This window comes from Ensifer sp. EB106-03-01-XG145 (genome assembly GCF_058792075.1).
Window position 1 is genome coordinate 1 of sequence record NZ_JBYTEC010000012.1, and the last position, 56934, is coordinate 56934.

Here is a 56934-nt window from a genome sequence, read left to right on the forward strand (position 1 = left end):
TAAAGGACAAAAACATGCAGCAATTCAAAGTGCTACAGCGACCTTTGCGCGTCTGATAAGACGCGCGGCGCTGTAGATCCGAACCCGATTTCCCGGGCGGATATGCCATCAAAAAGAAAGCGCCTGAAGATCGATCTTCAGGCGCTTTCTTGTTTGTCGCAGCGATTAGACCCTTTGCTCTCTTGGCGGTCTAGCTTGCTTGGTGCTGCAAAATGGATTTCCGGAAATTTAAGTCCCTATTCGGTTTGGACTCTCAGCAGCCGCTCATCAGATGAAGAGCATCGTGGCCACGAATACGAACGCTGCACTGATCATGAGGACATTCAGCGAATGTGTAAGGCCCATGGATGACCCTCCCTGCGTTAACGCGTTAAAACATAGGGCGAAATCACGATGTGTTAAAGCGAAACTTGTGCTGCAGTGCGAAATCCGTGAGGGGGAGCGGCCTTATTCACAGGGCTATAATATTGAGATATTTATCTTTTTCAGTCTGCCACATTTTTTTCACAATCGCTTCCGCAAGGTTAATATAAACGTTTGTAACCGTGCGTGAGCGCTTCAGAAGGGCACGAATTCGGCGGTTCGATTCCCCGTTCAGACGGCACGTTTGAGCCGCAGAATGCGGCCGTCGAGCACGGCGAGCCCAAGGGCGATCAGCGCCATTCCGCCGACATCGGCCGGCTGCAGGGTTTCGCCGAGGAAGAGATAGCCGAGCAGGATCGCGCTTGGCGGTACCAGCAGGGTGACGAGCGAAGCGTTGGTGGCGCCGGCCTCCGCCATGATCCGGAAAAAGAGAATGTATCCATAGGCGGTCGAGACGAGCGCGAGGCCGAGGATGGCAAGCGTTGCTTCCATTGGCGGCATCGGCAAGGTCCAGGGCGCATCCGTGAAGGCCGCAACGGGCAGCATCATCAGCGTCGAAGCGGTGAGCTGGCCGGCGGCCGTCACCGGCGGTGCAAGATTTCGGAAGCGCTTGCCGTAGGTTGCCGCAAGGCCATAGCTGACGGCGGCCAGCACCGGAAGGACGAGCGCCCAGAGCGGAACGCCGCTCGTCGTACCGAACAGGCCGGCAACCGCACTCGGCCCGATCAGCACCACGGTACCGGCAAGGCCGAGCAGGCAGCCGGCGATCTTGGCAGAACTCAGCTTCTCGTCCTCGGTCGCCATGTTGGCGATAATGACGGTCCAGACCGGCGTCGTGGCGTTGAGGATCGCCGCCAGGCCGGCGCCGATCTGGGTCTGGCCGAGGAAAATGAAGGCGTGCGGAATGGCGTTGTTGATCAGTCCCATCAGCGCAAATTCACGCCAGCGTCCGGAAAGTGCCTGATACATGCCGAAGCGGCCGCGGATATAGAGATGCAGCGCAAGTGCCGCCAGGCCCAGACGCAGCACCACCAGCGTGAATGGCGGCACATGGGCAACGGCCACGCGGGCGAAGAAGAAGGACCCGCCCCAGATGAGACCGAGCAGGGCGAGCAGCGCCCAGGTTCTGACGCTCATCTGATGGCCGTCGACTGTGGCTCGCGCATTCATGGGTGTGCCTGTCCGTGCTGATTGCATCGTCCGTCAGCCTCGCCCAGGCGGAGAATCGTGATCGTGGCGCAAAAGCTGCGCCCGACATTCCCGGACCGGTTGCGATCTGACGATTATTTCATAGCCCGGCGCCTTCGCCGGGACCACCCGGTTCTTGTCGTATTCGTGAGCAAGGGGGCGTTCGGGCATGGGCGGTCCCATCTGCGGTCGTGGCGCCTGGACCGCAGATACAAGAAACCCCGGAGATCGGTTCCGATCCCCGGGGTGATGCATCCTGCGCACGAGCCACATCGGTGGCCCGAGGTTCACCTAAAGCGCGTCGCGATTTTTCAGATTTGCTCCGTGCGCTTTAAGTTCTTGATATTTCGCATGTCGTTGTCGCAAAACCGCTGCGCACTTTTGCGCGACAGGCTTTAGAGCATTTCACTGTTTCATTGAAACGGCGAATTGCTCCAACTGTTTGAAATTGCGCAATTCCGGACGGAAAACCGTTTCACACTTTTCCTGGAATTGCTCTAGAGCGCGTTCAAGAGTTCCAACGTGGCCCAGCCGTCGGCGGGACGTCCGAGGCGGAGCTGCTCCTTCTGGAGTGCGGCGCGGGTGCCGGAGCCGAGGATGCCGTCGACCTTGCCGACGTCGTGGCCGAGCGTCTGGAGCTTGGTTTGCAGCGCCTTCATGGCGACATCGTCGAGGCCCGGTTCCGGGTTGCCGCCTTCATAGGTCGGCGCGCCGGCGAGGCGGGTTGCGAAGTAGGCGGCCGAGGTCGTGTAGATGAACGACTGGTTCCACTCGAGATAGACGTTGAAGTTCGGGTAGGTCAGGAAGGCCACACCCTTGCGGCCCTGCGGCAGCACCAGCGAGGCTTCGAGATTGCCGTTGGCGGTGTTGCCGTCGCGTGGGCTGACGCCGAGCGCGAACCAGTCCGAAGCCTTCATGCCCGTCTGCAGGCCGGTCTTTTCCCAGGGGAGTTCTTCGGGAACGCTGACTTCCTGGATCCAGGGCTGGCCAGCCTTGAAGCCGAGGCTCTGGATGAACTTGGCCGCGGTCAGGATCGCGTCAGGCGAGCTCTTTTTCAGGTTGACGTGGCCATCGCCGTCGCCATCGACGCCATAGGCGATAATGTCTTCCGGCAGCATCTGCACCTGGCCGATCTCGCCGGCCCAGGCGCCGGTGGTCGTTGCCGGGTCAAGATCGCCGTGCTGGACCATCTCGATGGCCGCGATCAGCTGCGGTCGGAACATTTCCGGGCGGCGGCAGTCGTGCGAGAGCGTCACCAAAGCATTGCGGGTGTTGAAGTCGCCCTGCACGGCACCAAAGTCGGTTTCCATCGCCCAGAAGGCGGTGATGACGGGGGCCGGCACGCCGAATTCCTTCTCGGCGCGGGCGAAGACGTCGGCATATTCCTTCATCTTCTGCTGGCCGATATCGAGGCGCGACTTGCTGACCGTGCGCTTGGAGAACTCGGTGAAGGTCTGCTTGAAGACGCCCTGGGTGCGGTCGCGGCTCAGCACCTTCTGGTCGATCACGGCGCCTGCGAGCGCACGATCGGCGACATCGGCCGGAACACCCTTGGCGACAGCTTCGGCCTTCACGCCCTGAAGAAACGCGCCGAGGTCGCCGCCGCAGGCAGCAGCCGGAGCGGCGCTCTGCGTGCCCGTCTGGGGCGCGGTCTGGGCGAAGGCGGTGGAGGCGGTAAGCGCCAGGAGGGCGACGGAGGCCAGGGCGTGCCGGGTAGTCCGGATCATCATAATTCCTTTCTTTGGCCGCGGGGTGCGGGAGACACCACCACGGGCAGCAAATTGCTGGATGACCTGCATAACGCCTTAAATCGTCACCGATTTAGGGACAAATCATGCAGCGGTTCAAAAATGTTACAGCGACCTTTGCGCGTCCTTGGAGATGTGCGGGCGCTGTAAATCTGCCTTTGCTCTTCCAGAGCATTATGACCGAAAGAAGAAAATGGGGTGCCTTGCCGCGGTTGCCGGCAAGAATGCCGGTCTTACTTCGGCTGTGAGACTGCTGCGACCCAGTTCTTCCAGTTTTTCGCCGAGCCGGCGAAGGCATTGATATCGGTACTGCCGTCGATGCCCGGGATAACGCCGGTGCTGGTGTACTGCCAGAAGGCCCAGCGGCGCTCGACATAGACGTCTTTCGGGTGCTTGGCGGTCGAGCGCACCCAGAAGTGATAGTCCTTGAACTGGTCGACGAGATTGTCCCGGTGGAAGTCGACCGAGGTGTAGATGATCGGGCGTTTGCCGTAATGGGCTTCGAGGCGATCCATGAAGTGCTTCATCTCGGCGCGGACTTCGCCTGGCGTCGGGCGGTGGCGGCAGGTCTTCGATTCGCCGTTCCATTCGACGTCGAGCACCGGAGGCAGATAGACCGCGCTTTTCGGCACATTGGCTATGAACCAGTCGGCCTGATCGTCGGCGGTCGAGCAGAAATAGTAGAAGTGATAGGGCGCGTAGGGGATGCCGGCGGCACGCGCCCGCTGCCAATATTCGTTGAAGCGCGTGTCGACCCTGTCCTTGCCTTCGGTCGCCTTGATGAAGGCGAAGGAGACGCCCGAATTCTTCACCTTCATCCAGTCGATATCGCCATTCCATTTGGAGACGTCGATGCCGTGGATGTTGTGGTGCTGCGGGGTGCGGTCGCCGAAGTTCTGCGGGTCCGTATCCTGGAAGCGCGGCGGGATCGATGCCGTCTGCATCAGGTCGTAATCGGTCGACGAACAGGCGGAAAGGAGGGTGGCAATGGGCAGTAGAGCCAGAAGAAGCCGGCGCATGAGGTACCTGTCTAGAGACGAGCGACGATCCTGCCTCACACGATGGCTTTCATATCGGTGATTTCCCCCGCGAGGCGTGAACCTCATCTTCACCATATCATCGTAAAAATTGGGTTAGCTCAAGCGGGAATTGCAGGTGGGCGGGAGTTCGCCGATTTCTACTCCAACGCGAAATCCCCTTGGTGATTTCGGTGCTCTCGGGCGACGTGAGATAGGGGCGATCCCTGCCGACCGCGCGACGGGTTCCCGGTTTCAGGCGGCGATTGCGACGGCCGGGCGGTGATAGACCGCAAGCCAGGCGTAGCCGCGACCGATCGCGCGGCGTTCGAGATCGGCGCCGTTTACTCTCGCCTTCTCGCGCAGAACCTCGAAGAGGTTTGCGCGTGGCGTGACATGGAAGCGATCGAGCCAGCCGTGCAGCGCGCGGCGGAAGCTCGCCGGCAGGCGCTCCTGCTGGCCGAAATCGGCGATGTGCAGCGAGCCGCCTGGATTGAGCGCGGCGATGGCCGCTTCGATCGCCTTCTGCCAATCGGGGATCATCGACAGCGAATAGGAGATGACGATGCGATCGAAGCCGCGCTCGCCGAAGATGGCGGGGTCGAAATCCGTGGCGTCGGCGACCTGAAGTTCGGCACGGCGCTTGCCGCTACGGTTGAGCTTTGCATCGGCGGAGGTCAGCATTTCCGAGGAAATGTCCAGGCCGAAGAGACGGGCCGAAGGGAAGCAGCGGCCGATCAGCGCCAGATTGCGCCCGGTGCCGCAGCCGACTTCGAGCACAGAGGCACCGGGGGCCGGGTTCATCTCCCGGATCAGCGTGTCGCGGCCGAAGAGATAGTACTTCCGCGTCAGATCGTAGAAATGCCGCTGGTAGCGGTACATGTGGTCCATGCGCCGCGCGTGCGAAATCCCGGCCTCACGCATCGGCTCAAGCCTTCTTCCGATAGATGTGGAAACCACCATAGATGGCGGAGCGGTCTTCGGCGCCGAGCTTGACCGATGCTTCGGCATCGTAGTGCCACTGGTCGAGCAGGGCCGAGGAGACACGGCCGGGCAGGATGCTGTCTTCTGCCGCCGTGCGGAAGATGACGATCGCGCCGGTATCGGCCGTGCGGGTGATCTCGGTCCAGAGATCGTTGAGCTGCTGGTCGGTCATCCAGTCCTGGGCATCGAGCAGGATGTAGCGGTCGACGGAAGCCGCCGGCTTGCTCGCCAGGAGCTCGGTGTAGCTTGCGTGGTGGACCTCGACACGCTCGGCATTGTTGCGGATCGCCTCGTAGGCGCGGGCATTGAGGTAGGGCGGTAGCTCGCCTTCGTGCGGCAGCGGATAGCGGCGCCCAAAGGCCTGCCAGGCGAAGTAGTTTTCCCGCAGCGGAAAGTGACAGGTGAGCTTTTCAAGCCGATGGCGCAGCACGGCGGCGAGCGACTTCTCGCTGCTGAGGCTTGCCAGCTCGTCGAACTGCTGCGGCGGGATGCCAAGCCCGAATAGCGAGCTCTTGCGGCCGGTAATCCAGCGGATGACGGGGCGATCGAAAAGCGGTGCCAGGCGCTCGTCGAAGAATTGCCGCTGCTCGCGCATCGAGCCGGCCTGGACGAATTCTTCCGGGTTGACGCCGTGTAGACGGGCGAGCAGGTGGCTTGCGGCAATGAAGCGGCCGAGCAGGCCGGTGCGATAGATGTTGCGGCCGAAGACGCCGATGCGGCGGCGGCCGGTCAGGTCGCGGCCGTTCCAGTAGCTGCGCGTCGCGGTGTCGAGCTTCGGCGCAATGAAGAGGTCGAAGGCCTGGACGTTGGTGGCCGTGCCCTGGGTCGCCAGGAAACGCGTGACATCCTTGTGGCTCGGCAGGTGGCGAAAGGCCGCGAGCTTGAGGCGGTTCAGCGCGATGTGGTGCGGGTTGAGGTCGACGACGTCGATCTTGCGCGGGCCGGCCGACAGATAGGTCAGCATATTGCAGCCGCCGGAGCCGATGGTGACGATCCGGTGCTCCGGGCCGAGTTGCATCGCTTCCATGTCAACGATCGGATCTTCCCAGATCTGCGGGTAGACAAGACCGGAAAAAAGCAGGCCGAAGAGACGCTCCGAGAGGCCGGCAAGGGAAAAGGTCTTGTGCTGGAGCAGGGCGTTTTTCAGCTTCGGATTTTTTCTGCCAAAGCCGACGTCGGGGGCTAGTTCGGTCATCTCTGCCGGTCATCCAGTTGAAACTTAGCCGCTTCTAAAGTGACTCCGCTACACTTTGATGACGAGGTTTCCACAGCCCCCAGAGCGCGCTCGAACGGCCGCCATACTATTTTTCACCCATAAGAAATCATTAAACCCTGGCGTGCTAGCACCGGCTCATATTCGGGGGCGTCGACATGATGTTAAGAACGTTTCTGCCGAAGCCCGAGCAGCGATTTGCGGTTGCCGGCGCGGCTTTGGGGGCTCTGGTTTCCGCGGCGTGGCTGGCGACGGAAACCGTGCTCGCAAAACAATCGAATTGGGATGTTCCGACAATGCTTGCGGCTGGCGCCATGCCGTTCCTCCTCGGCGGGTCCTTCTATCGCTGGCGTTACTCGCGCCGCCTCGAACACGAGTTGCATGCAGCGCGCCGCGCCGAGCGGCGCTTGCGCCACGAGGTCCACCGCGACAAGCTCACAGGTCTCGCAAATCGCGCGGCGCTGGAAGCGGACATTCGTCAGGCGCTTTGTGCCGAAGGGCCGGCCTTCGAGCGCAATGCCCTGCTCCTACTTGATCTCGACCGGTTCAAGGCGATCAACGATACGATGGGTCACGATGCCGGCGACCGGCTGCTTGCACTCTTCGGTGCCCGGCTGAGGCGCGCCTTTTCCGGGGAGGCAACCGTCTACCGGCTCGGCGGCGACGAGTTCGTGCTTGCAGCGGCCGATGCTTCATCGCAGGCTGAGGCGGAAATACTCGCAATGCGGGTAAAGGCATTGTTCGAAGCGCCGTTCGATCTTGGCGATGCACGGGTCGCATCCGGCTGCAGCATCGGCATCGCCTTCGTCGAGCGAAGCGATACGGCGACGGGCGACGTGCTGAAGCGTGCGGACCTGGCGCTCTACGAGGCGAAGGCGATGAGCGGCAACAGCCACGCCTTCCACTCGGAAACGCTGACCCACGCCGCCCGGCAGCGGGCGGAGGCCGAGCGCGATGTGGCACGCGGGCTCGAGGACGACGAATTCTTCCTCGAATTCCTGCCGATTGCCGGGACGGCAAGCGGAGCCATCCGCGCTTTCGAGGCGCTGCTGCGCTGGCGGCACCCGCTTCGCGGCGTCATCGGCGCGGAAGCCTTCATAGAGCCGTCTGAGCAGAGCACGAGTGCGCTTTCGCTTGGCTATTGGACACTTCAGACGGCCTGCACGGAGGCTGCCCGCTGGGCTTCGCCGACCGGACTGACGGTCGCCCCCTTCGCCCCGCAACTCAAGGATCGAGACTTTGTTGCGCAGGTCAGGCAATGCCTCGCCGAGGCGAGCTTGCCGCCGGGACGCCTGACGATCGAGATCACCGGGGACTTTTCGACCGAAGATCTCGCCCTGATTTCCGAAAATCTCCAGGGGTTGCGCGCGCTTGGTGTGCGGATTGTGCTTGGCGGCGGCGCCGGTTCATCCTTGCCCTTGAACCTGATTGCCGAACTGCAGCCCGACCAGGTGACCATCGATCTTACCGCCATCCGGGCGACCCACGGCAGCGAGCGCAGCGTTGCGCTGCTCGCCTGCCTCATCAAGACCGGCCAGGTACTGCGCCTGCCGATCGCCGTGCGCGGCATCGAAAAGCAAAGCGAGATGGATTGCGCGCAGGCAAGCGGCGCCGCGGAAGTCCGCGGTCCGTGGATATCGCCAGCGCTCACGGATGTGGCGGCATTGCCTGAGACAGGCGAAGCGGCGGATTTGCGACGCTCGGCCTAACGCCGCGGGACCAGCACTCCAGGGTCCCCATTCCCCAGAAATTGGAAACTTGCAGTCTGCGGGCTTTTCCTGTCGGCGAAATGCTGGTTCTCTCTGCAACTCGACAGCGACCGCGCGTCCCATCGGACCAGTACCACCGCTGTTTGAATTGCTGCATCTTTCTGTCCTTGGTCGGCAAGACTCCAAGGATATTTGAGACGGCCGGAGGGAACGCATGAGACGCATGTTGAGGATATCAGGTGCGGCGCTGGTGTTGGGTGTCGTCGCGCTGTTCGGTTGGCTCGCGCTCGCGCCGCCGGAATTGCTCAAGGTCGGCGATGGGTACGCCGCGAAGATCGTCTGCTCCAATGTCTTCATTGCGCGACGCGATGCCCAGTCGGTGCTGGCCGATGATGTCCAGGCGCCGGGACACCCCTTGCTGAAGCTGGTGAAGGTTGCCGTCGAACCGGAAAAACAGATGGTGACCGCACGGATCCTCGGCTTTGCAGCGGCGGGCTACGCCGCCTACCGGCCGGGCGCAGGATGCACGAGCCTGCCGGATGGCGGCGGAACGAGCCTGCCGCCGATCACGACCGCGGCGGCTGTGGCGGCGCCGGCTTCCGAAGCGCCTTGGCCGGAAGGCGAGGGAGCCGCGATCGATCCCGCCCTGCAGAGACTTATCGAAGATGCCGATCTCGCCGGTCCGGGCGCGCGGGCGATTGCCGTCATTCGCGATGGCCGCCTGGTCGCCGAGAGCTATGGTCGGGGCTTTGACCGCTCGACGCCGTTGCTCGGCTGGTCGATGACGAAATCGGTCACGGCGGCGCTGATCGGACTGCGTGTGGCCGAGGGCCGAATGGAAGTGGCGCGTGCCGGGCTCCTGCCGGAGTGGGCGAGCGACGAACGGGCCAGCATCACGCTTGCCGATCTGATGGGCATGCAGAGCGGTCTCGAATTCAACGAGAACTATGGCGACGTCACCGACGTGACGCGCATGCTCTATCTTGAGAAGGACATGGCGGGTTATGCGGCCACCAAGCCGCTGACGTCCGATCCCGGCGCGACGTTCAGCTATTCCAGCGGCACGAGCACGTTGCTGTCGCGCATCTGGATGCGGACCTTCGAGGATCCGGCGGCGGCACTTGCCTTCCCGCATGACGCCCTGTTTGCGCCCTTGGGCATGAGCAGCGCCGTGCTCGAAACCGATGCGAGCGGCACCTTCGTCGGCTCGTCCTATATGTATGCCACCGCGCAGGACTGGGCGCGCTTCGCGCAGTTCCTGCTGCAGGATGGCGTCTGGAAGGGGAGGGCGATGCTGCCGAAGGACTACGTCGCCTTCATGCGCGCACCGGCCAAGGCTTCAGGCGGCAAATACGGCCAGGGCCAGGTGTGGCTGGAAGAAAACGGCGTGCGCGCCGGTTCCGGCAGTTTCCCGGCGGACGCCTTCTGGATGCTCGGCCATGACGGCCAGGCGATCATGCTGGTGCCTTCGCTGAAGCTCGCGGTGGTCCGGCTGGGGCTCACGCCTTCGAGGCTCGGCTACGACGTACAGAAGCTCAATGCCAAAATAATAGAGGCGCTCGATTGAGCGCCTCATAAAACGGTTCGAATATCAGTAAGCGGGCTTCGCTCACTTCATGCCGAGTTCTTCGAGCAGGCCCTTGCGCTTGGCGTGGTAGTAGTAGCCGCTGGCATAGAGCTTGACCGCGCCGTCGTGCTTGTTGTCGGCCACCATCCAGGCGCCGTGCAGATACTTCGTCGCGTATTTGAGGTTGGTTTCGGCGTCGAACAGGCCTTCCGCCGGACCGTCATAGCCGAGGCCCTTGGCGGTGTTGTAGCGGATCTGCATCAGGCCGTAATTGCCCTTGCTGTAGGCGCGCGGATTGTAGTTGCTCTCGCGCTTGACGACGCGGTGAACCAGCTCGACCGGAATGTCGTTCAGATCGGCATAATACTTGATCAGCTTGTCGAGGTCGGGACGCGAGCTGGTCGGCGCCTTGGTGAGCTTCATCGAATCCGGAATGACGCTGGCAACGGCTGCGACCGTCGAGCCGATGACACCGGTCTTCGGACGCTCGGTCGGCACGATCATGCGGTTGGCGACCAGCGTTTCGAGACCGACGGGCTCGCCGGTGTCGAAGTCCGATTCCATCGCGGCGGCAACTGCGAGCGTCGAAACCGGAAGATCCTGGACGCGGGCCGTCTTGGTCGCGGCGGGCGAAGCGGCTGCTTCCGCCAGCTGCGTCGCGTCGCCCGACAGCGGGGTTCCGGCGGCGGCTATGGCAGCGGTCGCATTCGTTTGCGTTGTCGGAGCGACCATGGCAAGCGCCATGGAGTCGCCCGGCTTGGCGGCGGGGACCGCGACCATCGAGGGGGCGGCTTCGGCGCCTTGTGCCAGGTCAGCCGCGACCGGATAGGTGACCGCGATGCCCGATGCCTGGGCTGCCGTCTGTGCCATAAGCGCAGCGCTCGTTGCGGTGGCCACACCATCAGGCGTGGGCAGCGCGTAGGCCGTCATTTCAGTTCCGGGCTTTGCAAGGGGGGTGACCGTCTGCACGGCCGTCAGTTCTTCGAGCGACGTGTGCTCTACCGTTGAGCATCCCGAGACGATGGTCGCCGACAGTATAGCTGCCACGCCAAACGTCTGTTTGGTAAGGGAAATACGGTACTTCGCCATTCTGTCACTTTCGTGCTTCTGGGCCCCGTAGCCCCTGCAAATCAGCGGTTGCCAGCCGCCAAGAGTGAATCTCCATTAACCTATGAGGCTGGCGGCGGCAAGCACGGGCGACGATTTCACGCCGAGGCGCGCTTCATCGTTGCCGTCAGAAGCCCCGCGCCGATGAGCATGGAGCCGCCGGCGCGGTTGACGATGCGGCGAATATTAGGCCGCGAGATCGTGCTGCGCGCCGCGGTCGCAAGGGCCGCGTAGAGGCTGGCATTGACGATCGCGAGCGTCAGGAAAGTGAGCTCGAAAATCGCCATCTGGGTAAAGAGCGGCTGACCAAGGTCGAGGAACTGCGGCAGGAAGGCGACGAAGAAGACGATGCTCTTCGGATTGAGCGCGGTGACCGCATAGGTGTGAAAGAAGATACGCAGCGGGCGCTCGGTGGGGGTGGTTTCGACGTCGGCATCGCCGCCGGTTGCGACCGGCGTGCGCCAGAGTTTGATGCCGAGCCAGATGAGATAGGCCGCTCCCACCCATTTCAGCACGGTGAAGATCGCCGCCGAGGTCGCCAGCAGCGCACCGAGGCCGAGCATGGAGGCGGTCATCGCGGTGAAGTCGCCGAGCGCGACGCCGGCGACGGTGGCGCCTGCCGTCTTGCGGCCGTGGCCGAGCGCATAGGAAATGACGAGAAGAATGGTGGGGCCGGGAATGGCGAGCAGCACGGCAGAGGCTGCGGCAAAGGCAAACCAATGTTCAAAGGACATGAAAAAGCTCCGCGTTTAACTAGATCTCGGCAATGAATTGGCCGAGCCAGCCATGGAAACGCGGAGCCGTCAATCTTTTAAATCAGGCGTTGTCGGCGGGCGGCATACGCACCCGCCGGGGTTCGCATGGTCAGTGCTTCTGCGCCTGCCACTTTTGGCCGATGACGTCCATCACGTCGCCGAACCACTTGACCGAGGTGTCGAACTGCTTGCCGCCCTTGATGCGCGGGAACTCGATCGTGCGCAGCTTGCCGCCCTGGTCCTCGTCGTGACCGGTGACGCCGGAGACCTTGTTGAGCGCGCTTTCGACGGCGAGGTCGACCATGCTCTGGATCAGGCGCAGGTCGTCGCCGTTGGCCGGTGCGGAGCGGGCGTAGTAGCCGGACTTCTGCACCATCGCGCGCTCGGCGCCGAGCAGTGCTGCGAACTGCTTCGAGAACCAGTTGCCGACATTGATCGTGTCGATCTTCACGTGGCCGAAGGCATCGCGCTTGATCGTTTCGCCGGCCGCTTCCCGCTCAGTGACGATCGCGTCGAGGCATGCGCCTTCACTGACGAACAGCGTCACGAAGCCGGTGCGGTCCATGATCTTACGCAGGCGATCGGCTTCGCCCTGCAGATCGAACTTCATCTCCGGCAGGTAGAGACCGTCGATGTTCTTCATCTGGCGGTTCATCATGAAACCGTCGACGAACTCCTTGTCGTCGATCGTCTGGATATAGGAGCGGGCGGTGGCCGCGGTCAGCCAGCCGCAATGGCGGCCCATGACCTCATGGACGACGAGCGTGCGTGGTGCGGCGCTCTGCTCGTTGCTGACATTGTCAAAGAAGCGGGCACCGTATTCGGCGGCCGTCCAGGCGCCAAGCGTCTGGCGGATCGGCACGACGTCGTTGTCGACGGTCTTCGGCAGGCCGACCACGGTCAGGTTGTAGCCGTTGGCGCCGAGATAGGCGGCAAGGTCGGCCGCGGTCGTGTTGGTGTCGTCGCCACCGATCGTGTGGAGGATCGAGATGCCGTCATTGGCAAGCCGCTCTGCGGCGATGCGCAGCGGGTTCTCGCCATCCTTGACGAGGCCGCGCTTGACGCAGTCGGCCGCATTGGTGAGCTTGACGCGGCTGTTGCCGATCGGCGAGCCGCCATGGCGGTGCAGGAGATGCGCCTTCTCGCGCATGTCGCGGGTGATCTCGATGCGGTCGCCTAAGAGCACGCCCTGGTAGCCGGAGCGATAGGCGACCAGCTCATATTCGGGCGCGACGTCCGTGTAGCGCTCGATCAGCCCCCCAACGGCAGATGACAGACAGGGCGCGAGCCCGCCGGCCGTCAGCATTGCGACTTTTTTCTTGGCCATGTTTCCTCCTCGGGACTTTGGCATGCGATGGGTGGGGCCTCCATAACGCAAATCGGATGGAAATTAAATGACGGGTCTGTGGATGTTGTGTCGAGCTGCTGCCGCAAGGAGCCATTGAGCGCCGGAATGACGGGCAGGGCAGGTGCGCGCGGATTGTCGCAGGGCGCGCTGCCCGCGGGCGCGCAGGCTGGCTGTTGCGAACGGTGGAATTGCTGCCTTTTCGGGCGGCGATGACATCTCTTTTTTATTGAAAGGCTGTTCCCACGGGAACAGCTTTCCATCGGCTGACTGTCGCAAGTTCCAATCGATGGATTGACAATAGTGAGGGGCCATCACAAATTCGTCATCCTTGTGGTCCGGGCCGTCCACCGCTTGCGATTTGCCACCACATCGGTCCATGCTATAGAGTGGAGAGACAGGGAACCTCGCATGTCATTTTGGGACAGCCTCCTCAAGATCGTTATCGCCACCGGCAATGCGCTTGCCGGCGTGGTCGAGGCCGTGCGCACCCTGTTCGAGGGCGATCCGGAAACACGGCGCAAGGTGGCCTTCTCCGTCGCCATGATCGCGCTTTCGGCCAAGATGGCCAAGGCCGACGGCATCGTGACCGAGGCCGAGGTCGACGCCTTCCGCGACATCTTCCAGTTTCCGCCGGATCAGGCGCAGAACGTCGCGCGTCTCTATAACCTGGCGCGCCAGGACGTCGCCGGTTACGAGGCCTATGCGGAGAAGATGGCGTCGCTGTGTTCGTCCTGCGAAAAGAATTGCCCGATCCTCGAGGATATCGTCGACGGCCTGTTCCACATCGCCAAGTCGGATGGCGCAGTGCATGAGCGCGAGCTCGCCTTCCTGCTGCGCGTGGCAGACATCTTCGGCATGGACGAGGGACATTTCGAGCGCATCATGGCCCGTCATGTCCATGGTGACGGCCGCGACCCCTATCAGGTGCTCGGTGTTTCGCGTAAGGATGACTTCGCCGATATCCGCAGGCGCTACCGGGTACTCGTTTCGGAGAACCATCCGGACATGCTGGTTGCGCGCGGCGTACCGCACGAATTCCACGCGATCGCCAATGATCGCATGGCGGCACTGAATGCCGCCTATGAGGCGATCGAGAAAGAACGCCGAGCCGCATGACCTCCAAATACTGCGACTATCCGGGTGCACGCTTCATGCCGTCGCCCAATTTCGGCGACCGCGTCGACCAGCGCGCCCCGGATATGATCGTTCTGCATTATACCGGCATGCCGACGGGCGCTTCGGCGCTCGAATGGCTTTGCCGCGAGGAAAGCCAGGTCTCCAGCCATTACTTCGTCCACGAGGATGGGCGCGTCGATCAACTCGTGCCGGAGGCGCGCCGCGCCTGGCATGCCGGCAAGAGCTATTGGAAGGGCGAGACCGATATCAATTCCTGTTCGATCGGAATAGAGATCGCCAACCCGGGTCACCCGGGCGGTCTGCCGGACTTTCCGGAAAAACAGATCGCGGCAGTTGTGGAATTGTGTCGGGACTGCGGCGACCGCTGGTCGATCGCGCCCGAGAGAGTGCTCGCACACAGCGATATCGCCCCCATTCGCAAGGTCGATCCGGGAGAAAAATTTCCCTGGCACATTCTTCATCGCGAAGGGGTCGGGCACTGGGTGGAACCGGCCCCGATCGGCGGCGGACGCTTTTTCCAGCGCGGCGACCAGGGCCAGCCGGTGGAGGCCATCCAGTCGATGCTGTCGCTCTACGGTTATGGCATTGATGTAACTGGCGAATTCTGTGAAAAGACCGAGGGCTCGGTCGCGGCGTTCCAGCGGCACTTCCGACAACAAAGGGTCGATGGCATCGCTGACATCTCAACCCTCGATACGCTCCACCGGCTGCTTTCCAGCCTGCCGCAATTCATCGCCTGACGCGGAAGATTTTTTCGTCAAAACGGCACTTCTGCAGATATTCTTGGCATGTTTTTTTAGCTTTGCCACATGTTTACCATGATGCGGCATTCATTTCCGGCCCCATTGGAACTGCAGGGGTATCAGGGCGCAACGCTCACTTCCTGTGAATGAAACGATCGGGAAGTGAGGTTCGAAGCGGGGTGCGCTTCGGTCCATTCCCCAGGCCGGAGAATTCAAACTAAATGAGAATATCGTCTGTTGCTGCGGTGGCGGCATGCCTTGGCATGTTCTTCGCCGGGATGGGTACGTCGTATGCGGGGAATGTCGATAAGACCATCAAGACCTCATCCATCCAGTCCGTCACCCGGACCACAGGCTATCCCAAGCCGGATCTCGTCTCGAACGTCCAGTACACGGGTCTGATCAAGTCCTACGCCAAGCAATACGGCGTTCCGGTCGATCTGGCGCATGCGATCGTCAAGGTCGAAAGCAATTTCAATCCCAAGGCACGCGGCAGCGCCGGCGAAATCGGCCTGATGCAGATCAAGCCTGCTACCGCTCGCATGATGGGCTATTCCGGTTCCTCCAAGGGTCTCTACGATCCGGAAACCAACATCAAATTCGGCATGAAGTACCTCGCCATGGCGCATGAGCTGTCCGGCGGTACGACGTGCGGCACGGTTCTCAAGTACAATGCCGGCCACGGCGCCAAGCGCATGAACCCGGTTTCCAAGCGCTACTGCGGCAAGGTGCAGAACATCATCGACTGATCGATTGCATGACGAGCGCCGGCGCGTTCTTTCGCTTGGCGAAAGCGCCGCGCGTCTTATCAGACGCGCAAAGGTCGCTGTAGCACTTTGATTTTCTGCATGTTTTTGTCCGTTAACCGGCTACGATCAATGGAAACATGCAGTCAACGAAGAGCTTCATCCGCCAGCCATATCCGGCGATGGCGGATGCTCTAGCCGGACAGGTCTCGCGTTCCGGCGCACAGGGAAAAACCCTACAACCATCGTGTCATACAGGCGCAGGCATGCTATCTCCCTTGAGCAAAAGGGACGAGGACCGGCATGTCGGAAAGCTTTGATTTCATTGTCGTCGGCAAGGGCATGATGGGTGCTGCGGCCGCCCGCCACCTGGCGCTTTCGGGAGCCAAGGTCGCGCTGATCGGACCTGATGAGCCGACGGACTGGGCCAATCATACCGGCGTCTTTTCGAGCCACTACGACAATGCCCGCATCACCCGCACGATCGATGACGATCCAGTGTGGGCGCGGCTCGCCAGACGCTCGATCGAGCGTTACGGCGAAATCGAAGACGAAAGCGGCATCGGCTTCTACCACGAAGTCGGCTGCCTGATCGCCGGGCCGGCGCCCGGATCTTCCTACGACTATATCGAACAGGTCGAGAAAGCGCGCGACGCGCTTGGCGTCGAGGCGCCGCTCTACGATGGCGAGGCGCTGTCGCAGCGTTTTCCCTGGTTCCGTTTCCCCGATGGCACCGCTGGCGTTCACGAGAGGCGCGGGGCCGGCTACATCAACCCGCGGGCGCTGGTCGCGGCGCAGACGGTATGCGCCGAGAAGGCGGGAGCCCGGATCGTGCGCAGCGAGGTTGTGACCGTGGCGGAGGAGCGCGACCGTGTGGTTGTCGCGACCGTCGACGGAAAGCGTTTCGTGGCAGGCCGGGTGATCGTTGCCGCCGGCGGGTTCTCGATTTCCGCAGCACTCCTGCCGCGGCCGATCGATCTCACCGTTAAGGCGCGAACCGTATTCTTTGCCGAGGTGGCAAGCAGCGATCTGTCTGGTTTCGAGCGCATGCCGTCGCTGATCGGCGCGGCGCCGGAGCAGGAGAAAAGCTACTACCTGCTGCCACCGGTCGGCTATGCGGACGGCAAGCATCACATCAAGATCGGCGGCGATCCGACCGACAGGATCCTCGAGGGCGAAGCGGCGGTGCGGCAATGGTTCCGCGGGCCGGGCAGCGCGACAACGGCGGAGCATCTGCGCGGGCTGCTGGCCGAGGTGATGCCCGGCTTCCAGCCGGTCTCCACCCACTTTTCGCCCTGCGTCACCTCGTTCACCCGCCACGGGCTGCCCTATATCGGCTTTGCCGAGGGGAGCCGTATCGCCGTCGTCACCGGCGGCAACGGCCAGGCGGCGAAGAGCTCCGACGAGATCGGTCGGCTCGGCGCGGTCCTCGTGCTCAACGGCCGGATCGACGAGCCCGACTACGATGCGGATTTCTCCGTCGCGTTTCGCTAGATCGGGTGCGCCAGGACCGCCTTGCTCCGATCTGCCCTGTTGGCAGCTGAAAAACCCTGCCGTTTTTTCTGGCGCGCTGCGGCGGGCTGGTTTAAGGAGCGCGTGCCAGTTGGCCGGGCAGCCGCTCTCCGCAAGTGCCGAAAGGCCGCGGGGGGAGGAAAGTCCGGGCTCCACGGAAGTACGGTGCCGGATAACGTCCGGCGAGGGCGACCTCAGGGAAAGTGCCACAGAAAGCAAACCGCTCCGCTTGGCGGAGTAAGGGTGAAAGGGTGGGGTAAGAGCCCACCGCGGACATGGCGACATGGACGGCACGGCAAACCCCACCGGGAGCAAGACCGAATAGGGATGACGCGGGCGCGCAAGCGTCCAGCCTGTTTCCGGGCCAGTCATCCGGGTGGGTTGCAAGAGGCTGCGTGCAAGCGCAGTCCCAGATGAATGGCTGCCACGTTCCGTTGCCTTCGGGCTGCGGGGCCATACAGAACCCGGCTTACAGGCCAACTGGCGATTTCTCCTTTGTTTTGTCCGGCACAGAGCCGTCTCGAATTCTCTTTCGAAGCGGACCCGAGGGTCGGCGTCTGCCGGGGTAAGGCGTCGACGTTGCCGACGCCCGCAACATCAGGTCGGCCGACAGGCAAATCATGCGTTTCGGCTGCTTCGCGCCGGCTTGATCTGGCCCGCATTTTCCATGCGTGTCCGTTTGGAAATGAACCGGCCCGTCTCGGTGAGCTGTTTTTTCGCCCCGTGCCGGAGGCATAACTGCGCTCTTTCTCACATTCTGATTTTCCAACGATTTGAAGCCGTTCCGCTGTCGCATTCCCGGACGGTGGGGGTCTCTTCGTAACCCTTCGTTAAACTTAACAACCTATCAATATTTGATCAGCCCGACGGCTGTTTACGAGCCCATTCCCATTGACGCCCATATGGTCCCATGATATCCCATAATGGCACTGCGCAGGGGCTGCTTCGCGGCCCAACATCGCAAGAATCCAGTGCCTTCCGGCTTCGGAGGGTAGGCGGACATTCCGGTGTCCGGCAGGGGTGTCTTGTGTGTGCGGTTACGTGTTCTCGCGGGTCGATGATTGTGGCCCGTCAGTCTTGGGCGGCCGTTTCGCGTTATGAACCGCTTCTTGTCACATGCTGCCAATCGGATCGATGCGAAGGGGCGGGTTTCCGTTCCCTCGGCGTTTCGTTCCGTGCTGTCGGATGGGGGCGTCCGGGAGCTATACTGTTTTCAGGATTTCGTCTTCCCGGCGATCAGCGTCGGCGGGCCGGAGCTCCTGGATCGGTTCGAGAAGCAGATGGCGGCCGAGGATCCGTTTTCCTCGGAGGCCAACGAGATGTCGCTGCTCGTTCATGGGGGTGGCGTCTTCGTGAAGCTCGATCCGGAAGGCCGGTTGATGGTGACGGATTTCATCCGCGACTTCACCGGAATCTCGACCGACGTGATGTTCGTCGGGCGGGGCGATTATTTTCAGCTCTGGGAGCCGCAGGCCTTTGTCAAGGCGCAGGCGGTGGCCCGGGAAGGGCGCAAATCACGGGGGTTGCGTCCAGACTAGAATGGAGAGGCGGAATGGTGACGGAACAAGGCGGAGGTATTCCTGAAGCCGAAGGCGGACCGGTTCGTCACATTCCCGTCCTCCTGTCGGAGGTTCTCGCGGCGCTCGAGCCTGCGCCCGGCAAGGTCATCCTCGATGGCACCTTCGGTGCGGGCGGCTACAGCTCCGCAATCCTCAAGGCCGGCGCCGACGTCATCGCGCTCGACCGCGACCCGACGGCGATTGCCGCCGGCGAGAAGCAGGTCGCCGAGTGGGGCGGACGGCTGAAGCTTATTCATTCGCAGTTCTCCGAACTTGCCGCCTATGCGCCGGCCGAGGGGCTGGACGGCGTCGTGCTCGATATCGGCGTTTCCTCGATGCAGATCGATGAGGCAGAGCGCGGCTTCTCCTTCCAGAAGAAGGGGCCGCTCGACATGCGCATGTCGGCCTCGGGCGTTTCGGCCGCCGATGTCGTCAACCGTGCCAAGGTCTCCGATCTCATCCGCATCTTCGGTTTTCTCGGCGAAGAGAAGCAGGCGGGCCGCATTGCCCGCGCAATCGAGAAGCGCCGGGCCGAGCAGCCCTTCGAGACGACCCGCGACCTTGCGGGCCTGATCGAGGTGGTGACGCCGCGCAAGGCAAAAGACAAGATCCATCCGGCGACCCGCGTCTTCCAGGCGCTGCGCGTTTTCGTCAACGACGAACTCGGCGAGCTCGCTCAAGCGCTGTTTGCCGCCGAAAAGGCGCTGAAGCCAGGCGGCCGTCTTGTCGTTGTCACCTTCCATTCGCTCGAAGACCGCATCGTCAAGGCCTTCTTCCAGGATCGCTCCGGCAAGGCGAGCGGTTCGCGCCATCTGCCGATGGTTTCGGCGCGCGCGGCAACCTTCACGCCGGTTGGCAAGCCCATGGTGGCAGCCAGCGAGGAAGAAGCGTCCCTCAATCCGCGTGCCCGCTCTGCGAAGCTGCGCGCCGGCATCCGCACGCAAGCCGCGTCGCCGGGAAACGATCTATCCATTTTCAATCTGCCGGAACTGGCAAGCCTTGCACGGTTGGGGGGCTGACAAGACATGCTTCGAACGCTCGATATCGTTCTGATCGTCGTCATGACGGCCGCCGCGACGGTGACCTATACGATCAAGCATCGCGCCGAAAACAAGCTTGAGGAAGTCCGCAAGCTCGACGTGGCGATCAAGCTTGAAGAGGACACGATCGATCTGCTTCGCGCCGACTGGGCGCTCTTGACGCAGCCGAACCGGCTGGAGCGTCTGGTCGGTACCTTCGGTGCCGACCTGCAGCTTGCGCCGACGCCTTCCACACAGCTCGCCCAGCCGCAGGAACTGCCGATGCTGAAGGCGGATCTGCCGGTGCCGGAAGACAAGTCGGCGAAGGACGGTATCGCCTCGATCATCAACAAGACCGATAACATGGCAACTGGCTCGGTGGCGCGCTGATGTCGTTTCTCTCCCGCATCATGGTATTGAAGAGCAAGGCGCATTTCTCGGCAGGCGGCAACAACCGGCCGGCCGAAAGCGGCCTCAACGTCACTTTTCAAGGGACGCGCAAGAAGACCACCAATCAGGCGAAGAACCGCGTCGCCATCGTGATCGCGAGCTTCGGCATCGTCTATGCCGTCATCGGCGGGCGCCTGGTGCAATACGGCATGGCGCAGCCGGAAACGGTTTCCAGCATCGGCCGGGCCGACAACCTGATGGCCTCGCGTCCAGACATTCTCGACCGCAACGGCGAGATCCTCGCGACCGACATCCGCACCGTTTCGCTCTATGCCGAGCCGCACAAGATCGTCGATGCCGACGAGGCAGTCGAGCGCCTGTCGACGGTTCTGCCTGATATCAATGCGCGCGAAATCTACAACAAGCTGAAGTCGAAATCGCGCTTCCAGTGGCTGCGCCGCCAGTTGACCCCGAAGCAGCAGAGCGAGATCCTGGCGCTCGGCATTCCCGGCGTCGGCTTCCGTCCGGAAAAACGCCGCTTCTATCCCGGCGGCCACACCGCCGCGCATATTCTCGGCCACGTCAACATCGACAACCGCGGCGTTGCCGGCATGGAGCGCTACATCGACAGCCAGGGGCTCGCCGACCTTGCCGCGATCGGCATGACCAGCGACGCCAAGCTCGAGCCGGTGAAGCTCTCGATCGACGTGCGCGTGCAGAACATCGTGCGCGACGTTATCGACGCCGGTATGAAGAACTATCAGGCGCTGGCCGCCGGCGCCGTCGTGCTCGACGTCAACACCGGCGAAGTTCTGGCGATGGCGTCCGTTCCCGACTACGACCCGAACAAGCCGGCCGAAGGTGCGGAAGAGGGCTGGATGAACCGCATGTCGAACGGCACGTTCGAAATGGGCTCCACCTTCAAGACCTTCACCATCGCCATGGGGCTGGATTCCGGCAAGGTGACGCTCAACGACAGCTTCGACGCCTCGGCGCCGATCCGCATCGGCGGCTTCACCATCAAGGACTTCCACGGCAAGCGCCGCGTGCTGACCGTGCCTGAAATCTTCCAGTATTCGTCGAACATCGGCACGGCCAAGATCGCTGACCTCATCGGCATTCCCGGCCACAAGGAATTCCTGACCCGCATCGGTCTGCTTTCGAAGCTGCCGACCGAGCTGCCGGAGGTGAAAACCCCGACGCAGCCGCGCGAATGGAAGAAGATCAACTCGGTCACGATCTCCTTCGGCCACGGCGTCTCGACGACGCCGCTGCAGACGGCGGTTGCGGGTGCTGCACTCGTCAACGGCGGCAAGCTGATCGAGCCGACCTTCCTGCCGCGCACCGAGGAGCAGGCCAACGCAGTCGCCACGCCGGTGGTCAAGAAGAGCACTAGCGACGACATGCGCTTCCTCTTGCGCTGGAACGGCATTGCCGGCTCGGGCAAGCGTGCGCTGGTGCCGGGCTTCAACGTCGGTGGCAAGACCGGTACGGCCGACAAGGTGGTCAATGGCCGCTATGCCAGCGACCAGAACTTCAACGCCTTCCTCGCGGCCTTCCCGATCGACAACCCGAAATACATCGTGCTGACCTTCATCGACGCGCCGAAGACCGGCGAGGGCGGCGGGCGCACGGCAGGCTCGAACGCTGCTCCCATGGTTCGCGACATCATCAGCCGCTCCGCGCCGCTGCTCGGTGTCGAACCAAAGTTTGGAGAAGACGGTTCTGCCTTGCTTGTGTCTTATTAGACATGAAATGAGAAAGCGGACGATTCGCGATTCTTGCGGATCGAAATCGATGCGAGACGTGCGTTCATGAAGATCAAAGACCTGGCGGGATCGAACTTCCCGGAACTTTCGGCGCAACTGGGCGGCGCTGCCGCCGATATCGACGTTGCCGGACTGACGGCCGATAGTCGGCAGGTTCAGCCAGGGGATCTCTTCGTCGCAGTTACCGGCAGCAAGGCCAATGGCAGCACCTATATTGCCGACGCGCTGAAGCGCGGCGCGGTCGCCGTCGTCACCGAAGCGGGCTCGGACGCCGATGCCTCGTCGGCGCCGGTCCTGAAGCTCTCTGAACCGCGCGCTTTCCTGGCGCGCGCCGCTGCCGCCTTCTATGGCCGCCAGCCGGAAACCATGGTCGCCGTGACCGGCACCGCCGGCAAGACCTCGGTCGCCTCCTTCACCCGCCAGATCTGGGCGCATTCGGGCTTCGCGGCCGCGATGATCGGCACGACAGGTGTCGTCGCTCCCGGCCGCAACGATTACGGTTCGCTGACGACGCCCGACCCGGTGTCGCTGCACAAGCTCTTGGCCGAGCTTGCCGAAGCCGGCGTCACCCATGCGGCGATGGAAGCCTCCAGCCATGGCCTCGACCAGAGCCGCCTCGACGGCGTTCGCCTTTCGGCTGCCGCCTTCACCAATCTCGGCCGCGACCACATGGACTATCATCCGACGGTCGAGCACTACATGGCCTCCAAGATGCGGCTGTTCAATGCCCTGCTGCCGAAGGGTGCGCCGGCGGTGATCTTTGCCGACGACCAATGGTCGGAGCAGGCGATCGCGGCTGCCCGCAAGGCGAAGCTCGAAGTACGCACGGTCGGCCGCAAGGGCGACTACATTTCACTGAAGCGCGTCGAGCACTTCCGCCACAAGCAATCGGCCGAAGTGCATGTCGGCGACGACATCTTCGAAATCCACATTCCGCTCGCCGGCGATTTCCAGGTGGCGAACGCGCTGGTCGCGGCGGGTCTCGCCATGTCGACCGGCATCAGCCCCAAGGCCGCCTTCTCCGCGCTTGAAAAGCTGCAGGGCGCCTCCGGCCGCCTCGAACTGGTCGGCCAGACCAAGGACGGCGCGCTCGCCTATGTCGACTATGCCCACAAGCCGGATGCGCTGGAAAATGTGCTGGCCTCGGTGCGTCCGTTCACGACCGGCCGCGTCGTCGTGGTCTTCGGCTGCGGCGGCGACCGCGACAAGGGCAAGCGCCCGATCATGGGCGAGATCGCGACAAGGCTTGCCGATGTGACGATCGTGACCGACGACAATCCGCGTTCGGAGATCCCCGAGGTGATCCGCGCCGAAATCATGACTGCTGCCAAGGGCGCGATCGAGATCGGCGACCGCGCCCAGGCGATCCGCACGGCGGTCGGCATGCTGAAGACCGGCGACACGCTGATCGTTGCCGGGAAGGGACACGAGGAGGGTCAGACGATCGGCTCCGTGACGCTGCCCTTCTCGGATCATGCGGAGGTCCGCAAGGCATTGGGAGGCTTGTGATTTGAACTGGCTCTGGACAAGCAGCGATCTCCTGGCCGCGATGAACGGCCGGCCGGTTGGCAACCTGCCCGAGGGCATCTCGGGTATTTCGATCGATAGCCGTTCGATCGGCAAGGGCGAAGCTTTCTTCGCGATCAAGGGCGATCGCGTCGATGGCCACGACTATGCCGGCATTGCGCTCGCCAATGGCGCGGCGGTGCTGGTCGTCAGCGAAGGCAAGTTGCCGGCGCTCGGACGCCTCAACGCGCCGATGATCGTCGTCGACGACGTGCTCGAAGCGATGATCCGGCTGGGTTGCGCGGCGCGCGACCGCAGCGCCGCCAAGATCATCGCCGTCACCGGTTCGGTGGGCAAGACGACGACCAAGGAGATGCTGCGCCATGTGCTTAAGCCCCAGGGCCGCGTGCATGCTTCGGTCGCATCCTTCAACAATCACTGGGGCGTGCCGTTGACGCTCGCACGCATGCCCGAGGCAACCGACTTCGGCATCTTCGAGATCGGCATGAACCATCCGGGCGAGATCCGGCCGTTGACTGCCATGGTACGGCCGCACGTGGCCATGGTGACGAGCATCGCCGCCGCCCACCTCGGCAACTTCAAGAGCCTCGATGAGATCGCCGAGGCCAAGGCCGAGATCTTCGAAGGTGTCGTCAATGGCGGCCATGCGCTGATCATTCACGACAGCCCTCAATACAAGCTTCTGGAAAATGCCGCGGCTACGGCCGGCGTCAGCCACATCCATTCCTTCGGCGCCAATCCCAAGGCCGAATTCCGCCTGGTCGAATTCAGTGGCGGTCCGGAAGGCTCCATTCTTTGGGCCGGCATCGGTGGTCGGACGCTGGAAGTGGCGATCGGCGCGCCCGGACGGCACATTGCCGAGAACGCGGTGGCCGTTCTGGCAGCGGTGAAGCTTGCCGGCGGCGATCTCGACTATGCGGCTTCGGCCCTTGCGACCATGCAGGCGGAAACGGGCAGGGGGCGACGCCATACGCTAGTGATCGGCACCGGCACGCTGAAGGTGATCGACGAGAGCTACAATGCCAATCCGAGCTCGATGCGGGCGGCGATCGCGCTCCTGCGCGACAGCGAACCGCCGGTCGGCGGCCGCCGCATCGCCGTGCTCGGCGACATGCTGGAAATGGGCGAACACGCCGTCGAGGTGCATGCCGCACTCGCCCGTCCGCTCGTCGAAGCCGGTATCACCGATGTCTGGCTTGCCGGACCTTTGATGGCGCATCTGCGTGATGCGCTGCCGCCCGAGGTCTCCGTGATCTATCGGGAGAGCGTCGAGGACCTGAAGACGTATGCGCTGGCCGCCGTCGCGCCCGGCGATGTCATCATGATCAAGTCGTCGAAGGGGACCGGCTGCGCCAAGATCGTGCAGGCGCTGATCGAGACCTATCCGGCAGCGGATACCGAGGGACCTGAAGCCGAGGAATAAGCCGGCGACACCACCCATGATGGGCGCGGTGGATACAGCCTGGGGTTAGGTGGGCGCGCCCGAACACTTCGCATGCTGCTGCATACCTCCTTAAATCGGAATCGATTTAGGGGAAAAATTATGCAGCGGATCAAATTGTTACAGCGACCTTTGCGCGTCTAGTTAGACGCGCGGCGCTGTAATGCGTATCGTTTTTCAGATGATTCTGTTGGACGACGTCTATTGCTAAACCTTTGGGGAAAGGTCCCTTATGCTCATTTGGCTCGTGGAACTGGCGGACCACTTTCAGTTTTTCAATCTTTTTCGCTACATCACCTTCCGCACCGGCGCGGCGCTCTTCACCTCGGCCATGATCGTCTTCCTGTTCGGCCCTGCGATGATCGCTTCGCTGCGCATCCGCCAGGGCAAGGGCCAGCCGATCCGTGCCGACGGGCCGCAGACGCATTTCAAGAAGGCCGGCACGCCGACCATGGGCGGCCTGATGATTCTGGCCGGCATCGTCGTCTCGTCGCTGCTCTGGGCCGATCTTTCCAGCGTCTATGTGGTCTCGACCCTGCTCGTCACCCTCGGTTTCGGCGCCATCGGCTTCTATGACGACTACCTCAAGGTCACCAAGCAGTCGGACAAGGGCTTTTCCGGCAAGGCGCGCCTCGGCTTCGAATTCATCATCGCAGCGATTGCGGTGTTCTTCATGATGCAGGCTTCGCTTTCGAGCGGTACCGCCGGCTCGACCTTCGGCTCCTCGGTCACGTTCCCCTTCTTCAAGGACCTGGTGATCAATCTCGGCTATTTCTTCGTGCTGTTCGGTGGCTTCGTTATCGTCGGCGCCGGCAATGCCGTGAACCTGACCGACGGTCTCGACGGCCTTGCGATCGTGCCGGTCATGATCGCCGCCGCTGCCTTTGGCCTGATCGCCTATCTCGCCGGCAACGCGGTCTTTGCCAACTACCTGCAGATCCATTTCGTGCCTGGCACCGGCGAGCTTGCCGTCATCCTCGGCGCCGTCATCGGCGCCGGCCTCGGCTTCCTCTGGTTCAACGCGCCGCCGGCGGCAATCTTCATGGGCGATACCGGGTCGCTCGCACTTGGCGGCCTGATTGGCACCGTTGCCGTTGCCGTTAAGCACGAGATCGTCATGGTCATCATCGGCGGCCTCTTCGTGATGGAAACCCTGTCGGTCATCATCCAGGTGTTCTGGTTTAAGCGCACCGGCCGTCGTGTCTTCCTGATGGCGCCGATCCACCACCACTTCGAAAAGAAGGGCTGGACCGAAAGCCAGGTTGTGATCCGCTTCTGGATCATCGCCGTCATCCTGGCGATGGTCGGCCTCTCCACCCTCAAGCTGCGGTGAGCGGACGATGATCCCGGTCTCCACATTCAGCGGTAGGAAGGTCGCTCTTTTCGGGCTCGGCGGCTCGGGGCTCGCAACGGCGCAGGCGCTGGTGGCCGGCGGCGCGGACGTCACCGCCTGGGACGATAACCCGGACAGCGTCGCCAAGGCTTCCGCCGCGGGCGTGCTGACGGCGGACCTGCGCTCCGTCGAATGGGCCGCTTTTGCCGCCTTCGTGCTTTCGCCGGGCGTGCCGCTCACCCATCCGAAGCCGCACTGGACGGTCGATCTCGCCCATGCTTCGGGCGTCGAGATCATCGGCGACGTCGAGCTCTTCGTGCGCGAACGCCGCGCGCATGCGCCCGATTGCCCGTTCATCGCGATTACCGGCACCAACGGCAAGTCGACGACGACGGCGCTGATCGCGCATATCCTGAAGGAAAGCGGTCGCGACACTCAGCTCGGCGGCAATATCGGCACGGCGGTTCTGACCCTCGATCCGCCCAAGGCCGGCCGCTTCTACGTGGTCGAGTGCTCGTCCTACCAGATCGATCTGGCGCCGACTCTCAACCCGACCGCCGGCATCCTCCTGAACCTCACACCCGACCATCTCGATCGCCATGGCACGATGCAGCATTACGCCGACATCAAGGAGCGGCTGGTCGCCGGCAGCGGCACAGCCATCGTCGGCGTCGACGACAGCTTCTCGGCCCTGATCGCCGACCGCGTCGAACGCGCCGGCACGAAGACGGTGCGGATCTCGCGCCGCCATGTGCTTGCCAATGGTCTTTATGCCGAAGGCTCGCGCATCCTGAAGGCAGAAGGCGGCACGTCCAGCCTGTTCGTCGATCTCGATGGCATTCAGACGCTGCGCGGCGGCCACAACGCCCAGAACGCGGCAGCGGCCATTGCCGCCTGCCTCGCAGTTGGCGTCAGCGCGGTGGAGATCCGCGACGGGCTGAAGAGCTTCCCCGGTCTCAAGCACCGCATGCAGCCGGTTGGGCGCAAGGGCGCGGTCGTGTTCGTCAACGATAGCAAGGCGACCAATGCCGACGCGGCAGCGCCGGCGCTTTCGAGCTATGAGCGCATCTACTGGATTGCCGGCGGTCTACCGAAGGAAGGGGGCATCACGACGCTTGCGCCCTTCTTCCCGAAGATCGTCAAGGCCTATCTGATCGGCGAGGCGGCGCCTGCCTTTGCGGCGACGCTCGGCGAGGCGGTTCCTTACGAAATTTCGGGCACGCTGGAGCAGGCGGTGGCGCATGCGGCCGCAGAGGCAGGCAAGGACGAAGCCGGCCCTTCGGCGGTGATGTTATCCCCGGCTTGCGCAAGCTTCGACCAGTATAAGAACTTCGAGGTGCGCGGCGATGCGTTTGTCGGCCATGTGCGCGCGATCGATGGCGTGACGATGCTGATTTAGTCCGTCACCGTCAGGCTGGTGCTGAAGGCACCGGTCGAAACGGAAGCGGGTGCAGGTATTCGGACGTGGGGCGCAAGAGGCGCCGGAGAAGGGGACTGACAAGATGGTAAGCCGAGCCGAACGTGGCCCCGTGGCCGACTGGTTCTGGACGATCGACAGGTTCTTTCTGGCGACCTTCATCCTGTTGATGGGCGTCGGCTTCATGCTGTCCTTCGCCGCAAGCCCCTCCGTCGCCGAGCGCATCGGCCTCGACAGCTTCCACTTCGTCAAGCGTCACGCGCTCTTCCTCTTGCCGTCACTGGTGGTGATGGTCGGTATCTCGTTCCTCTCGCCGCGCCAGGTCAGGCGCGCTGCGATCCTGCTTCTCGGCGGCTCGCTCGCGATGATGGTGCTGGTGCTCTTCATCGGCGAGGAGGTGAAGGGCTCGATGCGCTGGCTTTCCATCGCCGGCATCTCGATCCAGCCCTCGGAATTCATGAAGCCGGCCTTTGTCGTCGTCTGCGCCTGGCTCTTCTCCGAACATGCGCGCCAACCGGAAATCCCCGGCAATCTCTTTGCCATCCTGCTCTTCGGCATCGTCGCAGCGCTTCTCGTCGCCCAGCCCGACCTTGGCCAGACGATCCTGACGACCGCGGTCTGGGGCGGCATGTTCTTCATGGCCGGCATGCCCTGGCTGTGGATCATCCTGCTCGGCGGTGCTGCGCTCGGCGGTTTCTTCGTCGCCTATACGATGCTGCCGCACGTGGCGGCCCGTATCGACAAGTTCCTGACCGGCGAGGGCGACACCTTCCAGATGGATACCGCACGCGAGGCGATCATTCGCGGCGACTGGTTCGGCCGGGGTCCTGGCGAAGGCATCGTCAAGCGCATCATCCCGGACAGCCATACCGACTTCGTCTTTTCCGTTGCGGCCGAGGAATTCGGCATCGTCTTTTGCATGGTCATCGTGCTGATCTTCGCCTTCCTGGTGATGCGCGGCCTCAACCATGCCTTCCGCGAACGTAACGACTTCAACCGGTTCGCCGTTGCCGGCCTGGTTCTCCAGATCGGCATCCAGTCGATGATCAACATCGGCGTGAACCTCGAACTGCTCCCGGCCAAGGGCATGACCCTGCCGCTGATCTCCTATGGTGGCTCGTCCATGGTGGCGATCTGCGTCACTGCCGGCTTCATCCTGGCTTTGACTCGTCACCGTCCGGAGAAGCGCGCCGTGGAGCGCAGCCTGTTTCGGTCCGGCATTGGTGTGCCGGCGGAGTAAAACATGACTAAAGGCATCATCCTGCTCGCCGCCGGCGGTACCGGCGGCCACCTGTTTCCGGCGGAGGCGCTGGCCCACGAACTGAAGGCCAATGGCTATTCGGTCCATCTCGTCACCGACAGCCGCGCAGAGCGTTATGCCGGCAAGTTCCCGGCCGACGAGGTGCATGTCGTGCCCTCGGCGACGATCGGCTCGAAGAACCCGATCAGTGTTGCGAAGTCGCTGTGGACGCTGTGGACCGGCATGCGTGCGGCGCGCAAGCTGATCGCGCGGCTGAAGCCCAAGGCTGTCGTCGGCTTCGGCGGCTATCCGACCGTTCCGCCGCTGCTTGCCGCCACCGGCATGGGCGTGCCGTCGATCATCCATGAGCAGAATGCCGTCATGGGCCGGGCCAACAAGGCACTGGCTTCGCGCGTCAAGGCGATCGCCGGCGGCTTCCTGCCGGAGGGTACGGGCGCCTTTGCCGCGAAGACCGTGACAACTGGCAATCCGGTGCGCCCGGCCGTGCTGGCCGCTGCCAATTCTCCCTATGCCGCTGCCAGCGGCGATGCGCCGTTCCACCTCGTCGTCTTCGGTGGCAGCCAGGGCGCGCAATATTTTTCCAAGGCGGTTCCCCAGGCGATCTGCCGGCTCGAGGACGACGTTCGCCAGCGGTTCAAGGTCACCCAGCAGGCGCGCCCGGAAGACAGGGACGGCGTGATCGCCACTTACGAGAAGCTTGGCGTACCGGCCGAGGTCTCGCCGTTCTTCACGGACATGGCCGAGCGCATCGCCGGTGCCCAACTCGTCATCTGCCGCTCCGGCGCCTCGACGGTTTCCGAGCTTGCGGTCATCGGTCGCCCGGCGATCCTGGTGCCCTATCCCTATGCGCTCGACCACGATCAGGCGGCCAATGCCGCAGCACTCGCCGCCAAGGGTGGCGCGCGGGTGATCGCTCAAGGTGAACTCACGGCCGACCGCCTTGCAGGCATCCTCAAGGATGCGATCGGCAACCCGCAATCGCTCGCCCAGATGGCGGCAAACGCCCGGGAAACCGGCAAGCCGGACGCAGCAAGCTTGCTTGCATCCCTCGTAGAGGCTATTGCCAGCGGTTTGACAGTCGAGAAATTCAGGGAAACACGCTCATGAAAATGCCGAAAACCATCGGGCTGGTCCATTTCATCGGTATCGGCGGCATCGGCATGAGCGGCATCGCCGAGGTCCTTCACAATCTCGGCCACCGCGTGCAGGGTTCCGACCAGGCCGACAGCGCCAATGTGCAGCGCTTGCGCGCCAAGGGCATCGAGGTCTTCGTCGGCCACAAGGCCGAAAATCTCGGCGACGCCGAAGTGATCGTCGTTTCGACCGCGATCAAGAAGGACAATCCGGAACTGATCGTCGCCCGCGAGAAATTCCTTCCCGTCGTGCGTCGCGCCGAAATGCTCGCCGAGCTCATGCGCTTCCGCAACGCGATCGCGATCGGCGGTACGCATGGCAAGACGACGACGACTTCCATGGTTGCGGCGCTGCTCGAAGCCGGCAATCTCGACCCGACGGTCATCAACGGCGGCATCATCAATGCCTATGGCACCAATGCCCGCATGGGCGAGGGCGAGTGGATGGTGGTGGAGGCCGACGAATCCGATGGCACTTTCCTGAAGCTGCCGGCCGATGTGGCCGTCGTCACCAATATCGACCCCGAACATCTCGACCACTACGGCAATTTCGACGCGGTGCGCGCCGCCTTCCGACAGTTCGTCGAGAACGTGCCGTTCTACGGTTTCGGCGTGCTCTGCCTCGATCATCCGGAAGTGCAGACCATGGTCGGCAATATCGAGGACCGCAAGGTCGTGACCTACGGCGAGAACCCGCAGGCCGACGTGCGTTTCCACAACATCCGCATGGAGAACGGCACCTCGATCTTCGACATCGAGATCCGCCGTCGCCGCACCGGTCAGGTGATCCCGATGAAGGATCTGCGCCTGCCGATGCCCGGGCGCCACAACGTATCGAACGCGACTGCGGCGATTGCGGTTGCGCAGCGCCTCGGCATCAGCCCGGAAGCGATCGCCAGGGGGCTTGCCTCTTTCAGCGGCGTCAAGCGCCGCTTCACGCTGACCGGCGAATGGAACGGCGTGCGCGTCTATGACGACTACGGCCACCATCCGGTCGAGATCAAGGCGGTCTTAAGGGCCGCGCGCGAGGCCTGCCAGGGCCGAATCATTGCCGTGCACCAGCCGCATCGCTACTCGCGCCTTTCGAGCCTGTTCCAGGAATTCTCCGCCTGCTTCAACGATGCCGACACGATCCTGATCGCGCCGGTCTATGCGGCCGGCGAAGAAGCGATACCGGGCGCGACGGCCGAGGAGCTGGTGGATCGCATCAAGGCCGGCGGCCATCGCGACGCCCGTTACGTCTCCGGTCCGGAAGCGATTGCCCCGGTTGTCAGCAAGATTGCACAGCCCGGCGATTTTGTGGTTCTCTTGGGGGCTGGCAGCATCACCTACTGGGCGGCTGCCCTGCCTAAGGAACTCGCGGATATTTCAGGAATTTGAGCATGAAACAGGTCAACGGTCAGAAACTACTGGAATCGCTCGGAAGCGGTGTCAGCGCTGTGCGCGGCCGCATCACGCCCGACGCGCCGATGGATCGCGTCACCTGGTTCCGCGCCGGCGGCCTTGCCGAGCTGATGTTCCAGCCGCACGACACGGATGATCTCGTCACCTTCCTGAAGCTGGTTCCGGCCGAAGTGCCGGTCATGGTGGTCGGTGTCGGCTCGAACCTGCTCGTGCGCGACGGCGGCATTCCCGGCGTTGTCATCCGCCTCTCGGCCAAGGGCTTCGGCGATCTCGAGCTCGTCGGCGAAAATCGCATCAAGGCCGGCGCCATCTGCCCGGACAAGAACATCGCGGCCATGGCGCTCGATCACGGCATCGGGGGATTCTACTTCTTCTACGGCATCCCCGGCTCGCTCGGCGGCGCACTGCGCATGAACGCCGGCGCCAACGGCACGGAGACCCGTGAGCGTGTCGTCGAAGTCCATGCCGTCGACCGCCAGGGCAACCAGCATGTGCTGTCGAATGCCGATATGGGCTATGCCTACCGCCACTCGTCGGCACCAAAGGATCTGATCTTCACCCACGCGGTCTTCGAAGGTTACGCCGAGGACAAGAACAAGATCCGCACCGACATGGATGCGGTGCGTCAACATCGCGAAACGGTCCAACCGATCCGCGAAAAGACCGGCGGTTCGACCTTCAAGAACCCGGAGGGCCACTCGGCCTGGAAATTGATCGACGAAGCGGGGTGCCGGGGGCTCATGGTCGGCAGCGCCCAGATGTCGCCGCTGCACTGCAATTTCATGATCAATACCGGCCAGGCGACCGGCTACGAGCTCGAATACCTTGGCGAAACCGTGCGCCAGCAGGTGCTCGAACATTCGGGCGTCCGGCTCGAATGGGAAATCAAGCGCATCGGCACCTTCATGCCGGGCTACGAGATCAAGGAATTCCTCGGCCGCGGCATCGCCTGAACGGTTGGGTTGCGAGAGATGAATGGGAAGGGCCGCGGCGGAAGCGCTGCGGCCCTTTTGCTTTCAGGCGAATGCGCGTTCCTCACTCTCCGTCATGCTCGGGCTTGACCCGAGCATTCATGCTCCGCCCAACATACGGGTGGCCCGGGCGTGGATCCTCGGGTCAAGCCCGAGATGACGGCAGGTGGGTGGGGCAACGGGAGAGGACATTCCTCCTCGGCCCCATCCCCAATCACAAAGAGCCGCAGCGTTGCCGCTGCGGCTCTTCTTGTTTGTGGTCAGCCGCGCGCTGCGCAGCCAAACAGATCTCAGGCCGAAACCTCGTCTTCCGTCGACAGCACGAGGCAAAGCAGCGTGATGGCGGCGGCTGCCAGCAGGTAGTAGCCGACGTAATCCAGGCTGTAGTTGGTGGCGAGCCAGGTGGCGATGTAGGGCGCCAGAGACGCGCCGAAGATGCCGGCGAGATTAAAGGTCATGGACGCGCCGGTGTAGCGCACCGAGGTCGGGAAGGGGGCGGCAAGGGCTGCGCCGATCGGGCCATAGGTCAGGCCCATGAGGCCGAGGCCGATGATCGAGAACAGGAAGGCGCCGCCAAGGCCGCCGGCAAGCAGCGGGGCCATGAACAGGCCGAAGACGCCGATGCCGATGGTGGTGACGATCAGGATCAGGCGGCGGCCGAACCGGTCCGAAAGGATGCCGGCGACCGGGATCATCAGGCCGAAGAAGACGACGCCGGTCATCTGTACGACGAGGAACTGCTCGCGCGAGTAGCCGAGCTTTGCCGTGCCCCAGGAGAGCGAGAACACCGTCATCAGATAGAACAGCACGAAGGTCGCCAGCGCCACGAAGGTGCCGAGCACCAGGCTGCGCTTGTGGAAGCGGAAGATCTCGGCGATCGGAACCTGCACGCGCTCGTGCTTGTCTACCGCCTTCTGGAACTCCGGCGTCTCGGTGATCTTCAGCCGGACATAGAGGCCGACGGCGACCAAGAGGATGCTGGCGATGAAGGGTACGCGCCAGCCCCAGGCGAGGAAGGCTTCGTCGCTCATGACTTCGCCGAGGATGAGGAAGGTGCCGGCCGACAGGATGAAGCCGATCGGGGCGCCGAGCTGCGGGAACATGGCGTACCAGCTGCGCTTGCCCTCGGGCGCGTTTTCAGTGGCGAGCAGAACCGCACCGCCCCATTCGCCGCCGAGGCCGAGGCCCTGGCCGAAGCGGCAAAGCGCCAGGAGCAGGGGCGCTGCGACGCCGATCGTCGCATAGGTCGGCAAAAGGCCGATCACGACGGTAGATATGCCCATGGTCATCAGTGCCGCCACGAGCGTCGCCTTGCGGCCGACCTTGTCGCCGAAATGGCCGAAGATGACGGCGCCGAAGGGGCGGGCGAAGAAGGCAATCGAGAAGGTCGCGAAGGACTGCAGCATTGCCGAGGTCGGGTCGGCGGTCGGGAAGAACAGGTGCGGAAAGACCAGCACTGCGGCGGTGGCGTAAACGTAGAAGTCGAAGAATTCGATGGTCGTGCCGACGAGGCTTGCGAACAGCACCCGGGCAGGGGAGTTCACTGCCGCGTGCTTCGACGCATTGTCCTTCGGCGACAGGGAGGTTGTCGCGTCTGTCATTATGATGGTTCCTGATATGGATTTCATACCGTCTTGGGAGGCGGTTGAGGGCTATTAACGCAAGTTTCGGCATGACGAAACCCTGAAACCGTAAGAAATGCGAACGATATCGGCGTCATGCGCAGCATTATTCCGCTGGTGCATGGCTCTCTGCGGCAGAGGTTGGGTCTGCCTGTTCCTTGGGCAATATATTGAGCTGCGCTTGGTCGATTTCACCTTTTGCGCGCGTTTGACACCGCCTCACAACCCATCTTGACCGGAATCAAATTGTGGCAAACTCTGGGCACTTGAAGCGATCGGCTTCGTTTTTCAGGAGCGAATGCATGTTCAAAAGGCTTTCTGCGGAATTTCTGGGTACATTCTTGCTCGTTTTCGGCGGTTGCGGCAGCGCGGTGCTGGCGGCTGCCTTTCCTGAGGTCGGCATCGGCCTGCTCGGCGTTTCTTTTGCTTTTGGTCTCACCGTACTCACCATGGCCTATGCGGTCGGCGGCATCTCCGGTGGACACTTCAATCCGGCCGTTTCGGTTGGGCTGATGGTCGCCGGCAAGTTTCCGTCCCACAAGCTCGTCGGCTACGTTGTCTCCCAGGTGCTGGGCGCGATCGCCGCTGCCGGCGTGCTCTATCTGATCGCCAGCGGCAAGGCCGGTTTCCAGCTCGGCGGTTTTGCCGCCAATGGCTATGGCGAACATTCGCCGGGCGGCTATTCGCTGACATCAGCGCTCGTCGCCGAGGTGATGCTGACCTTCTTCTTCCTGTTCATCATTCTCGGCTCCACCCATGGCCGCGTGCCGGCCGGCTTCGCGCCGATCGCCATCGGCCTGGCGCTCACCCTTATTCACCTGGTCTCGATCCCGGTGACGAACACTTCGGTCAACCCGGCCCGCTCGACGGGGCAGGCGCTCTTCGTCGGCGATTGGGCGCTGGCACAGCTATGGCTGTTCTGGGTGGCGCCGATCGTCGGCGCGGCAATCGCCGGCATCGTCTGGAAGATCGTCGGCGACGACGACTAATCCCTCATCGCATCGTCAGATTGGAGCCCGCCGCCTCGTTTGCGGCGGGTTTTTCATTTTTTTCGCTTGTTACGCATTCGATTCAGGATTGCTCCGCAACCCTTTGATCTCCCGCCAAAATGCCCTGTCGACTACGCGCGTGCACGCACGGCGCGTGTTTCGTTTCCCGACTAAGGTTAACGAAAGTAAACGGTTCGTTAACCATAATGCCGTTCTAGTGACCCAATGGCACCGGTGACTCGCGGGGACCGGAATCAGCCAGACGCAAGGAAACCTTGCGATAGTGGCGTATTGTTTGGGGGTTTGAATGAGCGGCAAGCATGTGGCTGTCCTGATGGGCGGATTTTCTTCGGAGCGACCGGTTAGCCTGTCGTCCGGGGCTGCCTGCGCGGATGCCCTTGAGGCTGCCGGCTACCGCGTCACCCGAATCGACGTCGATCGCAACGTTGCCGAGGTGCTCGCGGCACTCCGGCCGGACGTCGCCTTCAATGCTCTTCACGGTCCGTTCGGCGAGGACGGCACGATCCAGGGCATCCTCGAATATCTGGAAATTCCCTACACCCATTCCGGCGTACTCGCCTCGGCGCTCGCCATGGACAAGGCGCAGGCCAAGCACGTTGCGGCCGCCTCCGGCATTCCGGTTGCCGACGCGCAGGTGATGGATCGCCATGCCTTCGGTCCGAAGCACCCGATGAAGCCGCCCTATGTCGTCAAGCCGGTCCGCGAGGGCTCGAGCTTCGGCGTCGTCATCGTCAAGGAAGATCAGTCGCATCCGCCGCAGGTGGTGACCTCGAGCGAATGGCGCTACGGCGACCGAATCATGGTCGAGCGTTATGTCGCTGGCCGCGAATTGACCTGTGGCGTCATGGGCGACAAGGCCCTTGGCGTGACCGAAATCATCCCGCAGGGCCATGCCTTCTACGATTATGACTCCAAGTACGTAAAAGGTGGTTCTCGCCACGTCATTCCGGCACAGATTTCACCAAATATTTACCAAAAAATACAAACACTCGCTCTGAAGGCGCATCAGGCAATCGGTTGCCGGGGCGTCAGCCGATCCGACTTTCGTTTCGATGACAGTTCCTCCGGTGAGGGCGAGCTGATCTGGCTGGAAATCAACACCCAGCCCGGCATGACGCCAACCTCCCTGGTGCCCGAGATGGCCGCGCATGCCGGCTATAGTTTCGGTGAGTTTTTGAGTTGGATGGTGGAGGAAGCGTCGTGTTTGCGTTGAGGGGCAGAAGGGGCAAGAGGGTTCGTCACCTCGATGGCGCTGCAGCCGTCGATGTGGACGGCGGCCGTGTGCTGCCGCGTCCGCTCCGTCGTGTCGTGCGCTTCTTCGTCAGTCTTGGTGCTGGCCGCGTTCGCTTTCCGGCCCATACCGGCACGATCTCGGCGCTCGCCTTTTTTGCTGCGACGGGCTTCTACGGCATGTCGCTCGGCGGTCATACGCAGAACTTCGCGCAAGCTTCGACCACCGCCGCGGGATTTGCGATCGAAGACGTCAAGGTTTCCGGCAACGACCAGACCTCGGAGATCGACATCCTCCAGCAGCTCGGCCTGGACGGCACGACGTCGCTGGTGGCGCTCGATATCGCCGAGGCCCGCAAGCTGATCGCGGAAATGCCCTGGGTTCAGGGCGTGACGGTGCGCAAGGTCTATCCCGGCACGATCGAGGTCAACCTTACCGAGCGCAAGGCCTTTGGCATCTGGCAGCACGGCTCCGATCTTTCGCTGATCGAAAGAAGCGGCAGCGTGATTGCGCCGCTGCGCGACAACAAGTTTGCGGCGCTGCCGCTGTTCGTTGGCCGCGATGCCGAAACGGCGGCCGCCGATTTCTACGACGAGTTTTCCCGCTGGCCGGAGATCCGCTCGCGGGTGAGGGCCTTCGTTCGCGTCGCCGGTCGCCGTTGGGACCTGCGCCTCGATAACGGCATCATCGTCAAGTTGCCGGAGCACGACGTCGCCCAGGCGATGCAAGTGCTCTCCGACATGGAAAGCCAGCACCAGCTCCTGGAGCGCGACATCGCGGCCGTGGATCTGAGGCTGCAGGATCGAACCACAGTTCAGTTGACTCCGGGTGCAGTCACCCGGCGCGAAGTTGCCTTGAAGGCGAGGGACAAAATGCTGAAGGCGCAGGAGACCGAAAAGAAGAAAGAGGGGCGGATATGAGTTTGTTCGGTTCCTCCAGCTTTGGCTTGCCGCGCCTGAAGCCGCTTTCTTCGAAGCGGTCTCACGTTGTCTCGGTGCTGGATATCGGTTCGACCAAGGTGGTCTGCATGATCGGCCGGCTGACGCCGCGCGCCGAGAGCCAGATCCTGCCGAACCGCACCCACAACGTCGAAATCATCGGCATCGGCCATCAGAAGTCGCGGGGCGTCAAGAACGGCGTCGTCGCCGATCTCGATGCGGTCGAAAGCGTCGTGCGGCTCGCGGTCGACGCGGCCGAGCGTATGGCCGGGCTTACCATCGACAGCATGATCGTCAACGTTTCGGCCGGCCGGCTGCAGAGCGACGTCTACACCGCGACGATCGATCTCGGCGGCCAGGAAGTCGACGCCAACGATCTGCGCAAGGTTCTGTCGGCCGCCGGCCAGCAGTCGCTGCGCTCCGACCGCGCCATCCTGCACTCGCTGCCCACGGGCTTCTCGCTCGATGGTGAGCGCGGCATCCGTGATCCGCTCGCCATGTTCGGCGACGTTCTCGGCGTCGACATGCATGTGCTGACGGCCGAGCGTGCAGCGCTCAAGAATCTGGAACTCTGCGTCAACCGCGCTCACCTCTCGGTCGAGGGCATGGTGGCGACCCCCTATGCTAGCGGTCTTGCAGCGCTCGTCGACGACGAAGTCGAGCTCGGCTGTGCCGCGATCGACATGGGCGGCGGCACGACGACGATCTCGGTCTTTGCCGAAGGCAAGCTCGTTCATGCGGACGCTGTCAGCCTCGGCGGCCACCACGTGACGACGGACCTGGCGCGCGGTCTTTCGACCCGCATCGAAGACGCCGAGCGGCTGAAGGTCGTGCACGGTTCGGCACTGCCCAACAGCGCCGACGAACGCGACATCGTCTCGGTTCCGCCGATCGGCGAGGACGACCGCGATCAGCCGACGCATGTGCCGCGCGCGCTCGTCTCGCGCATCGTGCGCGCCCGCATCGAAGAGACGCTCGAATTGATCCGCGACCGCATCCAGCGCTCGGGCTTCAGCCCGATCGTCGGCAAGCGCATCGTTCTGACGGGCGGCGCAAGCCAGCTCACGGGCCTGCCGGAAGCGGCGCGCCGCATCCTCGCCCGCAATGTTCGCATCGGCCGTCCGCTCGGAGTTTCCGGGCTGCCCGCGGCTGCCAAGGGGCCGGCCTTCTCCACGGCGGTCGGCCTGATGATCTATCCGCAGGTCGCCGACCTCGAGACCCATGCCGCCCACGGCGGCATGTTCTCGGCGCTCGGCGCCGGCAACGGTCGCATCGCCCGCATGGGGCAGTGGCTGAAAGAGAGCTTTTGAGTGACGTTCGGCGCCGACAGGGACGGCGTCGGATGAAGGAAATGTTGGACTTTGAGAGATTTGGCCGGCTCGGCAAGGCGGCCAGAAAACAGAAGGAACGGGTACAATGACTATCAACTTGCAGAAGCCGGATATCACGGAGCTGAAGCCGCGCATCACCGTCTTTGGCGTGGGTGGTGGCGGTGGCAACGCCGTCAACAACATGATCACTGCAGGCCTCCAGGGCGTCGATTTCGTCGTCGCCAACACCGATGCCCAGGCACTGACCATGACCAAGGCCGAGCGCATCATCCAGATGGGCGTCGCCGTCACCGAAGGTCTCGGCGCCGGTTCGCAGCCGGAAGTCGGCCGCGCGGCCGCCGAAGAGTGCATCGATGAGATCATCGACCACCTGAACGGCACCCACATGTGCTTCGTCACCGCCGGCATGGGCGGCGGCACCGGCACGGGTGCAGCCCCGATCGTTGCCCAGGCCGCCCGCAACAAGGGCATCCTGACGGTCGGCGTCGTCACCAAGCCGTTCCATTTCGAAGGCGCGCGCCGCATGCGCCTCGCTGACCAGGGCATTGCCGAACTGCAGAAGTCGGTCGACACCCTGATCGTCATCCCGAACCAGAACCTCTTCCGCATCGCCAACGACCGCACCACCTTTGCGGACGCCTTCGCGATGGCCGACCAGGTTCTCTATTCGGGCGTTGCCTGCATCACAGACCTCATGGTCAAGGAAGGCCTCATCAACCTCGACTTCGCCGACGTCCGCTCGGTGATGCGTGAAATGGGCCGCGCCATGATGGGTACCGGCGAAGCTTCGGGCGAAGGCCGCGCACTGGCCGCTGCCGAAGCCGCGATCGCCAACCCGCTGCTCGACGAGACCTCGATGAAGGGCGCCCAGGGCCTCCTGATCTCGATCACCGGTGGCCGCGACCTGACGCTGTTCGAACTCGACGAAGCTGCAACCCGTATTCGCGAAGAAGTCGACCCGGATGCCAACATCATCCTCGGCGCGACGTTCGACGAAGAACTCGAAGGCCTGATCCGCGTCTCAGTCGTCGCCACCGGCATCGACCGCACGGCCGCGGAGGTAGCGGGTCGTTCCGCTGACTTTCGTCCGGTAGCAGCCAAGCCGGTCGTCCGTCCCTCGGCCGCCATTCCTGCCCAGCAGTCGCAGCCGGTCGCCCAGCACCAGCCGGCCCCGGTTCACCAGCCGGTGATGCTGCAGCCGGTCGCCCAGCCGGTGCAGCAGCCGGTCCAGCAGCAGCCGTCTGTCGATCACATCGCGGCTGCGATCCGCGAAGCCGAAATGGAGCGCGAGCTCGATATCGCGACCCGCACCGCCCAGGCACAGGTCCAGGCTTCGGCTCAGCCGGCGCATGACGAGAACTTCCGTCCCCAGAGCAAGCTTTTCGCCGGTGCAGCACCGGTAGAGGCCGCTCCGGTGATGCGCCAGCCGCAGCCGCAGATGCAGCCGGTTCAGGCCCAGCCTCAGCCGCAGCCGGTCATGCGCCAGGAGCCCGTTGCTCCGGTCATGCGCCAGCAGCCGGAACAGGTTCGTATGCCGAAGGTCGAAGACTTTCCGCCAGTTGTGAAGGCCGAGATGGACCGCCGCGCCCAGCCGGCAGCCCCGATCGCGGAAGAGCGTGGCCCGATGGGTCTCCTCAACCGCATCACCAGCTCGCTTGGCCTGCGTGAGCGCGAACAGACCCCAGCGGCCGCCGACATGACGGCTTCCGCACCGACCGCTGCTTCCCAGCAGCGCCGGCCGCTCTCGCCGGAAGCGAGCCTCTATGCGCCGCGTCGCGGCCAGCTTGACGATCACGGTCGCGTTTCGCAGCAGACGCGCCCGCAAGAAGATGATCAGCTCGAAATCCCGGCGTTCCTGCGCCGTCAGTCGAACTGATTGGAAGGCCCGTTCCTTCACCTTGCCGAATGCCCGGGCAACTGCCCGGGCATTTTTGCATTTTCTTCATCATTTCAGATGTTTGATTCGATGTTGCGGACCGTCGCAAATACGTAACAAAGCGAAACGAACAGTGATTTGGAATGGTGCCTCCAAACTCCTATTTTCAGACTCGGAATTGGGGACGCATGCGATTCGATCAAGCGCTGTCTGTTCGAAACGCAGAGGATCGGATTTTGCTCCGAGACTCTCGGGCGCCTTGTTTGTGCCCTGAAGTTCGCTGCGTCCGCCAGCAGGTTTTGGCCATCGGCCACAGGTATTGAAAGTGACGAGAATGGGAATCGAATTGCTCGGGTTTCAGACGACGATTGCAAGCCCGGTAACGCTGAAGGGAAATGGCGTTCACTCGGGTGCAGAAGTGTCGATCACCTTCCATCCGGCGGAAGCCGATGCGGGCATCGTGTTCCAGCGCGTTCTCGCCAATGGCCGGATCAGCGAATACAAGGCGGTTTCCTCGCAGGTCGGCAACACCGATCTCTGCACCGTTCTCGGCATGTCGCCGGCGACGTCGATTGCCACGATCGAACATGTGATGGCCGCGATCTATGCGCTCGGCCTCGACAACCTGACGGTCGAAGTTCACGGCGCCGAAATGCCGATCATGGACGGCAGCTCCGAACCCTTCATCGACGCGATCGAGCAGGTGGGCGTTCGCGCCCTTGCAGTCAAGCGTCGCTACATCCGCATCGTCAAGCCGGTGCGCATCGAATCGGGCGCGTCCTGGTCGGAGTTCACGCCCTATGACGGCATGCGCTTCGAGGTCGAGATCGACTTCGATTGCCCGCTGATCGGTCGCCAGTCCTGGAAGGGCGACATGACGCCGTCCGTCTTCAAGCGCGAACTGTCGCGCGCCCGCACCTTCGGCTTCATGCGTGATGTCGAGCGGCTCTGGGCTGCCGGCTTTGCGCTCGGCTCCTCGCTCGAAAACTCGGTCGTCATCTCCGACGACAACACCGTCATCAACGTCGAGGGCCTGCGCTACACGGACGAGTTCGTTCGTCACAAGACGCTCGATGCGGTCGGCGATCTCTCGCTCGCCGGCGCGCCGTTCATCGGCTGCTACCGTTCCTACCGCGGCGGTCACAAGATGAACGCCAACGCACTGAAGGCGCTTCTCAGCGATCCGACGGCCTACGAAGTCGTCGAAACGGCGACCCCGCGTCAGCGCACCCGCGCCCGCGACATGGTTGCAGTTGCAGTTCCGGGCTTTGCGCCCTGGTCCGCATAAACAAAAAAAGTCATCATCTCCTCCAGTCGCCGGCCGAAAGGCCGGCATTTTCATGATAGGGCCGCCACAAATTTGCATGAATCACCGATCATGACGTTGCGGTCTCAAGGTAACTTGCTCTAAAAGCGCATGTCTGGCGGGGTCCAAGCCCGCAGCGTGGAACGGGAATATCCGATGGTTCTTGCAGTTTCTGTTGATCTGAGAAAGTCAGCGCGCGTCGCCGCCGTGATCGTCGCGGCCATTGCCGGCAGCGCCCTGATTACCGCCTGCCAGAACGATCCCGATATCGACATCACCAAGTTGACGGCGGAGACGGATCCGCCGGAAGTGCTCTACAATCAGGGCCTTGCCAACCTCAACGCCGGCAAGACGACGGAAGCGTCGCGCAAGTTCGAAGCGCTCGACCGCCAGCATCCGTTCTCGGAATATGCCCGCAAGGCGCTGGTGATGAACGCCTTCGTTTCCTACCGAAACGGGCAGTACCAGGAGGCGATCAACGCCACCGGTCGTTACCTCAATCTCTATCCGCAGTCGGAAGACGCGGCCTATGCGCAGTACATCCAGGGGCTGGCCTATACCAAGCAGATCCCCGCGGTGACGCAGGACCAGAAGCCGGCGATGAGAGCGATCGAGGCCATGCAGGCCGTCGTCGATCGCTATCCGGACTCCGAATATGTCGACGACGCCAAGTCGAAGATCCGCTTTGCCCGCGACCAGCTCGCCGGCAAGGAAATGCAGGTCGGTCGCTACTATCTCGAGCGCAAGGAATATCTAGCGGCCGTATCGCGCTTCCGCGTCGTCATCGAGCAGTATCCGAACACCAACCAGGTGGAGGAAGCGCTGGCGCGCCTCACCGAGGCCTATTACGCGATGGGCGTGACCCAGGAGGCGCAGACCGCTGCTGCCGTTCTCGGCCACAACTATCCGGACAGCCAGTGGTACTCCGATTCCTTCAAGCTGCTGCAGTCTGGCGGCCTGGAGCCGCGTGAAAGCGGCAACTCCTGGATATCGCGCGCTGCCAAGAACCTCATCGGCGCCTGATCCTTATCAGCGCCCGTCAAGGAAGATACGAACCCGGATGCTCGCCCAGCTTTCGATCCGCGATATCGTCCTGATTGAACGGCTTGATCTGGCTTTCGACGCCGGGCTCTCGGTGCTGACCGGTGAAACCGGCGCCGGTAAGTCCATCCTGCTCGACAGCCTGTCGCTGGCCCTTGGCGGCCGTGGCGACGGCTCGCTGGTGCGCCATGGCTCCGACAAGGGGCAGGTGACAGCGGTCTTCGACGTGCCCGTCGGTCATTCGGCGCGGCTGATGCTGCACGAAAACGGCATCGACGATGATGGCGACCTGATCTTCCGCCGCGTGCAATCCGCTGACGGCCGCACCAAGGCCTATGTCAACGACCAGCCGATCAGCGTCCAGCTCATGCGCCAGCTCGGACAGACGCTCGTCGAGATCCACGGACAGCACGACGATCGCGCGCTTGTCGACATCGACGCGCACCGCACCTTGCTCGATGCCTTCGGCGGCACCTCCGACGAGGCGCAACATGTCGGCAATCTCTATCGCGCCTGGAAGGACGCCGAGCGCGGTCTGAAGAAGCATCGCGAACGCGTCGAAGCTGCCGCGCGCGAGGCGGATTTCCTGCGTTCTTCGGTCGAGGAACTGGAAAAGCTCAGCCCGCGCGACGGCGAAGAGGACGAGCTAGCCGAGAAGCGGGCGCGAATGATGAAGTCCGAGCGCATCGCCGGCGACATCAACGAAGCCTCCGAATTCTTGAATGGCAATGGTTCGCCGGTTCCGCTGATCGCCTCGCTTGTGCGCCGGCTCGAGCGCAAGAGCCATGAGGCGCCGGGTCTGCTGGAGGAAACCGTCGAGCTTCTCGACGGGGCGCTGAACCAGCTCTCGGACGCGCAGATGGCGGTCGAGCGGGCGCTGCGCAACACCGAGTTCGACCCGAAGGAGCTGGAGCGGGTGGAAGAACGGCTGTTTGCGCTTCGTGGTGCCAGCCGCAAATATTCCGTCCCGGTCGCCGAGCTTCCGGCGCTCGCCGTGCGCATGATCTCCGATCTTGCCGATCTCGATGCCGGCGAGGAAAGACTGAAGCAGCTCGAAGGCCAGGTCGGTGTTGCCAAGGCAGCCTTCGACGCGTCGGCGCGCTCGCTCTCGGAAAAGCGGCAGCGCACGGCGTCGGCACTCTCCGCCGCCGTCATGGACGAATTGCCAGCGCTGAAGCTCGAACGTGCACGCTTCATGGTGGAAGTTCAAAGCGATGCGACGCAGGCGACGGCCGACGGCATCGATCTCGTCGAATTTCATGTCCAGACCAACCCCGGCACGCGGCCGGGGCCGATCATGAAGGTCGCCTCGGGCGGCGAGCTCTCGCGCTTCCTGCTGGCGCTGAAGGTGGCGCTTGCCGATCGCGGCTCGGCGCCGACGCTCGTCTTCGACGAAATCGACACCGGCGTCGGTGGTGCCGTGGCAGACGCCATCGGCCAGCGGCTGAAGCGGCTTTCCGGCACCGTCCAGGTGCTTTCCGTTACCCACGCGCCGCAGGTGGCGGCGCGGGCCGCAACGCATCTGCTGATCTCCAAGGGTCCCTCCGCCGAGAAGGCCGAGACGATCGCGACCCGCGTCGCCCGCATGGACGACAAGGCGCGCACCGAGGAAATCGCCCGCATGCTCGCCGGCGCCTCGATCACGGAAGAGGCGAGGGCGGCAGCGGCGCGGTTGCTGGCGGGTAACGGCTAGCCACAGGCTCTTTTCTTTCGCGATGGTTGCTCTACAAAACGACTCCGAATCCGGAGTCGTCGCGCATGTCCAATGAATTGAAACCCGTCGAGAATCTCAACGAAACGGAAGCGGCCGCGGAGCTGGCCTTTCTCGCCGCCGAGCTTGCCCGTCACGATGCGCTCTATCACGGCCAGGACGCGCCGGAGATTTCTGATGCGGACTATGACGCGCTGAAACGGCGCAACGACGCGATCGAGGCGCAGTTTCCGGCGCTCATCCGCGAGGACAGCCCGTCGAGGAAGGTTGGGGCGGCACCCTCCGTCACCTTCCAGCCGGTCGTCCACGCCCGGCCGATGCTGTCGCTCGACAACACATTCTCAGATGAAGACGCCCGCGATTTCGTCGCATCGGTCTATCGCTTCCTCGGGCAGCTTCCGGACAATTCGATCGCCTTTACCGCGGAGCCGAAGATCGACGGTCTGTCGATGTCGCTGCGTTACGAGAACCGCCGGCTGGTAACGGCCGCGACGCGCGGCGACGGCACGACCGGCGAAAATGTCACCGCCAATATCCGCACCATCGGCATGATCCCGCAGACGTTGCCGGCGGGCGCGCCCGATGTGGTCGAGGTGCGCGGCGAAATCTACATGGCGAAATCCGATTTTGCCGCGCTCAACGCCGAAATGGCGGCGCAGGGCAAGCCGCTCTACGTCAACCCGCGCAACACCGCTTCCGGCTCTCTGCGGCAGCTCGACGCCAAGGTGACGGCCAGCCGCAAGCTGCGCTTCTTCGCCTATGCCTGGGGCGAGATCTCGGCGATACCGGCCGACACGCAAATGGGCATGGTCGAAGTGTTCAAGTCCTGGGGCTTCCCGGTCAACCCGCTGATGCAGCGGCTGACGTCCGCCGACGCGCTCTTGGAGCACTATCACCAGATCGAGCGCGAGCGGCCCGATCTCGACTACGATATCGACGGCGTCGTCTACAAGGTCGACCGGCTCGACCTGCAGGCCCGCCTCGGTTTCCGCTCGCGTTCGCCGCGCTGGGCGACGGCGCACAAGTTCCCGGCCGAGCAGGCCTTTACCCGGCTGACGGCGATCGACATCCAGGTGGGCCGCACCGGTGCGCTGACGCCGGTGGCGCGGCTGGAGCCGATCACCGTCGGCGGCGTCGTCGTCACCAATGCGACGCTGCACAACGAGGACTACATCAAGGGGCTCGGCAATTCAGGCGAGCCGATCCGCGAGGGCCGCGATATCCGCATCGGCGACATGGTGATCGTGCAGCGCGCCGGCGACGTCATCCCGCAGATCGTCGATGTCGTCATGGACGAACGCAAGGAGGGGAGCGAGCCCTATCGTTTCCCGACCACATGCCCCGTCTGCGGCAGCCACGCGGTGCGCGACATAAACGAAAAAACAGGCAAGATCGATGCGGTGCGCCGCTGCACCGGCGGTTTCGTCTGCCGCGCCCAGGCCGTCGAGCACCTCAAGCACTTTGTCTCGCGCAACGCCTACGACATCGAGGGGCTCGGTTCGAAGCAGATCGAGTTCTTCTTCGAAAGCGAAGACCCGACGCTCATGATCCGCACGGCGCCCGATATCTTCACGCTGGAGAAGCGGCAGGAGACGTCGCTGACCAAGCTCGAAAACATCGACGGCTTCGGCCGGGTCAGCGTGCGCAAGCTCTATGAGGCGATCAACACGCGCCGCTCGATCGCACTTCATCGCTTCATCTATGCGCTCGGCATCCGCCATGTGGGCGAGACGACGGCGAAGCTGCTTGCACGCTCCTATGGCAGCTACGAGCACTTTGGCACGGCGATGGGCGAAGCGTCGGCCTTTTCGGGCGACGCCTGGAACGAACTCAACAGCATCGACGGCATCGGCGAGGTTGTCGCCCGCGCCATCGTTGAGTTCTACAAGGAGCCGCGTAACCTCGAAGTGGTCACGCGTCTGCTGTCCGAGGTGACGCCGGAGGCGGCGGAAGCACCGGTTGCAAGCGACAGCCCGGTCGCCGGCAAGACGGTGGTCTTCACCGGTTCGCTCGAAAAGATGACGCGCGACGAGGCCAAGGCCAAGGCGGAAAGCCTCGGCGCCAAGGTGGCAGGCTCCGTGTCGAAGAAGACCGATATCGTCGTTGCGGGTCCGGGTGCCGGCTCCAAGCTCGACAAGGCCCGCGAACTCGGCGTCGAGACCATGGACGAGGACGAGTGGCTGGCGCTGATCGGCGGGTAGGGGCTTTCTTGGTGTTCGGGGGGAAAGCAGAGAGATGTCTGACTTCCTAGAGTTCGTTCTGGCCAAGGGGCCGGAAGGCCGCATCACACATGATGATGTGGTTCGGTGGGCAGGCGCTTTGGACAACTGGGAGTTCTACAACGCCGCTGCTGTCGAAATCGCAAGGAAATACCATCACGGCGCGCTGACCTATAGCTTCTGCGACGGCGTCATGAACGATCTCTGGCGCGCGGTGCAGGCGGGCTTCACAGCCGGCCGCAATGCGCTGCCTGAGCCTTTTTACGTCGTTTATGAAGCGTTCGATGCCGGGGAGTACCACCGGGCAGAAGACGGGAGCGATGACCCGATTGCCGACCTTACCGATCCGCTCATCGCGGAGTTGGTGGCGCGCCTCGGCCCCTAGCAGCAGGGTATGGTTGGCTATCGACACAAAGCAATCGGCCCGGGCTTGGGAAGGCTCGGGCCGATTGTCTTAACGTTCTCATGAATTGGGCCATCAGCCCTGCTGCTGCGCCGCTTCCTGGTCCATCCACATGAACTCCCAGACGTGGCCGTCGAGGTCCTGGAAGGAGATGCCGTACATGAAGCCGTAGTCGATCGCCGGCTTCCAGGGCTTGGCGCCGGCGGCAAGCGCCTTGGCGAGCATGTCGTCGACTTCGGCGCGGCTCCCGGCCGAAAGGGCGGTGATGACTTCGGTTCCCTTCCGGGCGTCGCTGATCTCGCCGGTGATGAAGTCACGGAACTTCGGCTCGGTCAAAAGCATGACGAAGATATTGTCCGAGATCACCGTGCAGGCGGCGGTGTCATCGGAGAACTGCTCGTTGAAGGTGAAGCCGAGGGCAGCGAAGAACGCGCGCGAGGCCTTCAGATCCTTGACCGGCAGGTTTACGAAAATCATGCGCATGAAATGCTCCTTGGGAATGGATTTTGTGTCTACGGACTAAGGACGAATGCCGATCGACGATTCCGACACCGGCTCAAACATTTTTTTAGCTGGAGAGATGTGGGGCGCAACCCCGGGTTTCAACAGCAATTGCGGGTCGTGCGGAGGAGCCGGTCTTGCCGCCATTACCCCCGATACCGCAGCGCCTCCACCAGCACAGCAAAGGCCGGTGAGGACTGGCGGCGGCTGGGGTAATAGAGGTGGTAGCCGGGGAACGGGTCGCACCAGTCTTCGAGCACGCGGATGAGGCGACCTTCGGCGATGTGGGTGAGGGCCGATTCCTCCGGGACGAAGGCAAGGCCGAAGCCGGCGAGGCAGGCGGTAAGCCGATGCGCCAGCCGGCTGAAGACGAGCTGTCCGTCGACGCGGACTTTTAGCTCGCGGCCGTCCTTTTCGAACTCCCAGGCATAGATGCCGCCGTAGGTCGGAAGCCTCAGGTTGATGCAGCGGTGCTGGGTCAGGTCCTGAGGGACGACGGGCTTCGGATGCTTTTCGAAATAGCTGGGCGCGCCGACGACCGCCATGCGCATGTCCGGCCCGATGCGCACGGCGATCATGTCCTTGGCGACCTGCTCGCCAAGCCGGACACCGGCGTCGTAGCGTTCGGCGACGATATCGGTGAGGCCGTAGTCGATGACGATCTCGACCTTGATATCGGGATAATCGGGCAGAAGCTTTTCGAGCTTCGGCCAGAGCACGGTCTCTGCCGCGTGCTCGGCAGTGGTGATGCGCACCGTGCCTGCGGGTTTGTCCCTCACGTCGCTCAAGGCGGTGAGCTCGGTTTCCAACTGCTCGAAGTGCGGGACGAGGGTGGCAAGCAGCCGCTCGCCGGCCTCGGTCGGGGAGACGCTGCGCGTGGTGCGGGTGAGCAGGCGCACGCCAAGCCGTGCTTCGAGCGCCCGCATGGTGTGGCTGAGCGCCGATTGCGAAACGCCGAGCTGGGCGGCGGCCCTTGTGAAGCTGCGCTCGCGCGCCACCGCCGCGAAGGCGATCAGGTCATTGATGTTCTCGCGCAGCATTCATGAATCTCTCTCATAGGTCCATGCCGTTTATACCATCTAATTGTTGGCGGCGGCCATCGCTAGATTGTGCACAGCAACAGAACGGGCGGCGGGTCGTCCGGTTCGCCAAGGAGAAGACCTCATGGAGATCAAGAGAAGCGGTTCGCAGCCTTCGGCCCGGGGGACAGAGGACTGGTTCAGCGGCACCGTGCGCATCGACCCGTTGTTTCCCGTGCGCGAGCCGGCGCGCACTGCCGGCAATGCCGTCACCTTCGAGCCCGGCGCCCGCACGGCCTGGCATACGCATCCGCTCGGCCAGGTCCTGATCGTCGTTTCCGGCTGCGGCCGGGTGCAGCGGGAGGGCGGGCCAATCGAGGAGATCCGGCCGGGCGATGTCGTCTGGTTCGAGCCCGGCGAGAAGCACTGGCACGGGGCGGCACCGACGACCGCCCTGACCCATATCGCCATCCAGGAGACGCTCGACGGCAAGGCGGTCGACTGGATGGAAAAGGTGACGGACGCGCAATACGGCGCTGCGCAGGCGGAGTAGGCACGACGATGGACGTCACGTTGATGAAACACCTTTCAGCCCGCAAGACGGCGGTGCTGGCGATCGTCATCGTCAGCTACCTGATGATCGTGCTCGATATCTCGATCGTGATCACCGGCCTGCCGCAGATCCGCGACGAGCTGCAGTTCAGCGACGCCGGGCTTTCCTGGGTGCACAGCGCCTATACGCTCGCCTTTGGCGGCTTCCTGCTGCTGGGCGCGCGGGCGGGTGACATTCTCGGCCGGCGGCGGCTGTTCATTGCCGGGCTTGCCATCTTCACAGCGGCCTCCGTCGTGATCGGGCTGGCACCGTCGCCGGAATGGCTGCTTGGCGCGCGCGCCGTGCAAGGCTTCGGCTCGGCGATCCTGGCGCCGGCGACGTTGGCGCTGATCCAGACGCATTTTTCCGAGGGACCTGAACGCACGCGGGCGGTCGCCTATTACAGTTCGGTCGCCGGCATCGGCGCGAGCTTCGGCATGGTGCTCGGCGGTCTGCTTGCCGGTTGGCTCAGCTGGCGGGTCGGCTTCTTCATCAACCTGCCGATCGGCATCGCCCTGATGCTCGCGGCGCACAAGTACGTCGGCGAAACGGAACGGCGCACGGGTGAATTCGACCTTGCGGGCGCCGTAAGCTCGACGCTCGGCATGACGGCGCTGGTCTATGGCATCGTCCGTTCGGCGGAGGAGGGGGCGTACGATCCGCTGACGCTCGCAGCGCTTGCCATGGGTCTTCTGCTTCTTGCGCTCTTCGTGGTCAACGAGCATCGCGCCCGGCAGCCGATCATGCCGCTCCGGCTCTTTGCCAACCGCGAGAGGGTCGGCGCCTATCTGGCGCGTGTCCTGTTCCTCGCCGCGATGATCGGGTTCTTTTTCTTCTTCACCCAGTATCTGCAAGGTGTTCGGCACTTCGACCCGCTTGCCTCCGGCCTTGCCTTCATTCCGGCAACATCAGTCAATTTCGTTGCGGCGATCTTGGTTCCAAGGCTTAGCCCACGTTTCGGCAACCGCCGCCTGCTTGCCTTTGGCCTGATCTCCGCGCTGATCGGCATGGTCTCTATCAGCCAGATCTCGGCCGACACGTCCTTTCTCTTCGGCATGGCGCCGCCCTTGATGCTGATCGGGCTTGGCCAGGGCTTCACTCTGAGCCCGCTGACGGTCGCCGGCATTGCCGGTATCGCTCCCGGTGACGCGGGGGCGGCGGGCGGTGTGGTCAATGTCGCCCACCAGCTCGGCAACTCGCTCGGTCTCAGCGTGCTGGTCGCTGTCGCAGCACTCGGTGCCGATGGGCTTGATGGCAGCGCTCTGCTTGCCCATCGGGTCGATAATGTTCTCATCGGTTGCACGGTCCTGCTGGCGCTGGCGCTTGCCGTCGTCGCGCTGATCGTGCGGCCGCACAATGCAAAGCGGGTGGAGCGTCCGGCGATCGGACGGTCCGTCGCCTGCCAGAATTGCCGCTCGGTTTCCCCAGACCTCGCGGCCTGATCAAGGAGCAAGACAATGCAGAAACGTAGGCTAGGAAAAAGCGATCTCGAAGTCTCGGCCATCGGCTTTGGCTGCATGGGCCTCAGCTACGGTTATGGCCCGGCAACGGAGCGCAGTGAGGCGATCAGGCTGATCCGCGCGGCGCATGAACGCGGCGTGACCTTCTTCGACAGCGCCGAAGCCTATACCGGTAACGAGGATCTGGTCGGCGAGGCGCTGGCCCCGTTCCGCGGTGAGGTGGTGATCGCCACCAAGTTCGGCTTCGTCAACGGCGATGTCAGCCAGGGCATGGACAGCCGGCCGCAGCGCATCCGCGAGGTCGCCGAGACGGCATTGAAGCGTTTACGGACCGACCGCATCGACCTCTTCTACCAGCACCGCGTCGATCCCAATGTGCCGATCGAGGACGTCGCAGGCACGGTGAAAAAGCTGATCGCGGAAGGCAAGGTCGGCCATTTCGGCCTGTCGGAGGCGGGCGCCGATTCGATCCGCCGGGCGCATGCGGTTCAGCCGGTGACGGCGCTGCAGAGCGAATATTCGCTCTGGTGGCGGGAGCCGGAAACCGAAATCCTGCCGCTCCTCGAAGAGCTCGGCATCGGCTTTGTGCCCTTCAGTCCGCTTGGCAAGGGATTTTTGACAGGCGCGATCAACCAGAACACGACCTTCGACCAAAGCGATTTTCGCACGATCGTGCCGCGATTTTCGCCGGAGGCGCGCAGAGCCAATCAGGCGCTGGTTGATCTCTTGGGCGTGATTGCCGAGGCCAAGGGTGTGACGAAAGCGCAGATCGCGCTTTCCTGGCTGCTAGCGCAAAAGCCATGGATCGCGCCCATTCCCGGCACGACAAAGCTGCATCGGCTCGAGGAAAACCTCGGCGCTGCCGATGTCATTCTGACGGCCGAAGAGCTTGGCGACATCCAGGCGGCGCTCTCCGCCGTCGAGGTGCAGGGCGCGCGCTATCCGCAGCATCTGCAGCAGCGCGTTGGGAAGTAGGCGAACTCGACAGATATCCTTCCATCAGGCGCGTACTCTAGAGCGCCGCGCGTCTTCTCAGACACGCAAAGGCCGCTGTAGCACTTTGATTTTCTGTATGTTTTTGTCCTTTCGTCGACCGCGGCTAAGGGAAACATGCAGTAGCCTGCGCGCCTGATAGGCTTTCCGTTGACTGCAGCTTCCGGCACGATCGGGGAATCGAATGGCGGGAGGAACGCATGCGCTTGAACCAGGTGACTGTCACCATGCCGGACCTCGATGCCGGCTGGGATTTCTATCGCCGCCTCGGGCTCACGCCTATCGTCGACGCCCGGCCGCATTATGTTCGGTTTCTCTGCCCGGTTGGGGAGGCAACCTTTTCCCTGCACGAGGGAAACGCGACCGGCGGTGGCACGACCGTCTATTTCGAATGCGACGATCTGGATGTGACCGTCAACCGGCTGACCGAGGCCGGCATCGTCTTTGCGCATGCGCCCGTGGGCAAGAGCTGGTTGTGGCGAGAAGCCGAGCTATTCGATCCCGGCGGCAACCGCATCGTGCTCTATTTCGCAGGCGCGAACCGGATCGATCCGCCCTGGCGGCTGCCGCAAGACGCAGCGGTCAGGTGACGGCGCCCTCAAGAACAGCGCTGCGAGCGTTGCCGCTCAGCTCAGCGTGCACACACCATTGGCGCCGCCTTTGCCGGTGTAGGAGACGCTGGGTGAGCTGTCGGGATTGATGCCCAAGGAGATGGTGACGCCGGCACCGTGCGCCTCGTAATAGTTCTCGTTGAACACCTTGAGCTTGGCTTCCTTGCCGTTGATATAGACCCGGCCACCCTCATCGGCGTGGACCTCGATCTTGCCGGGGCAGGTGGCGTTGACGAGGGATCTTCGCTTCCGCCCCACCGGCGAAGGCCAGCGTCGGGAGAGCAATACCAAGAATGCGCAAGCCGGCTTTCATGTCGCTCTCCAGCGTGGGTTGCAGTGGCGTCGATGGCCAACCGGACGGGCTGCCGATGGAAGTCAAGCGCGGCCGAGCGTCATCAACCTGTCATCAATCCGATTGTTTTTTTGCGCTGCACAAGATAGAGGATTGCAGCCGAATTTTGTGCAAATGCCTTTTCGCGGAGCAGGGTCGTCGCCAGTCCCGAAGGCAGCGCACCAGCACCCTTAAGGGCAGGGCGCCGGCGCGGATTGGAGGGTCCGGACATGAAGACTTTCACCACGATTGCCGAACTGCGTGCAGCAATTGCCGAACATCGCCGGGCAGGCAAATCGGTCGGTTTCGTGCCGACCATGGGCTACCTGCATGTCGGCCACATGGAGCTGATGCGGCGTGCCCGCGAAGAAAACGACATCGTCGTCGCCAGCATCTTCGTCAATCCGCTGCAGTTTGGCGCCAACGAAGATCTCTCGAAATATCCGCGCGATCTCGCACGCGACCAAGCGATGCTGGAAGAGGGTAAGGTCGACTATCTCTTTGCGCCCGGTGTCTCCGATATGTATCCGCGGCCGATGGAAACGGTCGTCGACGTGCCGACGCTTGGCAGCGAGCTTGAAGGATCGGTCCGCCCCGGCCACTTCGCCGGCGTCGCCACCGTCGTCACCAAGCTCTTCAACATCGTCCAGCCGGACCGCGCCTATTTCGGCGAGAAGGATTTCCAGCAGTTGCAGATCATCCGCCGCATGGTCGATGACCTCGCCCAGCCGGTGACGGTCATCGGCGTGCCGACCGTGCGCGAGGCCGACGGGCTCGCCTGTTCGTCGCGCAATGTCTATCTGACGGCAGAGGAGCGCCGCGCTGCGGCGATCGTGCCGAAGGCGCTGGACGAGGCGCAGCGCCTGGTGGCGTCGGGCGTCAGCGACGTGGCGGCGCTCGAAAATGCCGTCACCGAATTTCTGTCGAGCGAGCCGCTGGCCAGGCCAGAGGTCGTGGCGGTGCGGGATCCGGAGACGCTGGAGACGATCGAAACGATCGGCGACAAGCCGGTGCTGCTTTTGCTCTTCGTTCGCTTCGGCACGACGAAGCTGCTCGACAACCGCGTGATCGCCCTGAAATCCGCGTCATTTGCAAAGGTTGCCTGACATGAGCGTCCAGACCGCCAAGCGCCGGCTCAGCCCCGCCAACATCGAAGCGCTGAAAGGCGAGCGTCCGATCGTCAGCCTCACGGCCTATACGACGCCGATCGCAAGGCTGCTCGATCCGCATGTCGATTTCCTGCTTGTTGGCGATTCCGTCGGCATGGTGCTTTATGGTCTGGACACGACGGTCGGCGTGACGCTCGAGATGATGATCGCCCATGGCCAGGCGGTCATGCGCGGCTCGGAGCGCGCCTGCGTCGTCATCGACATGCCCTTCGGCTCCTATCAGGAATCGAAGGAGCAGGCGTTCCGCAGTGCGGCGCGCATCCTGAAGGAAACCGGCTGCAGCGCGGTGAAGCTCGAAGGCGGCGCCGAGATGGCCGAGACGGTCGAGTTCCTCGTCAGCCGCGGTATTCCGGTGCTCGGCCATGTCGGGTTGATGCCGCAGCTCGTCAACACGACGGGCGGCTATCGCTCGGTCGGCCGCAACGACAAGGAAGTGGCGAAGATCCACCGCGATGCCAAGGCGATCGACGATGCCGGAGCCTTTGGCATCGTGATCGAGGGCACGGTCGAGCCGGTTGCGCGCGACATCACCGCGGAACTGCGCTCGCCGACCATCGGCATCGGCGCATCGCCCGCCTGCGACGGGCAGATCCTCGTTTCCGACGACATGCTCGGCCTCTTCAATGATTTCAAGCCGCGCTTCGTCAAACACTTCGCCGAGCTCGCGCCGGCGATCTCTAGGGCTGCCGAGGATTACGCGGCCGAGGTGAAGGCGCGCACCTTCCCGGGCATCGAGCACACGTTCCAGGTCAAGAAGTAGGACGCCCGTCCGGCACGGGCCCGTGAAACTGATAGACAAGATGCACCGGTTTTCCCGATCGGTGCGCCTTTTGTTCAAGCCTCGTTCGCCAAGGCATCATAAAATTCAATCAATGTATCAGCGCATTTGAATTGTTGCCGGGGGCGCAAGCGCCTATCAGTCCGGCACCGGCCGCATGGCGCTTTCATCGCCTTGGCCGGCGGAGGTTTCCATGACAAAAGACGAATTCTGGGAAGGCGTGCGTGGCGGCTTTCCCATCATGCTGGCGGCGTCGCCCTTCGGCGCACTGTTCGGGGCGCTTGCGGTCGACAACGGCTTTACCATTGCCGATGCGGTGTTCATGAGCGCGACCGTTTATGCCGGCGCCAGCCAGATGGTCGGCATCGAGCTTTTCGGCAATCACGTCCAGCCCTGGTTGGTCGTGCTCTCGGTCTTTGCGGTCAACTTCCGCCACGTGCTCTATTCGGCCTCGATCGCCAAATATGTCCGGCACTTCACCTTCGGGCAGAAATTCCTGGCCTTCTTCCTGCTGGTCGATCCGCAATATGCCGAGACGGAGAAGCGCGGCGAGCGCGGCCTGCCGATCAGCTTTTCCTGGTATCTCGGCTTCGGCCTGGTGATCTACATTCCCTGGATCATCAACACGCTGGTCGGGGCGATCTTCGGGCAGATGATCGGTGATCCCAAGGCGATCGGCCTCGATGTGCTACTGCCGGTCTACTTCATGGGGCTGGTCATGGGCTTCCGTAAGCGCGACCGGTTCCTGCCGATCGTCACCGTCTCGGCGCTTGCCTCGGTTGCGGGCATGCATTTCGTCGGCTCGCCCTGGCATGTGAGCATCGGGGCGCTCGCCGGCATCGTGCTTGCCGCCTGCCTGCCGCCGAGCGGGACGGCTGCCGCACCGACCGGCGTCGAGAAGGAGGCATGATCATGGACCCGCAACACCTCAACCTCATCTACCTGATCATTGCGGCTGCGGTCGCGACCTTCCTGACACGTGTCGGCGGCTACATCCTCATCACCCAGATGAAGCAGATCCCACCGCGGCTGGAAGCGGCGCTCAACGCCGTGCCGGCCGCCGTCCTGACGACGCTGGTGGCGCCAGCCTTCGTCTATGGCGGACTCGACGTGACGATCGCCATGTTCATCGCCTTCGCCATCGCGCTCGGCCTCAACCTGTCGACCCTGCGCATGCTGGTAATCGGCTGGGTGGTGGTGATGCTGATCCGGCATGTGGTGATGTAGGGCGCCCGTCCGCGGCGCCCGTTTGGCTGCGCATGCATCCTGGATTATGATCCTTCCACTGCCGGAGAGGCACGACAAAGCCGCACGCGCCATCTGCGCTGCCTCTGCAAGGCGCGGCCTCCCGGCGGTGGAGGAGCGACCATGTTAACCAGGATCTCGATTGCCCTTTTGCTGGCGCTCGCGCCGGCAACCGCCTTTGCCAATCAATGCCCGACCATGATGGCTGCGATCGATGCGGCGATGCCGACTGCGAACCTATCCGAGGCCGACATGGCCAAGGTCAAAGAGTTGCGTGCCAAGGGCGAGGAACAACACAAGGCCGGTGATCACCCTGCCTCGGAGGCGACGCTCGGCGAAGCGAAGAAGCTGTTGGGAATCTAAGTGCAGAGGCCGGGTTCTCCGGCCCATTGCCGCCCCTTGAGCCTCGTAGCAAAGAAGCGGCTGCGGGCGCGCAATGCCTGTTGCCCGGGCTCCCATTCAGGAGCCCAGGCGGAACGCCTGACTCAGCGTGAAAGCGCTTCCGTCGCGGCCTTCAGCCAGTCGCGGGTGTCGTCGCTGGTCAGCAGCGGCATCAGCTTTTCCCGCGTCTCGGCGTGATAGGCGTTCAGCCAATCCAGTTCCTCGTCGGTGAGCAGCGCCGGCAGCACGAGGCGGCGGTCGATCGGGCAGTAGGTGATGGTGTCGAAGCCGAGCATCGGCAGGTCGCCGCCTTCCACCATGGTCGCCGGCTGCACCACAATCAGATTTTCGATGCGGATGCCGAAGGCGCCGGGGCGGTAGTAACCGGGCTCGTTGGAAAGGATCATGCCGGGCAGCAGCTCCTGGGTGGAAAGCCGGGCGATGCGCTGCGGACCTTCATGCACCGAGAGATAGGAGCCGACGCCGTGGCCGGTGCCGTGGGCGTAATCGGCGCCCGCCTTCCAGAGCGCGATGCGGGCCAAGGGGTCGAGATCGACGCCGCGCGACCCCTTGGGGAAACGGGCTATGCTGATCGCGATCATGCCCTTCAGCACCAGGGTGAAGAAGCGCTTCTGCTCTTCGGGAACCGCACCGATCGCCACCGTGCGGGTGATGTCGGTGGTGCCGTTGATGTATTGCGCGCCGGAATCGATCAGGAACATGGTGCCCGCTTCGATCGGCTGGTCGGTGGCGGTGGTGACGCGGTAGTGCATGATCGCCGCATGCGCGCCGGCGCCGGAGATCGT

At 63.2% G+C, this 56934-nt stretch carries 50 protein-coding genes and 1 other RNA gene (1 of these 51 only partly in view); 38 read left to right on the top strand and 13 right to left on the bottom strand.

The features are described from left to right. Positions 1-594: 594 nt before the first annotated feature. The 5 genes from AC3WWH_RS24310 to AC3WWH_RS24330 all read right to left on the bottom strand — a co-directional run bounded on the left by AC3WWH_RS24310 (position 595) and on the right by AC3WWH_RS24330 (position 6494). Entirely contained in the window at positions 595-1533 is a 939-nt protein-coding gene (locus AC3WWH_RS24310; protein WP_058321864.1) for a DMT family transporter, read from the bottom strand. A gap of 515 nt (positions 1534-2048) precedes the next feature. After that, the gene (locus tag AC3WWH_RS24315; RefSeq protein WP_057254376.1) at positions 2049-3278 is read right to left on the bottom strand and encodes a lytic murein transglycosylase; all 1230 of its coding nucleotides are present in this window, start codon (positions 3276-3278) and stop codon (positions 2049-2051) included. Positions 3279-3532: 254 nt separating this feature from the next. Then, entirely contained in the window at positions 3533-4318 is a 786-nt protein-coding gene (locus AC3WWH_RS24320) for a glycoside hydrolase family 25 protein (RefSeq protein ID WP_058321232.1), read from the bottom strand. A gap of 252 nt (positions 4319-4570) precedes the next feature. Further along, a complete protein-coding gene (locus AC3WWH_RS24325; RefSeq protein WP_058321233.1) occupies positions 4571-5239 on the bottom strand; it encodes a class I SAM-dependent methyltransferase in 669 nt (222 codons plus the stop codon). Between the two features lie 4 nt (positions 5240-5243). Next, entirely contained in the window at positions 5244-6494 is a 1251-nt protein-coding gene (locus tag AC3WWH_RS24330; RefSeq protein WP_057253435.1) for a BtaA family protein, read from the bottom strand. A gap of 176 nt (positions 6495-6670) precedes the next feature. Here AC3WWH_RS24330 and AC3WWH_RS24335 point away from each other — a divergent pair, with 176 nt between their 5' ends. Both AC3WWH_RS24335 and AC3WWH_RS24340 read left to right on the top strand, forming a co-directional pair. Further along, positions 6671-8221 carry a putative bifunctional diguanylate cyclase/phosphodiesterase gene (locus AC3WWH_RS24335; protein ID WP_082640702.1) on the top strand — a complete coding sequence of 517 codons (1551 nt, stop codon included), beginning with the start codon at positions 6671-6673 and terminating at the stop codon, positions 8219-8221. A gap of 214 nt (positions 8222-8435) precedes the next feature. After that, positions 8436-9788: a serine hydrolase domain-containing protein gene (locus tag AC3WWH_RS24340; protein ID WP_058321235.1), complete on the top strand. Its 1353-nt coding sequence runs from the start codon at positions 8436-8438 to the stop codon at positions 9786-9788. A gap of 42 nt (positions 9789-9830) precedes the next feature. Here AC3WWH_RS24340 and AC3WWH_RS24345 read toward each other — a convergent pair whose 3' ends face one another. From AC3WWH_RS24345 to AC3WWH_RS24355, 3 genes are all read right to left on the bottom strand, one after another. Continuing rightward, positions 9831-10877 (bottom strand): lytic transglycosylase domain-containing protein, encoded by a 1047-nt coding sequence (locus tag AC3WWH_RS24345; RefSeq protein ID WP_058321236.1) that lies wholly within the window; start codon positions 10875-10877, stop codon positions 9831-9833. Between the two features lie 116 nt (positions 10878-10993). Continuing rightward, positions 10994-11629 carry a LysE family translocator gene (locus AC3WWH_RS24350; protein WP_058321237.1) on the bottom strand — a complete coding sequence of 212 codons (636 nt, stop codon included), beginning with the start codon at positions 11627-11629 and terminating at the stop codon, positions 10994-10996. 130 nt (positions 11630-11759) lie between these two features. Further along, a complete protein-coding gene (locus AC3WWH_RS24355; protein WP_057253446.1) occupies positions 11760-12977 on the bottom strand; it encodes a pyrophosphate--fructose-6-phosphate 1-phosphotransferase in 1218 nt (405 codons plus the stop codon). Positions 12978-13406: 429 nt separating this feature from the next. Between AC3WWH_RS24355 and AC3WWH_RS24360 the strand changes: the two genes are divergently transcribed. The 17 genes from AC3WWH_RS24360 (at position 13407) to murB (ending at position 32342) form a co-directional block, all read left to right on the top strand. Further along, a complete protein-coding gene (locus AC3WWH_RS24360; RefSeq protein WP_058321238.1) occupies positions 13407-14114 on the top strand; it encodes a J domain-containing protein in 708 nt (235 codons plus the stop codon). Further along, positions 14111-14875 carry an N-acetylmuramoyl-L-alanine amidase gene (locus AC3WWH_RS24365; protein ID WP_057253450.1) on the top strand — a complete coding sequence of 255 codons (765 nt, stop codon included), beginning with the start codon at positions 14111-14113 and terminating at the stop codon, positions 14873-14875. The genes AC3WWH_RS24360 and AC3WWH_RS24365 overlap by 4 nt, the downstream gene beginning before the upstream one ends. A gap of 224 nt (positions 14876-15099) precedes the next feature. Further along, positions 15100-15627 (top strand): lytic transglycosylase domain-containing protein, encoded by a 528-nt coding sequence (locus tag AC3WWH_RS24370; protein ID WP_057253452.1) that lies wholly within the window; start codon positions 15100-15102, stop codon positions 15625-15627. 300 nt (positions 15628-15927) lie between these two features. Then, complete coding sequence (locus AC3WWH_RS24375; RefSeq protein WP_058321239.1) at positions 15928-17118, top strand: NAD(P)/FAD-dependent oxidoreductase; 1191 nt, start codon at positions 15928-15930, stop codon at positions 17116-17118. 105 nt (positions 17119-17223) lie between these two features. Then, positions 17224-17624: RNase P RNA component class A (gene rnpB / locus AC3WWH_RS24380), an RNA gene on the top strand. Positions 17625-18233: 609 nt separating this feature from the next. Further along, positions 18234-18674, top strand: coding sequence for a division/cell wall cluster transcriptional repressor MraZ (gene mraZ / locus AC3WWH_RS24385; protein WP_057253455.1), 441 nt, complete (start codon positions 18234-18236; stop codon positions 18672-18674). 14 nt (positions 18675-18688) lie between these two features. Beyond that, entirely contained in the window at positions 18689-19714 is a 1026-nt protein-coding gene (gene rsmH / locus AC3WWH_RS24390) for a 16S rRNA (cytosine(1402)-N(4))-methyltransferase RsmH (RefSeq protein WP_057253457.1), read from the top strand. A gap of 6 nt (positions 19715-19720) precedes the next feature. Further along, positions 19721-20104, top strand: coding sequence for a cell division protein FtsL (gene ftsL / locus AC3WWH_RS24395; RefSeq protein ID WP_057253459.1), 384 nt, complete (start codon positions 19721-19723; stop codon positions 20102-20104). After that, the gene (locus tag AC3WWH_RS24400; protein ID WP_057253461.1) at positions 20104-21852 is read left to right on the top strand and encodes a peptidoglycan D,D-transpeptidase FtsI family protein; all 1749 of its coding nucleotides are present in this window, start codon (positions 20104-20106) and stop codon (positions 21850-21852) included. The genes ftsL and AC3WWH_RS24400 overlap by 1 nt, the downstream gene beginning before the upstream one ends. 66 nt (positions 21853-21918) lie before the next feature. Continuing rightward, on the top strand, positions 21919-23382 hold the full coding sequence (locus tag AC3WWH_RS24405) for a UDP-N-acetylmuramoyl-L-alanyl-D-glutamate--2,6-diaminopimelate ligase (RefSeq protein ID WP_058321311.1): 1464 nt from the start codon (positions 21919-21921) through the stop codon (positions 23380-23382). A gap of 1 nt (position 23383) precedes the next feature. Further along, positions 23384-24823 carry a UDP-N-acetylmuramoylalanyl-D-glutamyl-2,6-diaminopimelate--D-alanyl-D-alanine ligase gene (locus tag AC3WWH_RS24410; protein ID WP_057253464.1) on the top strand — a complete coding sequence of 480 codons (1440 nt, stop codon included), beginning with the start codon at positions 23384-23386 and terminating at the stop codon, positions 24821-24823. A gap of 250 nt (positions 24824-25073) precedes the next feature. Further along, on the top strand, positions 25074-26174 hold the full coding sequence (gene mraY, locus AC3WWH_RS24415; protein ID WP_057253465.1) for a phospho-N-acetylmuramoyl-pentapeptide-transferase: 1101 nt from the start codon (positions 25074-25076) through the stop codon (positions 26172-26174). A gap of 7 nt (positions 26175-26181) precedes the next feature. Continuing rightward, positions 26182-27573 (top strand): UDP-N-acetylmuramoyl-L-alanine--D-glutamate ligase, encoded by a 1392-nt coding sequence (gene murD, locus AC3WWH_RS24420; protein ID WP_058321241.1) that lies wholly within the window; start codon positions 26182-26184, stop codon positions 27571-27573. A 103-nt stretch (positions 27574-27676) separates the two neighbouring features. Beyond that, positions 27677-28831: a putative lipid II flippase FtsW gene (gene ftsW / locus AC3WWH_RS24425; RefSeq protein WP_058321242.1), complete on the top strand. Its 1155-nt coding sequence runs from the start codon at positions 27677-27679 to the stop codon at positions 28829-28831. Between the two features lie 3 nt (positions 28832-28834). Beyond that, on the top strand, positions 28835-29959 hold the full coding sequence (gene murG / locus AC3WWH_RS24430) for an undecaprenyldiphospho-muramoylpentapeptide beta-N-acetylglucosaminyltransferase (protein ID WP_057253470.1): 1125 nt from the start codon (positions 28835-28837) through the stop codon (positions 29957-29959). Beyond that, a complete protein-coding gene (gene murC, locus AC3WWH_RS24435; RefSeq protein WP_057253472.1) occupies positions 29956-31365 on the top strand; it encodes a UDP-N-acetylmuramate--L-alanine ligase in 1410 nt (469 codons plus the stop codon). Before murG ends, murC begins: the two co-directional genes overlap by 4 nt. A gap of 2 nt (positions 31366-31367) precedes the next feature. Continuing rightward, complete coding sequence (murB, locus tag AC3WWH_RS24440) at positions 31368-32342, top strand: UDP-N-acetylmuramate dehydrogenase (RefSeq protein WP_058321243.1); 975 nt, start codon at positions 31368-31370, stop codon at positions 32340-32342. A gap of 308 nt (positions 32343-32650) precedes the next feature. On the opposite strand, the gene AC3WWH_RS24445 is transcribed toward murB, so the two are convergent. Then, complete coding sequence (locus tag AC3WWH_RS24445; RefSeq protein ID WP_058321244.1) at positions 32651-33961, bottom strand: MFS transporter; 1311 nt, start codon at positions 33959-33961, stop codon at positions 32651-32653. Between the two features lie 323 nt (positions 33962-34284). Here AC3WWH_RS24445 and aqpZ point away from each other — a divergent pair, with 323 nt between their 5' ends. The 10 genes from aqpZ to AC3WWH_RS24495 all read left to right on the top strand — a co-directional run bounded on the left by aqpZ (position 34285) and on the right by AC3WWH_RS24495 (position 47030). Then, positions 34285-34971: an aquaporin Z gene (gene aqpZ, locus AC3WWH_RS24450; protein WP_492377302.1), complete on the top strand. Its 687-nt coding sequence runs from the start codon at positions 34285-34287 to the stop codon at positions 34969-34971. A gap of 307 nt (positions 34972-35278) precedes the next feature. Beyond that, positions 35279-36205: a D-alanine--D-alanine ligase gene (locus tag AC3WWH_RS24455; RefSeq protein WP_057253480.1), complete on the top strand. Its 927-nt coding sequence runs from the start codon at positions 35279-35281 to the stop codon at positions 36203-36205. Next, on the top strand, positions 36193-37143 hold the full coding sequence (gene ftsQ, locus AC3WWH_RS24460; protein WP_057253483.1) for a cell division protein FtsQ: 951 nt from the start codon (positions 36193-36195) through the stop codon (positions 37141-37143). Before AC3WWH_RS24455 ends, ftsQ begins: the two co-directional genes overlap by 13 nt. Then, positions 37140-38471, top strand: coding sequence for a cell division protein FtsA (ftsA, locus tag AC3WWH_RS24465; RefSeq protein WP_057253485.1), 1332 nt, complete (start codon positions 37140-37142; stop codon positions 38469-38471). The genes ftsQ and ftsA overlap by 4 nt, the downstream gene beginning before the upstream one ends. Before the next feature lie 106 nt (positions 38472-38577). After that, positions 38578-40368: a cell division protein FtsZ gene (gene ftsZ, locus AC3WWH_RS24470; protein ID WP_492377303.1), complete on the top strand. Its 1791-nt coding sequence runs from the start codon at positions 38578-38580 to the stop codon at positions 40366-40368. Between the two features lie 334 nt (positions 40369-40702). After that, a complete protein-coding gene (gene lpxC, locus AC3WWH_RS24475; RefSeq protein WP_058321246.1) occupies positions 40703-41656 on the top strand; it encodes a UDP-3-O-acyl-N-acetylglucosamine deacetylase in 954 nt (317 codons plus the stop codon). Positions 41657-41830: 174 nt separating this feature from the next. Then, positions 41831-42697 (top strand): outer membrane protein assembly factor BamD, encoded by an 867-nt coding sequence (locus AC3WWH_RS24480; protein WP_057253491.1) that lies wholly within the window; start codon positions 41831-41833, stop codon positions 42695-42697. A 37-nt stretch (positions 42698-42734) separates the two neighbouring features. Continuing rightward, positions 42735-44408, top strand: coding sequence for a DNA repair protein RecN (recN, locus tag AC3WWH_RS24485; protein ID WP_057253493.1), 1674 nt, complete (start codon positions 42735-42737; stop codon positions 44406-44408). 65 nt (positions 44409-44473) lie between these two features. Then, a complete protein-coding gene (gene ligA / locus AC3WWH_RS24490) occupies positions 44474-46627 on the top strand; it encodes an NAD-dependent DNA ligase LigA (protein WP_058321247.1) in 2154 nt (717 codons plus the stop codon). Positions 46628-46661: 34 nt separating this feature from the next. Next, positions 46662-47030, top strand: coding sequence for a hypothetical protein (locus tag AC3WWH_RS24495; RefSeq protein ID WP_057253497.1), 369 nt, complete (start codon positions 46662-46664; stop codon positions 47028-47030). 93 nt (positions 47031-47123) lie between these two features. Here the strand turns inward: AC3WWH_RS24495 and AC3WWH_RS24500 are convergent, their stop codons facing one another. Further along, the gene (locus AC3WWH_RS24500) at positions 47124-47531 is read right to left on the bottom strand and encodes a VOC family protein (protein WP_057253499.1); all 408 of its coding nucleotides are present in this window, start codon (positions 47529-47531) and stop codon (positions 47124-47126) included. A 164-nt stretch (positions 47532-47695) separates the two neighbouring features. After that, complete coding sequence (locus AC3WWH_RS24505; protein WP_058321248.1) at positions 47696-48589, bottom strand: LysR family transcriptional regulator; 894 nt, start codon at positions 48587-48589, stop codon at positions 47696-47698. 124 nt (positions 48590-48713) lie between these two features. Between AC3WWH_RS24505 and AC3WWH_RS24510 the strand changes: the two genes are divergently transcribed. The 4 genes from AC3WWH_RS24510 (at position 48714) to AC3WWH_RS24525 (ending at position 52203) form a co-directional block, all read left to right on the top strand. Beyond that, positions 48714-49121: a (R)-mandelonitrile lyase gene (locus tag AC3WWH_RS24510; protein ID WP_058321249.1), complete on the top strand. Its 408-nt coding sequence runs from the start codon at positions 48714-48716 to the stop codon at positions 49119-49121. Between the two features lie 23 nt (positions 49122-49144). Continuing rightward, complete coding sequence (locus AC3WWH_RS24515) at positions 49145-50602, top strand: MFS transporter (RefSeq protein ID WP_063891443.1); 1458 nt, start codon at positions 49145-49147, stop codon at positions 50600-50602. 15 nt (positions 50603-50617) lie between these two features. Further along, complete coding sequence (locus AC3WWH_RS24520) at positions 50618-51595, top strand: aldo/keto reductase (RefSeq protein WP_058321251.1); 978 nt, start codon at positions 50618-50620, stop codon at positions 51593-51595. Between the two features lie 218 nt (positions 51596-51813). Continuing rightward, complete coding sequence (locus AC3WWH_RS24525; protein ID WP_058321252.1) at positions 51814-52203, top strand: VOC family protein; 390 nt, start codon at positions 51814-51816, stop codon at positions 52201-52203. Positions 52204-52239: 36 nt separating this feature from the next. Here the strand turns inward: AC3WWH_RS24525 and AC3WWH_RS24530 are convergent, their stop codons facing one another. Continuing rightward, complete coding sequence (locus AC3WWH_RS24530; RefSeq protein ID WP_245296060.1) at positions 52240-52482, bottom strand: hypothetical protein; 243 nt, start codon at positions 52480-52482, stop codon at positions 52240-52242. Positions 52483-52785: 303 nt separating this feature from the next. Between AC3WWH_RS24530 and panC the strand changes: the two genes are divergently transcribed. The 5 genes from panC (at position 52786) to AC3WWH_RS24555 (ending at position 56110) form a co-directional block, all read left to right on the top strand. After that, positions 52786-53661: a pantoate--beta-alanine ligase gene (gene panC / locus AC3WWH_RS24535; protein ID WP_058321254.1), complete on the top strand. Its 876-nt coding sequence runs from the start codon at positions 52786-52788 to the stop codon at positions 53659-53661. A gap of 1 nt (position 53662) precedes the next feature. Then, positions 53663-54484 (top strand): 3-methyl-2-oxobutanoate hydroxymethyltransferase, encoded by an 822-nt coding sequence (gene panB / locus AC3WWH_RS24540; RefSeq protein ID WP_058321255.1) that lies wholly within the window; start codon positions 53663-53665, stop codon positions 54482-54484. A 211-nt stretch (positions 54485-54695) separates the two neighbouring features. Continuing rightward, complete coding sequence (locus tag AC3WWH_RS24545) at positions 54696-55412, top strand: AzlC family ABC transporter permease (RefSeq protein WP_057253512.1); 717 nt, start codon at positions 54696-54698, stop codon at positions 55410-55412. 2 nt (positions 55413-55414) lie between these two features. After that, on the top strand, positions 55415-55729 hold the full coding sequence (locus AC3WWH_RS24550) for an AzlD family protein (protein ID WP_058321312.1): 315 nt from the start codon (positions 55415-55417) through the stop codon (positions 55727-55729). Positions 55730-55870: 141 nt separating this feature from the next. Next, the gene (locus AC3WWH_RS24555; RefSeq protein WP_058321256.1) at positions 55871-56110 is read left to right on the top strand and encodes a PA2433 domain-containing protein; all 240 of its coding nucleotides are present in this window, start codon (positions 55871-55873) and stop codon (positions 56108-56110) included. A 122-nt stretch (positions 56111-56232) separates the two neighbouring features. Here the strand turns inward: AC3WWH_RS24555 and AC3WWH_RS24560 are convergent, their stop codons facing one another. Beyond that, on the bottom strand, positions 56233-56934 hold the 3' portion of the coding sequence (locus AC3WWH_RS24560; protein ID WP_058321257.1) for an aminopeptidase P family protein. It continues 1134 nt past the right edge of the window; only the last 702 of its 1836 coding nucleotides appear in the window; its start codon lies beyond the right edge, outside the window; it ends in the stop codon at positions 56233-56235.

What these genes read in the sequence shown, in the direction of transcription:
- AC3WWH_RS24330 (WP_057253435.1), bottom strand. Translation starts at nt 6,494, where the DNA reads ATGACCGAACTAGCCCCCGACGTCGGCTTTGGCAGAAAAAATCCGAAG.
- ftsL (WP_057253459.1), top strand. Translation starts at nt 19,721, where the DNA reads ATGCTTCGAACGCTCGATATCGTTCTGATCGTCGTCATGACGGCCGCC.
- AC3WWH_RS24335 (WP_082640702.1), top strand. Translation starts at nt 6,671, where the DNA reads ATGATGTTAAGAACGTTTCTGCCGAAGCCCGAGCAGCGATTTGCGGTT.
- AC3WWH_RS24400 (WP_057253461.1), top strand. Translation starts at nt 20,104, where the DNA reads ATGTCGTTTCTCTCCCGCATCATGGTATTGAAGAGCAAGGCGCATTTC.
- AC3WWH_RS24315 (WP_057254376.1), bottom strand. Translation starts at nt 3,278, where the DNA reads ATGATCCGGACTACCCGGCACGCCCTGGCCTCCGTCGCCCTCCTGGCG.
- lpxC (WP_058321246.1), top strand. Translation starts at nt 40,703, where the DNA reads ATGGGAATCGAATTGCTCGGGTTTCAGACGACGATTGCAAGCCCGGTA.
- AC3WWH_RS24550 (WP_058321312.1), top strand. Translation starts at nt 55,415, where the DNA reads ATGGACCCGCAACACCTCAACCTCATCTACCTGATCATTGCGGCTGCG.
- AC3WWH_RS24365 (WP_057253450.1), top strand. Translation starts at nt 14,111, where the DNA reads ATGACCTCCAAATACTGCGACTATCCGGGTGCACGCTTCATGCCGTCG.
- AC3WWH_RS24355 (WP_057253446.1), bottom strand. Translation starts at nt 12,977, where the DNA reads ATGGCCAAGAAAAAAGTCGCAATGCTGACGGCCGGCGGGCTCGCGCCC.
- mraZ (WP_057253455.1), top strand. Translation starts at nt 18,234, where the DNA reads ATGAACCGCTTCTTGTCACATGCTGCCAATCGGATCGATGCGAAGGGG.
- AC3WWH_RS24480 (WP_057253491.1), top strand. Translation starts at nt 41,831, where the DNA reads ATGGTTCTTGCAGTTTCTGTTGATCTGAGAAAGTCAGCGCGCGTCGCC.
- rsmH (WP_057253457.1), top strand. Translation starts at nt 18,689, where the DNA reads ATGGTGACGGAACAAGGCGGAGGTATTCCTGAAGCCGAAGGCGGACCG.
- AC3WWH_RS24375 (WP_058321239.1), top strand. Translation starts at nt 15,928, where the DNA reads ATGTCGGAAAGCTTTGATTTCATTGTCGTCGGCAAGGGCATGATGGGT.
- murD (WP_058321241.1), top strand. Translation starts at nt 26,182, where the DNA reads ATGATCCCGGTCTCCACATTCAGCGGTAGGAAGGTCGCTCTTTTCGGG.
- AC3WWH_RS24495 (WP_057253497.1), top strand. Translation starts at nt 46,662, where the DNA reads ATGTCTGACTTCCTAGAGTTCGTTCTGGCCAAGGGGCCGGAAGGCCGC.
- murG (WP_057253470.1), top strand. Translation starts at nt 28,835, where the DNA reads ATGACTAAAGGCATCATCCTGCTCGCCGCCGGCGGTACCGGCGGCCAC.
- AC3WWH_RS24455 (WP_057253480.1), top strand. Translation starts at nt 35,279, where the DNA reads ATGAGCGGCAAGCATGTGGCTGTCCTGATGGGCGGATTTTCTTCGGAG.
- panB (WP_058321255.1), top strand. Translation starts at nt 53,663, where the DNA reads ATGAGCGTCCAGACCGCCAAGCGCCGGCTCAGCCCCGCCAACATCGAA.
- ftsA (WP_057253485.1), top strand. Translation starts at nt 37,140, where the DNA reads ATGAGTTTGTTCGGTTCCTCCAGCTTTGGCTTGCCGCGCCTGAAGCCG.
- AC3WWH_RS24320 (WP_058321232.1), bottom strand. Translation starts at nt 4,318, where the DNA reads ATGCGCCGGCTTCTTCTGGCTCTACTGCCCATTGCCACCCTCCTTTCC.
- ftsW (WP_058321242.1), top strand. Translation starts at nt 27,677, where the DNA reads ATGGTAAGCCGAGCCGAACGTGGCCCCGTGGCCGACTGGTTCTGGACG.
- AC3WWH_RS24445 (WP_058321244.1), bottom strand. Translation starts at nt 33,961, where the DNA reads ATGACAGACGCGACAACCTCCCTGTCGCCGAAGGACAATGCGTCGAAG.
- AC3WWH_RS24310 (WP_058321864.1), bottom strand. Translation starts at nt 1,533, where the DNA reads ATGAATGCGCGAGCCACAGTCGACGGCCATCAGATGAGCGTCAGAACC.
- AC3WWH_RS24345 (WP_058321236.1), bottom strand. Translation starts at nt 10,877, where the DNA reads ATGGCGAAGTACCGTATTTCCCTTACCAAACAGACGTTTGGCGTGGCA.
- AC3WWH_RS24545 (WP_057253512.1), top strand. Translation starts at nt 54,696, where the DNA reads ATGACAAAAGACGAATTCTGGGAAGGCGTGCGTGGCGGCTTTCCCATC.
- murB (WP_058321243.1), top strand. Translation starts at nt 31,368, where the DNA reads ATGAAACAGGTCAACGGTCAGAAACTACTGGAATCGCTCGGAAGCGGT.
- AC3WWH_RS24520 (WP_058321251.1), top strand. Translation starts at nt 50,618, where the DNA reads ATGCAGAAACGTAGGCTAGGAAAAAGCGATCTCGAAGTCTCGGCCATC.
- murC (WP_057253472.1), top strand. Translation starts at nt 29,956, where the DNA reads ATGAAAATGCCGAAAACCATCGGGCTGGTCCATTTCATCGGTATCGGC.
- ligA (WP_058321247.1), top strand. Translation starts at nt 44,474, where the DNA reads ATGTCCAATGAATTGAAACCCGTCGAGAATCTCAACGAAACGGAAGCG.
- AC3WWH_RS24500 (WP_057253499.1), bottom strand. Translation starts at nt 47,531, where the DNA reads ATGCGCATGATTTTCGTAAACCTGCCGGTCAAGGATCTGAAGGCCTCG.
- aqpZ (WP_492377302.1), top strand. Translation starts at nt 34,285, where the DNA reads ATGTTCAAAAGGCTTTCTGCGGAATTTCTGGGTACATTCTTGCTCGTT.
- AC3WWH_RS24325 (WP_058321233.1), bottom strand. Translation starts at nt 5,239, where the DNA reads ATGCGTGAGGCCGGGATTTCGCACGCGCGGCGCATGGACCACATGTAC.
- AC3WWH_RS24505 (WP_058321248.1), bottom strand. Translation starts at nt 48,589, where the DNA reads ATGCTGCGCGAGAACATCAATGACCTGATCGCCTTCGCGGCGGTGGCG.
- ftsZ (WP_492377303.1), top strand. Translation starts at nt 38,578, where the DNA reads ATGACTATCAACTTGCAGAAGCCGGATATCACGGAGCTGAAGCCGCGC.
- AC3WWH_RS24510 (WP_058321249.1), top strand. Translation starts at nt 48,714, where the DNA reads ATGGAGATCAAGAGAAGCGGTTCGCAGCCTTCGGCCCGGGGGACAGAG.
- AC3WWH_RS24360 (WP_058321238.1), top strand. Translation starts at nt 13,407, where the DNA reads ATGTCATTTTGGGACAGCCTCCTCAAGATCGTTATCGCCACCGGCAAT.
- recN (WP_057253493.1), top strand. Translation starts at nt 42,735, where the DNA reads ATGCTCGCCCAGCTTTCGATCCGCGATATCGTCCTGATTGAACGGCTT.
- AC3WWH_RS24515 (WP_063891443.1), top strand. Translation starts at nt 49,145, where the DNA reads ATGAAACACCTTTCAGCCCGCAAGACGGCGGTGCTGGCGATCGTCATC.
- mraY (WP_057253465.1), top strand. Translation starts at nt 25,074, where the DNA reads ATGCTCATTTGGCTCGTGGAACTGGCGGACCACTTTCAGTTTTTCAAT.
- panC (WP_058321254.1), top strand. Translation starts at nt 52,786, where the DNA reads ATGAAGACTTTCACCACGATTGCCGAACTGCGTGCAGCAATTGCCGAA.
- AC3WWH_RS24405 (WP_058321311.1), top strand. Translation starts at nt 21,919, where the DNA reads ATGAAGATCAAAGACCTGGCGGGATCGAACTTCCCGGAACTTTCGGCG.
- AC3WWH_RS24555 (WP_058321256.1), top strand. Translation starts at nt 55,871, where the DNA reads ATGTTAACCAGGATCTCGATTGCCCTTTTGCTGGCGCTCGCGCCGGCA.
- AC3WWH_RS24525 (WP_058321252.1), top strand. Translation starts at nt 51,814, where the DNA reads ATGCGCTTGAACCAGGTGACTGTCACCATGCCGGACCTCGATGCCGGC.
- AC3WWH_RS24350 (WP_058321237.1), bottom strand. Translation starts at nt 11,629, where the DNA reads ATGTCCTTTGAACATTGGTTTGCCTTTGCCGCAGCCTCTGCCGTGCTG.
- AC3WWH_RS24370 (WP_057253452.1), top strand. Translation starts at nt 15,100, where the DNA reads ATGAGAATATCGTCTGTTGCTGCGGTGGCGGCATGCCTTGGCATGTTC.
- AC3WWH_RS24340 (WP_058321235.1), top strand. Translation starts at nt 8,436, where the DNA reads ATGAGACGCATGTTGAGGATATCAGGTGCGGCGCTGGTGTTGGGTGTC.